At 68.3% G+C, this 56,262-nt stretch carries 52 protein-coding genes and 3 tRNA genes (2 of these 55 only partly in view); 31 read left to right on the top strand and 24 right to left on the bottom strand.

Annotated elements, in window-relative coordinates:
- On the top strand, positions 1–1,249 hold the 3' portion of the coding sequence (locus ACFXKA_RS18695) for a DUF4407 domain-containing protein (protein WP_379428192.1). It extends 602 nt beyond the left edge of the window; the window shows 1,249 of its 1,851 coding nt (coding positions 603–1,851); its start codon lies beyond the left edge, outside the window; its stop codon occupies positions 1,247–1,249.
- Between the two features lie 87 nt (positions 1,250–1,336).
- Here ACFXKA_RS18695 and ACFXKA_RS18700 read toward each other — a convergent pair whose 3' ends face one another.
- On the bottom strand, positions 1,337–2,905 hold the full coding sequence (locus tag ACFXKA_RS18700) for an MFS transporter (protein WP_379428193.1): 1,569 nt from the start codon (positions 2,903–2,905) through the stop codon (positions 1,337–1,339).
- Positions 2,906–2,983: 78 nt separating this feature from the next.
- Between ACFXKA_RS18700 and ACFXKA_RS18705 the strand changes: the two genes are divergently transcribed.
- From ACFXKA_RS18705 to ACFXKA_RS18725, 5 genes are all read left to right on the top strand, one after another.
- Entirely contained in the window at positions 2,984–3,556 is a 573-nt protein-coding gene (locus tag ACFXKA_RS18705) for a TetR/AcrR family transcriptional regulator (protein ID WP_354847442.1), read from the top strand.
- A gap of 75 nt (positions 3,557–3,631) precedes the next feature.
- Entirely contained in the window at positions 3,632–4,507 is an 876-nt protein-coding gene (locus ACFXKA_RS18710; RefSeq protein ID WP_379428194.1) for a hypothetical protein, read from the top strand.
- Complete coding sequence (locus ACFXKA_RS18715; RefSeq protein WP_379428195.1) at positions 4,504–5,589, top strand: DUF4129 domain-containing protein; 1,086 nt, start codon at positions 4,504–4,506, stop codon at positions 5,587–5,589. Before ACFXKA_RS18710 ends, ACFXKA_RS18715 begins: the two co-directional genes overlap by 4 nt.
- Complete coding sequence (locus ACFXKA_RS18720; RefSeq protein WP_379428196.1) at positions 5,586–6,584, top strand: AAA family ATPase; 999 nt, start codon at positions 5,586–5,588, stop codon at positions 6,582–6,584. Before ACFXKA_RS18715 ends, ACFXKA_RS18720 begins: the two co-directional genes overlap by 4 nt.
- A gap of 3 nt (positions 6,585–6,587) precedes the next feature.
- On the top strand, positions 6,588–7,883 hold the full coding sequence (locus tag ACFXKA_RS18725; RefSeq protein WP_379428197.1) for a DUF58 domain-containing protein: 1,296 nt from the start codon (positions 6,588–6,590) through the stop codon (positions 7,881–7,883).
- Here the strand turns inward: ACFXKA_RS18725 and ACFXKA_RS18730 are convergent.
- Positions 7,861–8,661, bottom strand: coding sequence for an RDD family protein (locus tag ACFXKA_RS18730; RefSeq protein ID WP_379428198.1), 801 nt, complete (start codon positions 8,659–8,661; stop codon positions 7,861–7,863). The genes ACFXKA_RS18725 and ACFXKA_RS18730 overlap by 23 nt on opposite strands.
- A 74-nt stretch (positions 8,662–8,735) precedes the next feature.
- On the opposite strand from ACFXKA_RS18730, the gene ACFXKA_RS18735 reads away from it, so the two are divergent.
- On the top strand, positions 8,736–9,788 hold the full coding sequence (locus ACFXKA_RS18735) for a stage II sporulation protein M (RefSeq protein WP_379428199.1): 1,053 nt from the start codon (positions 8,736–8,738) through the stop codon (positions 9,786–9,788).
- A gap of 821 nt (positions 9,789–10,609) precedes the next feature.
- Here the strand turns inward: ACFXKA_RS18735 and ACFXKA_RS18740 are convergent.
- A tRNA-Leu gene (locus tag ACFXKA_RS18740) sits at positions 10,610–10,695 on the bottom strand.
- A gap of 292 nt (positions 10,696–10,987) precedes the next feature.
- On the opposite strand from ACFXKA_RS18740, the gene ACFXKA_RS18745 reads away from it, so the two are divergent.
- From ACFXKA_RS18745 to pknB, 7 genes are all read left to right on the top strand, one after another.
- Entirely contained in the window at positions 10,988–12,397 is a 1,410-nt protein-coding gene (locus tag ACFXKA_RS18745) for a DUF3662 and FHA domain-containing protein (RefSeq protein WP_379428200.1), read from the top strand.
- Positions 12,398–12,605: 208 nt separating this feature from the next.
- Positions 12,606–13,073: an FHA domain-containing protein gene (locus ACFXKA_RS18750; protein ID WP_040862589.1), complete on the top strand. Its 468-nt coding sequence runs from the start codon at positions 12,606–12,608 to the stop codon at positions 13,071–13,073.
- A complete protein-coding gene (locus ACFXKA_RS18755; RefSeq protein ID WP_354847418.1) occupies positions 13,070–14,575 on the top strand; it encodes a PP2C family serine/threonine-protein phosphatase in 1,506 nt (501 codons plus the stop codon). Before ACFXKA_RS18750 ends, ACFXKA_RS18755 begins: the two co-directional genes overlap by 4 nt.
- Positions 14,575–16,041 (top strand): FtsW/RodA/SpoVE family cell cycle protein, encoded by a 1,467-nt coding sequence (locus ACFXKA_RS18760; RefSeq protein ID WP_354847415.1) that lies wholly within the window; start codon positions 14,575–14,577, stop codon positions 16,039–16,041. The genes ACFXKA_RS18755 and ACFXKA_RS18760 overlap by 1 nt, the downstream gene beginning before the upstream one ends.
- Positions 16,038–17,513 carry a penicillin-binding protein 2 gene (locus tag ACFXKA_RS18765; protein WP_354847412.1) on the top strand — a complete coding sequence of 492 codons (1,476 nt, stop codon included), beginning with the start codon at positions 16,038–16,040 and terminating at the stop codon, positions 17,511–17,513. Before ACFXKA_RS18760 ends, ACFXKA_RS18765 begins: the two co-directional genes overlap by 4 nt.
- 34 nt (positions 17,514–17,547) lie before the next feature.
- Positions 17,548–19,152 (top strand): protein kinase, encoded by a 1,605-nt coding sequence (locus tag ACFXKA_RS18770; protein WP_379428201.1) that lies wholly within the window; start codon positions 17,548–17,550, stop codon positions 19,150–19,152.
- Entirely contained in the window at positions 19,149–21,047 is a 1,899-nt protein-coding gene (gene pknB / locus ACFXKA_RS18775) for a Stk1 family PASTA domain-containing Ser/Thr kinase (RefSeq protein WP_354847406.1), read from the top strand. The genes ACFXKA_RS18770 and pknB overlap by 4 nt, the downstream gene beginning before the upstream one ends.
- 84 nt (positions 21,048–21,131) lie before the next feature.
- On the opposite strand, the gene ACFXKA_RS18780 is transcribed toward pknB, so the two are convergent.
- Genes ACFXKA_RS18780 through ACFXKA_RS18790 form a run of 3 tightly spaced genes read right to left on the bottom strand, consistent with a single transcriptional unit; the run spans position 21,132 to position 22,904 of the window.
- Positions 21,132–21,593, bottom strand: a complete 462-nt coding sequence (locus ACFXKA_RS18780) for a dCMP deaminase (protein ID WP_354847403.1) — start codon at positions 21,591–21,593, stop codon at positions 21,132–21,134.
- The gene (locus tag ACFXKA_RS18785; RefSeq protein ID WP_354847400.1) at positions 21,583–22,266 is read right to left on the bottom strand and encodes a dihydrofolate reductase family protein; all 684 of its coding nucleotides are present in this window, start codon (positions 22,264–22,266) and stop codon (positions 21,583–21,585) included. The genes ACFXKA_RS18780 and ACFXKA_RS18785 overlap by 11 nt, the downstream gene beginning before the upstream one ends.
- The gene (locus tag ACFXKA_RS18790) at positions 22,263–22,904 is read right to left on the bottom strand and encodes an aminodeoxychorismate/anthranilate synthase component II (RefSeq protein ID WP_379428202.1); all 642 of its coding nucleotides are present in this window, start codon (positions 22,902–22,904) and stop codon (positions 22,263–22,265) included. The genes ACFXKA_RS18785 and ACFXKA_RS18790 overlap by 4 nt, the downstream gene beginning before the upstream one ends.
- 149 nt (positions 22,905–23,053) lie before the next feature.
- Between ACFXKA_RS18790 and crgA the strand changes: the two genes are divergently transcribed.
- Both crgA and ACFXKA_RS18800 read left to right on the top strand, forming a co-directional pair.
- Entirely contained in the window at positions 23,054–23,320 is a 267-nt protein-coding gene (gene crgA, locus ACFXKA_RS18795) for a cell division protein CrgA (RefSeq protein ID WP_040862582.1), read from the top strand.
- A gap of 86 nt (positions 23,321–23,406) precedes the next feature.
- Positions 23,407–23,850 carry a PH domain-containing protein gene (locus ACFXKA_RS18800; RefSeq protein ID WP_379428203.1) on the top strand — a complete coding sequence of 148 codons (444 nt, stop codon included), beginning with the start codon at positions 23,407–23,409 and terminating at the stop codon, positions 23,848–23,850.
- Here ACFXKA_RS18800 and ACFXKA_RS18805 read toward each other — a convergent pair.
- Together ACFXKA_RS18805 and ACFXKA_RS18810 are read right to left on the bottom strand one after the other, a co-directional pair.
- Entirely contained in the window at positions 23,847–24,713 is an 867-nt protein-coding gene (locus ACFXKA_RS18805) for a rhomboid family intramembrane serine protease (protein WP_354847391.1), read from the bottom strand. The genes ACFXKA_RS18800 and ACFXKA_RS18805 overlap by 4 nt on opposite strands.
- Positions 24,714–24,749: 36 nt before the next feature.
- Positions 24,750–25,289 (bottom strand): peptidylprolyl isomerase, encoded by a 540-nt coding sequence (locus ACFXKA_RS18810; protein ID WP_364609714.1) that lies wholly within the window; start codon positions 25,287–25,289, stop codon positions 24,750–24,752.
- A gap of 133 nt (positions 25,290–25,422) precedes the next feature.
- On the opposite strand from ACFXKA_RS18810, the gene ACFXKA_RS18815 reads away from it, so the two are divergent.
- Genes ACFXKA_RS18815 through ACFXKA_RS18825 form a run of 3 tightly spaced genes read left to right on the top strand, consistent with a single transcriptional unit; the run spans position 25,423 to position 27,784 of the window.
- Complete coding sequence (locus tag ACFXKA_RS18815; protein WP_354847388.1) at positions 25,423–25,692, top strand: hypothetical protein; 270 nt, start codon at positions 25,423–25,425, stop codon at positions 25,690–25,692.
- Between the two features lie 15 nt (positions 25,693–25,707).
- The gene (gene glmS / locus ACFXKA_RS18820) at positions 25,708–27,546 is read left to right on the top strand and encodes a glutamine--fructose-6-phosphate transaminase (isomerizing) (RefSeq protein WP_379428204.1); all 1,839 of its coding nucleotides are present in this window, start codon (positions 25,708–25,710) and stop codon (positions 27,544–27,546) included.
- Positions 27,547–27,601: 55 nt separating this feature from the next.
- Positions 27,602–27,784, top strand: a complete 183-nt coding sequence (locus ACFXKA_RS18825; RefSeq protein WP_379428205.1) for a hypothetical protein — start codon at positions 27,602–27,604, stop codon at positions 27,782–27,784.
- A gap of 4 nt (positions 27,785–27,788) precedes the next feature.
- Here ACFXKA_RS18825 and ACFXKA_RS18830 read toward each other — a convergent pair whose 3' ends face one another.
- The 4 genes from ACFXKA_RS18830 to ACFXKA_RS18845 all read right to left on the bottom strand — a co-directional run bounded on the left by ACFXKA_RS18830 (position 27,789) and on the right by ACFXKA_RS18845 (position 31,497).
- Positions 27,789–28,631: an ABC transporter permease gene (locus ACFXKA_RS18830; protein WP_379428206.1), complete on the bottom strand. Its 843-nt coding sequence runs from the start codon at positions 28,629–28,631 to the stop codon at positions 27,789–27,791.
- Complete coding sequence (locus ACFXKA_RS18835; protein ID WP_354847379.1) at positions 28,628–29,623, bottom strand: ATP-binding cassette domain-containing protein; 996 nt, start codon at positions 29,621–29,623, stop codon at positions 28,628–28,630. The genes ACFXKA_RS18830 and ACFXKA_RS18835 overlap by 4 nt, the downstream gene beginning before the upstream one ends.
- Positions 29,624–30,061: 438 nt before the next feature.
- A complete protein-coding gene (locus ACFXKA_RS18840; protein ID WP_379428207.1) occupies positions 30,062–31,087 on the bottom strand; it encodes an adenylate/guanylate cyclase domain-containing protein in 1,026 nt (341 codons plus the stop codon).
- 302 nt (positions 31,088–31,389) lie between these two features.
- Positions 31,390–31,497, bottom strand: a complete 108-nt coding sequence (locus ACFXKA_RS18845) for a DLW-39 family protein (protein WP_354848972.1) — start codon at positions 31,495–31,497, stop codon at positions 31,390–31,392.
- Between the two features lie 60 nt (positions 31,498–31,557).
- Here ACFXKA_RS18845 and ACFXKA_RS18850 point away from each other — a divergent pair, with 60 nt between their 5' ends.
- From ACFXKA_RS18850 to ACFXKA_RS18860, 3 genes are all read left to right on the top strand, one after another.
- The gene (locus ACFXKA_RS18850; protein WP_379428208.1) at positions 31,558–32,148 is read left to right on the top strand and encodes a protoglobin domain-containing protein; all 591 of its coding nucleotides are present in this window, start codon (positions 31,558–31,560) and stop codon (positions 32,146–32,148) included.
- Positions 32,142–32,738: a MarR family winged helix-turn-helix transcriptional regulator gene (locus ACFXKA_RS18855; RefSeq protein ID WP_354848978.1), complete on the top strand. Its 597-nt coding sequence runs from the start codon at positions 32,142–32,144 to the stop codon at positions 32,736–32,738. Before ACFXKA_RS18850 ends, ACFXKA_RS18855 begins: the two co-directional genes overlap by 7 nt.
- A gap of 50 nt (positions 32,739–32,788) precedes the next feature.
- A tRNA-Ala gene (locus tag ACFXKA_RS18860) sits at positions 32,789–32,861 on the top strand.
- A 138-nt stretch (positions 32,862–32,999) separates the two neighbouring features.
- Here the strand turns inward: ACFXKA_RS18860 and ACFXKA_RS18865 are convergent.
- The 8 genes from ACFXKA_RS18865 to dnaA form a co-directional block, all read right to left on the bottom strand.
- Positions 33,000–33,073, bottom strand: a tRNA-Ile gene (locus ACFXKA_RS18865).
- A gap of 137 nt (positions 33,074–33,210) precedes the next feature.
- Positions 33,211–34,176 carry a DUF3566 domain-containing protein gene (locus tag ACFXKA_RS18870; protein ID WP_379428209.1) on the bottom strand — a complete coding sequence of 322 codons (966 nt, stop codon included), beginning with the start codon at positions 34,174–34,176 and terminating at the stop codon, positions 33,211–33,213.
- Positions 34,177–34,221: 45 nt separating this feature from the next.
- Complete coding sequence (gene gyrA / locus ACFXKA_RS18875; protein ID WP_354848984.1) at positions 34,222–36,735, bottom strand: DNA gyrase subunit A; 2,514 nt, start codon at positions 36,733–36,735, stop codon at positions 34,222–34,224.
- 78 nt (positions 36,736–36,813) lie between these two features.
- The gene (gene gyrB, locus ACFXKA_RS18880; protein WP_354848986.1) at positions 36,814–38,847 is read right to left on the bottom strand and encodes a DNA topoisomerase (ATP-hydrolyzing) subunit B; all 2,034 of its coding nucleotides are present in this window, start codon (positions 38,845–38,847) and stop codon (positions 36,814–36,816) included.
- A 423-nt stretch (positions 38,848–39,270) separates the two neighbouring features.
- Positions 39,271–39,879, bottom strand: a complete 609-nt coding sequence (locus tag ACFXKA_RS18885; protein ID WP_379428210.1) for a DUF721 family protein — start codon at positions 39,877–39,879, stop codon at positions 39,271–39,273.
- A gap of 112 nt (positions 39,880–39,991) precedes the next feature.
- Complete coding sequence (gene recF / locus ACFXKA_RS18890) at positions 39,992–41,176, bottom strand: DNA replication/repair protein RecF (RefSeq protein WP_379428211.1); 1,185 nt, start codon at positions 41,174–41,176, stop codon at positions 39,992–39,994.
- 162 nt (positions 41,177–41,338) lie between these two features.
- The gene (dnaN, locus tag ACFXKA_RS18895; RefSeq protein WP_354848996.1) at positions 41,339–42,508 is read right to left on the bottom strand and encodes a DNA polymerase III subunit beta; all 1,170 of its coding nucleotides are present in this window, start codon (positions 42,506–42,508) and stop codon (positions 41,339–41,341) included.
- Between the two features lie 802 nt (positions 42,509–43,310).
- On the bottom strand, positions 43,311–45,488 hold the full coding sequence (dnaA, locus tag ACFXKA_RS18900; RefSeq protein WP_379428212.1) for a chromosomal replication initiator protein DnaA: 2,178 nt from the start codon (positions 45,486–45,488) through the stop codon (positions 43,311–43,313).
- 322 nt (positions 45,489–45,810) lie between these two features.
- On the opposite strand from dnaA, the gene rpmH reads away from it, so the two are divergent.
- The 9 genes from rpmH to ACFXKA_RS18945 all read left to right on the top strand — a co-directional run bounded on the left by rpmH (position 45,811) and on the right by ACFXKA_RS18945 (position 52,552).
- Complete coding sequence (rpmH, locus tag ACFXKA_RS18905; RefSeq protein ID WP_033085250.1) at positions 45,811–45,954, top strand: 50S ribosomal protein L34; 144 nt, start codon at positions 45,811–45,813, stop codon at positions 45,952–45,954.
- 88 nt (positions 45,955–46,042) lie between these two features.
- Positions 46,043–46,414, top strand: a complete 372-nt coding sequence (rnpA, locus tag ACFXKA_RS18910) for a ribonuclease P protein component (RefSeq protein ID WP_354849003.1) — start codon at positions 46,043–46,045, stop codon at positions 46,412–46,414.
- Positions 46,411–46,731, top strand: a complete 321-nt coding sequence (yidD, locus tag ACFXKA_RS18915; protein WP_354849007.1) for a membrane protein insertion efficiency factor YidD — start codon at positions 46,411–46,413, stop codon at positions 46,729–46,731. Before rnpA ends, yidD begins: the two co-directional genes overlap by 4 nt.
- 4 nt (positions 46,732–46,735) lie before the next feature.
- A complete protein-coding gene (gene yidC / locus ACFXKA_RS18920) occupies positions 46,736–47,824 on the top strand; it encodes a membrane protein insertase YidC (protein ID WP_354849009.1) in 1,089 nt (362 codons plus the stop codon).
- Between the two features lie 30 nt (positions 47,825–47,854).
- Entirely contained in the window at positions 47,855–48,391 is a 537-nt protein-coding gene (locus ACFXKA_RS18925) for a protein jag (protein WP_354849012.1), read from the top strand.
- A 157-nt stretch (positions 48,392–48,548) separates the two neighbouring features.
- Positions 48,549–49,286, top strand: a complete 738-nt coding sequence (gene rsmG, locus ACFXKA_RS18930) for a 16S rRNA (guanine(527)-N(7))-methyltransferase RsmG (RefSeq protein WP_379428213.1) — start codon at positions 48,549–48,551, stop codon at positions 49,284–49,286.
- A 349-nt stretch (positions 49,287–49,635) separates the two neighbouring features.
- On the top strand, positions 49,636–50,604 hold the full coding sequence (locus tag ACFXKA_RS18935) for a ParA family protein (protein ID WP_379428214.1): 969 nt from the start codon (positions 49,636–49,638) through the stop codon (positions 50,602–50,604).
- A 51-nt stretch (positions 50,605–50,655) separates the two neighbouring features.
- Positions 50,656–51,672, top strand: a complete 1,017-nt coding sequence (locus ACFXKA_RS18940) for a ParB/RepB/Spo0J family partition protein (RefSeq protein WP_354849021.1) — start codon at positions 50,656–50,658, stop codon at positions 51,670–51,672.
- A 160-nt stretch (positions 51,673–51,832) separates the two neighbouring features.
- Positions 51,833–52,552 carry a GNAT family N-acetyltransferase gene (locus ACFXKA_RS18945; RefSeq protein ID WP_379428215.1) on the top strand — a complete coding sequence of 240 codons (720 nt, stop codon included), beginning with the start codon at positions 51,833–51,835 and terminating at the stop codon, positions 52,550–52,552.
- 94 nt (positions 52,553–52,646) lie between these two features.
- Here the strand turns inward: ACFXKA_RS18945 and ACFXKA_RS18950 are convergent, their stop codons facing one another.
- The 4 genes from ACFXKA_RS18950 to ACFXKA_RS18965 form a co-directional block, all read right to left on the bottom strand.
- The gene (locus ACFXKA_RS18950) at positions 52,647–53,843 is read right to left on the bottom strand and encodes an N-acetylmuramoyl-L-alanine amidase (protein WP_354849026.1); all 1,197 of its coding nucleotides are present in this window, start codon (positions 53,841–53,843) and stop codon (positions 52,647–52,649) included.
- A 144-nt stretch (positions 53,844–53,987) separates the two neighbouring features.
- A complete protein-coding gene (gene trxA, locus ACFXKA_RS18955; RefSeq protein ID WP_354849029.1) occupies positions 53,988–54,326 on the bottom strand; it encodes a thioredoxin in 339 nt (112 codons plus the stop codon).
- A 12-nt stretch (positions 54,327–54,338) separates the two neighbouring features.
- Complete coding sequence (trxB, locus tag ACFXKA_RS18960) at positions 54,339–55,322, bottom strand: thioredoxin-disulfide reductase (RefSeq protein WP_379428216.1); 984 nt, start codon at positions 55,320–55,322, stop codon at positions 54,339–54,341.
- A gap of 153 nt (positions 55,323–55,475) precedes the next feature.
- Positions 55,476–56,262 carry the 3' portion of a hypothetical protein gene (locus tag ACFXKA_RS18965; protein ID WP_379428217.1) on the bottom strand. 149 nt of this gene lie beyond the right edge of the window, so the window shows 787 of its 936 coding nt (coding positions 150–936); its start codon lies beyond the right edge, outside the window; the stop codon is at positions 55,476–55,478.

Here is a 56,262-nt window from a genome sequence, read left to right on the forward strand (position 1 = left end):
GCCCGGGCGCGGTCCCGAGGAGCGCACCGCCAACCAGATGCTCGACGACGCCCGCAACCAGCTCAGCGCCGCGCAGGGCAAGGTCGACGGGCTCGACGCCAAGGTCGCCGAGAAGGACAGGACCCTCGCGACGGCCCGCAAGGCCGCCTACACCGACGGCGACCGCGGGCTCGGGGCGCGCTGGGTGGCCATGAACGACTACACCACCGGACATTTCGGGCCGTTCGTGTTGCGGCTCGCCGTGTCCGTGCTCATGATCGTCCTGGCCCTGCTGCCGCTGCTGCTGAGGTGGTGGCGGGGTGAGACGGCGTTCGACCGCACCGTCGCGGTCCGTACCGCCACCGACCGCATCGACCAGGTCGCCGCCACCGCCATCGCCGTCAAACAGGCCGAGGTGCGCGTGGAGACCGAGAGCCTGCGCGCCGAACAACAACTCACCGCCGCGCGGCTGGCCGCACATGCCGACACCGCGATCGACCGGGAACGGCAGCGCACCCGCATCATCGCCGCCATCGGCAATTTCGAGATCGGCATCACCGAACCCGCCCAGCGCGCGATCGCCGAATTCGACAATGCCACCAGACATGAACTCCCCGCCGGCCCGGCCGGGGATCGAAAGGACAGCACCGTGTCCCAGGAGGGGATCGTGACACAGTCGCCGAACCTGCCCGCCCAGCTCACCTCCGGGGCCCTGGCCCCAGCACCGCAGGGTGGGGCACTCGTCCCCGCCGTGCCGGTCGAGCAGCCCGCGAACAAGGGCGGCGGGCTGGAACTTCCGATCATCGGGACGGTGCCGTTCACCGACACCGCCGCCCGCTGGATCCGTCCGCTGGTGCCGTCCTTCGTGGCCAATGCCATCGACACCGCCACCCACCCGCTGCGCACCGTGCGTCAGGCGTTCGAGGAGGCGGAGGAGATCACCTTCACGCTGCGCCGCACGCGCAAGGTGACGGTGGATTCGCAGGATTCGGCGCAGCAGCAGCACCAGCAGGCCTACGCCCAGCCGCAGTACGGCTACCTCCCGCAGGGCGCCCCGCAGCAGGTGCATGCCCAGCGGGTGGCCGCGAGCGTGGTGGATCAGCCCTACGCCCAGTACCCGTCCTACTCGGCCCTCCCCCAGGGGCAGGTGGTGGACCCCGGTTATCCCCTGCCCTCGGGTGCGCAGCACGATGCGCTGGCGGCACGCCGCAACCCCGAACTCGACTACCGCAGCCCGCGCGAACTGCCGCCGGGCAGGGGCCGGGAGTAGCCTTCCAAACCTGCTGTGGCCCGGAATGTTTCACGTTGAACACGGAAACATCCGGGCCACAGCCTTTTCGATGCCACAGCCTTTCGATCACGCCGCCGGCGACTTCCGCGTCGCCGATCGGTAGGCGACGACGGCGGTCAGGACCAGGATGGCCGCCGTGGAGGTGGCCGCCAGGTGGATGCCGCTGACGAAGGCGGAATGCGCCGAGTTCAGCAGTTCCCCGGCCGCGGGTTGTGGTAGGGCGCGGGCGGTTTCGATCGCGCCGCCCAGCGACTCGCGGGCCGCGTCCGCCTGGCCGGACGGGACGTGCGTCAGGTCCAGACCGTGGCGGAAGGCTGCCATGACGGCACTGCCCAGCACGGCGACGCCGAGGGCGATACCCATCTCCATGGCCGTCTCCGAGATGGCGGCGGCATTACCGGCGCGCGCCTCGGGCGCGGTGCTGACGATCATGTCGGCCGAGACCGTCAGGGCCACCCCCTCGCCCAGGCCGATCAGCAGGAAGCCGACGATGAACGGGGTCACCGAGCCCGAGGGATCGGTGGGCAGCAGCCAGTAGAGGCCCGCGCCGATCGCGACGGTCACCAGCGAGCCCGCGAGCACCGTCGCCGCATGCCAGTAGCGGACCAGCCAGGCCGCGGCCAGCGCACCCAGCATGGACCCGATGGTGCCCGGAATGAGCAGCAGACCGGCCGCCAGCGGCGACTTGCCGAGCACCAGCTGCAGGTACTGCGAGCCGAAGAACAGCACGCCGGCCAGCGCGAACACCGACAGCAGGTTGGTGAACACCGCGGCCCGGAAAGCCGGCAGCCGGAACAGGTCCAGGTCGATGAGCGGGGCGGACAGGCCGCGCTGCCGGCGCACGAACACCACACCCGCGACCACGCCGACGCCGGCGCTGATCAGCAGGTTCAGGCTCGGGCCGTGGGCCGCGAACTCCTTGACCGCGTACACGATCGGAATCAGGGCCAGCATGGACAGGCCGGCGCTGATCAGATCGAAGCGGCCGGGGTCGGGGTCGCGCGACTCCGGTACCAGGACCGGGGCCAGGACCAGCAGCAGCGCCATGACCGGCAGGTTCACCAGGAAGACCGAGCCCCACCAGAAGTGCTCGAGCATCCAGCCACCCAGCAGCGGGCCGAAGGCCGCGCCGGAGGCGGCCATGGCGCCCCAGACCGAGATGGCGAGGGTGCGCTGCCGGGCGTCGGCGAACATGGACCGGATCAGGCCCAGCGTGGCGGGCATCAGGGTCGCACCGGCGACACCCTGCAGAACGCGTGCGGCAATGAGCATCTCGGGGCTGACCGCCCAGGCCGCGACAGCCGAGGCCAGGGCGAAGCCGGCCGCGCCGATGAGCAGCAGGCGGCGACGGCCGATGCGGTCGCCGACGGTGCCCATGGTGACCAGCAGGCCCGCGAGCACGAACGAGTAGACGTCGATGATCCACAGCAGCTGCGGCGTGGTGGGCGCGAGGTGCGCGCTGATGGCCGGGACCGCCAGGTCGAGCACGGTGGCGTCGACGGAGATCAGCAGCAGCGCGAGCGCGAGAACGCCGAGCCCGGCCCAATCCCTGGGCCGGGCCTTCGGCGGCACGGCGGCGGGCTGCCGGTCGATGGTCACGGGTGTTCCGGAGCGTGCGGTCGCGTGGGTGCTCATGAGCTTTCTCTCTCGGTAGTGAACCGTCCAGACGGTACAGTAGCATCCTGAACCGTCCAGACGGTACAGTCAATTGTCGTGACCACACGCGATCCCGCCGGCACCCGCGACCGGATCCTCGACGCGCTCGAAACCCTGCTCCTCGACAAGGGCCTGTCCCAGGTGACCCTGGACAATGTGGCCGCCACCGCGGGCGTCTCCAAGGGCGGGCTGCTCTATCACTTCAAGAGCAAGGACGCACTGCTCGCCGGACTGCTCCGCCGCGTCACCGACCGGGCCGATCAGCAGGTGAGAGCCGCGGTGGCACAGGGGCGCTCGGTGGCCGAGTGGTATCTGCAGGCTCCGCATCCCGAGGACGACGCCGACGCCGTGGAGCTCGCCCTGTACCGATCGATGCTGGCCGCCATGCGGAGCGTCGACGCGCCGCAGGACGCCGCGCAGGCGGAGACCGACCGGGCCCTCACCGAGGTGATGGGGTCCTGGAAGACGGCCCTGGACAACGAGATCGAGGATCCGGTGCGGGCCGAGATCGTCCGCCTGGTCGGCGACGGCGTCTATCTGCGCGCCCTGCTGGGCCTGCCGCCGATCGAACCCGGGCTCTACCGCCGGGTCGTGGCCCGGCTACTGGAGACCGGCACACCCACCGCCTGACACCCGGGGTGCGAAGTTCGCCGCCCGGACGCGCATCGGGCGACCGAAGACGCTGGTCCGGATAGACTCGGCCGCGTGTTGCCGACCGCCGCCGACTCTGTCGGTTCGCCGACCGGCTCGGTGGGGGAACCGACTTCTACCGAACCGGTGGTTGTGCCGATTCGCCCGATGCAGTTCCGCGAACTGCTGGACCTCCCCTTCGCGCTGATCCAGGCGCGGATCAAGACCCTGGCGGGCCTGCTCGGCGTCGCCGTGCTGGTCGCCTCGGCGGTGGCTGTGGCGGGCACGGTGCTCGCGGCCGTCGCCAGCGGGAATTCCGACCGCGGCACCCTCTGGGGCGCGGTGCTGATCACCCTGCTGTGTGCCTGGTCGGTCCGCTTGTTCGTCCGCGGGGTGACCGTGCCGATCGGGTTGGCGGTCGTGTACCGCAGGCCGGCGACCTGGCGCGGGGCGCTGCGGCGGCTGGCCGCGGAAGCCGGTCCGCTGCTCGGCTATCAGGTGATGTACACGCTCATCGGTATCGGCGTGCTGGCGGTCGGCACTCCCCTGCTGTTCACCGTGCCGCCCGCGGTGATCTGGCTGGCCTGGCTGCGCGGGCGGCGATTCACGCTGGTGCCCACCATCTTCGATCAGTCGGCCACCTACGGCGTGGCGGCGCGACGCGCGAAACTGCTTGCGGGCGGGACGGAATGGCAGCTGGTCGGGCTGTGGCTGTACCTGCGCGGGCTGTTGCTCGTGCTGGTGGTGCCGCTGCTGGCGCTGCCGCAGTTCACCGCACAGTTCTCCGGCACCCGGCGCTGGACGGTGACGGTGCTGATCATCACCGCCGCCCTGCTCGTCGTGGCGGTGGCGGAGCTGGTCGAGTCCGCGACGCAGGTCGTCACCTATGTCGACCGGCGTTGCCGCCGCGAGGCCTGGGACATCCGGGTGCCCGGCGGGAGCGGCCGATGACCGGAACCGACCGGGCACCCGGGCCGGAGATCGCCGGTGCCGCGCCGAATCTCGCCGGCGCGGCACCGCCCGAGCCCGCCCTGGGTCCGGCCGCCGCGCACCTGGCCGCGGCCGAGGAGGCCGCCCGGCGCGGCGATTTCGGTGTCGCGCTGCGCGAGCGGTACCGCGCCGTCACCCGCGGGCTGGAGCAGCGCGGCATCCTCGACGAGGAGCGGGCGCGCACGGCACGGGAAACCGCGCGGGCCGCCACCGCGGCGGTCCCGGACGCGGGCGAACTGCCCTCGGCGGCACACAGTTTCGACGAGGTCGTCTACGGGGGCCGCTACGCCACCGAGGCGGAGTACCGGCAGCTGGAACAGGCCGACCGGTACTCGATCGCGCCGCCGCCCAAGACCGGCCCGGCCGAGATCACCGAGCGGCGACGGACCCGTAAGACCAAGGTCGCCAAGGAGAAGAAGGACCGCGGGCGCGCGGAACTGCCTCGGCTGCTGAAGGATTGGCGCTTCTGGGCCGCGGTCGTGGCCGTGCTGGCGGTCGTGGTGCTGGTGTACGTGCTCACCCATGCCGGGTCCGGGCCGTCGACCCCGCCGTCGCCACCGTCGAGTCCGCCGAGCCCGACGCCCAACCGGCCGGACGTGCCGCCGCCGAACTTCGGCGCGGGCAGCGACTCCATCTTCCAGCAGCTCCCGGGCTGGCTGGCTTTCGGCGGTCTGCAGTTCCTCATCGCCTGGGTCGCCGTGCTGTGGTGGCGCGGCCGCCGCCGCGGCGCCATCGTGCGCGAACCGCTGCCGGTGGAGGCCCCGGCCCACGAGCTGCTCGCCGGACAGGCCGGGCTGTACCGGAAATCCCGAGATCACGAGCACGTGGCCGCCAAACTGCGGGCGGCGTCGCTGCGCCGGCTGCGGCCCGCGCTCGGCGTCACCGCCGACGCCCCGGCGGAACTGGTGGTCGGGTCCATCACGGCCCGCACCGGCGCGGACCCGGCCGTCATCCGTGCCGCCCTGTACGACCCGGTCGCCGATCGGGTCGCACTGGAACTCGTGGCCGCACAACTCGAATGGATCGAAGCGGAGGTCTTGTGACCGAACTCTCCCAGGACGTCGTGGCCACCAACCACGCGCCCACCGCCCAGGACGCCCAGCAAGCGCTGCTGGCGCTGCGCGCCGAGATCGGCAAGGCGGTGGTCGGCAACGACCACGCCGTCATGTTCCTGGTGCTGGCGCTGCTGTGCCGCGGCCACGTACTGCTGGAAGGCGTTCCGGGCGTGGCCAAGACGCTGCTGGTGCGCGCCCTGGCCACGGCCCTGGATCTGGAGCACTCCCGCATCCAGTTCACCCCCGACCTGATGCCGGGCGATGTGACCGGATCGCAGATCTACGATCCGCACTCGGCCGAGTTCACCTTCCGCCGCGGCCCGGTGTTCACCAACCTGCTGCTGGCCGACGAGATCAACCGCACCCCGCCGAAGACGCAGTCGGCGCTGCTGGAATCCATGGAGGAGCGCCAGGTTTCGATGGACGGCGTGCCGCAGCCGCTGCCGGATCCGTTCGTGGTGGTCGCCACCCAGAACCCGATCGAGCAGGAGGGTACCTATCCGCTGCCGGAGGCGCAGCTGGACCGGTTCCTGTTCAAGGTGGACGTCCAATTGCCCGGCCGCGATGACGAATTCCGCATCCTGCAGCGGCACGCCGCGGGCTTCGACCCGCGCGATCTGAACGCCGCCGGGCTGCGCCCGGTGGCCGGCCCCGCGCACCTCGCGGCCGCCCGGGCCGCCGTCGCGCAGGTGGCCATCAGCCCCGAGGTGCTGGCGTACACCGTGGACCTGTGCCGGGCCACTCGCACCTCCCCGGCCGTGGCGCACGGCGCGTCCACCCGCGGCGCGACCGCGCTGATGGCGGCCGCGCGGGCCTTCGCCTGGCTGAACGGGCGCGCCTTTGTGACGCCCGACGATGTGAAAGCCGTTGCGACGACGGTGCTCCGGCACCGGCTGCACCTGCGGCCCGAGCACGAGGTGGAGGGCGTCACCGCCGAGGGCGTGCTGGCCTCGCTGCTGATGTCCGTCCCCGTCCCGGTGTAGGCCGTGGTCGTCACCGGCCGACTGGCCGCCGCGGCGGTGCTCGCGGCCCTGTTCGTCACGCTGGCGCTGCCCTCGTGGCTCGGTGTGCTGCTCGCCACCCTGGCGCTGGTCGCGCTGATCGCGGCCGACCTGCTGCTGCTGGGATCGCCGGGCGCGCTGGAGCTTTCGCGGGCCCCCGTCACGACGGTGCGCACCGGTCGCAGCATCGACGTGGAGCTGGCGGTGCTCAACGGCGGCGCCCGGCCGGTGCGCGGCACCCTGTGGGACGACTGGCCGCCCAGTGCGCACGCCCGCCATCGCACCCACGCCCTGAACCTGCCGCCCAACACCAGGATTCGGCTGCACACCGAGCTGACGCCGGACTATCACGGCGACCGGATGGCCGGCCCGGTGACGCTGCGTCTGCTGGGCCCGCTGGGCATGGCCGGCCGCCAGGTGCGGCGCGAGGTCCCGGCCCGGCTGCGCGCGCTGCCGCCGTTCCGCAGTGAGCGGCTGCTGGCCTCCAAGGTCCGGCAGCTGCAGCATCTGGAGGGCCGCAACACCACCACGATTCGCGGGCAGGGCACCGAATTCGATTCGTTCCGTGAGTATGTCGCGGGCGACGACGTGCGCACCATCGACTGGCGCGCCACCGCCCGCGCCCATGACGTGCTGGTGCGCACCTGGCGTCCGGAACGCAACCGGCATGTGGTCATGCTGCTGGACACCGGGCGGGTGAGCGCCGGCCGGGTCGGCGACGGCACCCGCCTGGACGCCACCATCGAGGCGGCCCTGCTGCTGGGCGGGCTGGCCGCCTCGGGCGGCGACTCGGTGGATCTGCTGGCCTACGACCGCCGGCTGCGCACCGAGGTGCGCGGCATCGGCGGAAAGCGCTTGCAGATCAAGCTGATGCACGCGCTCGCCGGGCTCGGGCCCGAACTGGTCGATACCGACTATCAGGGCGTGCTGCGCGCGACGCTGCAGCGCGCCCGCCGCCGCAGCCTGGTGGTGTGGTTCACCCATCTCGACGCCGCCACCGTGCAGGAGGGCCTGCTACCGGTGCTGCCGGTGCTGACCGAGCGGCATCGGGTGCTGGTGGTCACGGTGACCGATCCGGAGGTGGCTTCCGCCGCCACCCGCCGCTCCGGCCTGGACGACCTCTATGCCGCTGCCGCCGCCGAGAATGCCATCGCCGAGCAGGCGGTGGCCCGGGAGACGCTGCGCCGCATGGGCGTTCGTGTCATCGCCGATGCACCCGATCGGCTGCCGGAGGCGCTGGCCGACGAATACCTGGAACTCAAGCGGACCGGAGCGCTGTAACCGGCACGGCCGTCGGGTACTGCCGCACGAAGGGCGGCGGCGGAATGGCCCGCCGTTGCCGCTCGGCCAGCACCGCGCCCAGAATCTGCAGCGGCGGATAGCCGTTCGGCGGCGGCGTGCGCAGGCTCGTGCACACCGCGATGACCAGGGCGCGGCCCAACCGGTCCTGGACCTCCGGGGTCAGGGTGCGGAACCGCAGCAGGTACTGACGGGTCGACAGCGCCAATTCATCGGAGAGACCGGACAAATCGAGCTGCCGCGCCCAGCCCGCCAGCCAGGGCGGCGGCGCGGCCAGCGCGGCGAAGGGCAGCCGGCTGCGGTCGTGCACCACGACGGTGCCCGCCAGCACGTCCCCGACCCGCCGGGCCTGGGGTGAGCACAGCGACACCACGACGGCGATCAGCCCGGTTCCCATGATCCAGAAGTCGACGATCCCTGCCAGTCCGCGGGTGACCGCGTGCCGGAAGTCGATGGGCCCGCCGTCGGCGCGCACCACGCGCAGCCCGACCGCCATCTTCCCCACCGAGCGCCCGCGCGAAAACGTCTCGAACAGCACCGGATACCCGATCAGCGCGCTCACCATGGCCACCAGCACGGCGGCGTCGCGCCACGCGGAATCGGCGCCGATCCACAACAGCAGCGCCTCGAACAGCAGCGCCAGCACCGTTCCGATCACGGCCTGCAGCAGCAGGTCGAGCAGGAAGGCCGCGGCCCGCGTGGGGATCCGCGCGATCGGCAGCTCGACGGCCACGGCTTCGCCGGTGGTGAACAGTGCCATGAGGGTCGTCTTCCTCCGCCCCGTGGGATCGCGATGGATAGCATTCTGTCAGCGTCGGCGCAGGAGGGGTACTCATGGATCTGGACGCCTACACCTTTGTGCACAGGCCCTCCTGGGATCGGCTGGATCAACTGGCCTCCCGGAGCAGGCGGCTCACCGGCGCGGAGGCCGACGAGCTGGTGCGGCTGTATCGCCTGGCGTCGCAGCAGCTGGCCCGCCTGCAGACCCGCGAGGCGGATCCGGACCTCATTGCCGGGCTGTCGGCGGTGCTGACCCGGGCGCGGGGCCGGATACTGAGCGCCCGCTTCGACACGCCGCGGGAGATCGCCCACTTCTTCACGCACCGGTTCCCGGCCGCCGTGTACCGGGCTCGGCCCTGGTGGCTGTCGGTCGCGACGGTGTTCCTGCTCGGGTCGGCCGGGCTGGCCGCGTGGGTGGCCAGGTCGGAGGCCGCGCGCCGGCATCTCGGCCTGGACACGGATACAGATGCCTTGACGCGCCCCGGTGGCGAATTCGAGACGTACTACTACGAGCACTCGCACGACGCCTTCGCCGCCAAGGTGTGGACCAACAACGCGTGGGTGTCGGCCATGGCGCTCTTTCTCGGGGTGCTCATCCTGCCCTCTGTCTACCTGTTGTCCATGAACGCTGTGAACCTCGGCATCAGTGCCGGGCTGATGGCGGGGGCGGGGCGGCTGGGCCCGTTCTTCGGCTGGATCCTGCCGCACGGAATGCTGGAGCTCACAGCCATTTTCGTGGCCGGCGGGGCGGGTCTGCAGCTGGGCTGGACGCTGATCGATCCGGGCCGGGAGAGCCGCCCGCAGGCGCTGGCGCGGCAGGGCCGGGCGACCGCGGTGATCGCGCTCGGGCTGGTGGGCGTGCTGCTGGTGTCGGGCTTCCTCGAGGGCTTCGTCACACCCAGCGGACTGCCCACGGCGGCCCGGGTCGGCATCGGCGCTTTGGCCGAACTCGGTTTCCTGGCTTACGTATTCGGGCGTGGCCGCGGTGTGGTGCGGGAGCAGGAGCGCATGCGGTCGGAGCGGGCAGCGAGCGATCACCCGGAGCACATCACGGGCTATTCGATCGAGAAGGGTCCGGAACCGGTTACAGGAGTGGCGACTTCGTAGTCGCAGTACCGTTCGGATTGATTTCCACTGGCCGCAGCGAGTCCGGCTCAGCTGCGGCCAGCGTTGCCGACGACTCTACACAATCGTTATGGCTACGCAACCTCCGACTTGCCCACCGGACGTATAAGGCGACCAGGCGAAACACCCTTTCCCAGTAGGGAACCCGACAAGATCGCTAATTCCCGGCATACGCTTTGCGGGCGGTCTGCGGAGGTGTCCGAAACTATCCCAGCGGTCGCGTTTCGAGACCCCTTTCGAACCCTGGCGCGCCATGCCTTTCGCACCCCGTCGGTTGGTTTGCCAAAAACTCGCAAATTTTCCGCTCACCATCGGTTCAACCCGCGTTAAGCTGGCGTTTCGACCCAGCTCAGGCCGATTGCCCACCGATCGCCCAGGATCAAACAAACCTCAAGTTTGTTTCGAATGGCTTTCGCTAAATGATCATCAGGCATAACTGGACTGTAATCGGGCGCATACCCAAGTTGGCATCTTCTGGCAAACGATTTTCGCCCTCGCGAAGGCCCCGAAACGCCCGCTGGCAACGCCTCCGGCGGGTAACCCCGAACAGGGTGTGCGATCTTCGTCACATCCGTTGTGACCAGCGGCTTTTCGAGTCTCGCTGAGTGGAACCCACACCATGCGGATTCGCGCCGCGACCCCGCCCGCGCGAGCCGGCGCCGGGCGCCACGCTCATGCCGATCCGACATCACATTCCCGGCCCGGACACCGCACCCGGGCAGCAGTACGCCGAACCCGGACATAGAAGAACCCCGGACATGGAAGAAGGCCCCCGATCCGATTCGGATCGAGGGCCTTCCTCGTGGTGGGCGAGGGGGGACTTGAACCCCCACGTCCTTACGGACACTGGCACCTGAAGCCAGCGCGTCTGCCATTCCGCCACTCGCCCTGAGCGACGGGAAGAAACGTATCACGGGGTCTGCACCAAAACGAAATCGCCTGGTTATCGGGGGTGCGGAGGGGTGATCACGATCCACGTTCGACCCGGGAACCTCGGCTCGCCGCCAAGAGTTACAGGTGTGGACGATCGTGGATATCATGCAATCACCGTGTCCTTGCGGCGACACGCCATGTCCGCGTGTTGCTATTCAAGGACACATCGCGCACGTCACGGCCGATCGGACAGATGACACGACGCACGCTCCCGCACCGGAGCGGCAGGACCCGAGAAGGGAGGGGGCATGGGAATTGTTTCCCGATTCGAGCGCCGTCTCCAGGGGGCTGTCGGCGATGTCTTCGCCCGCGCCTTCGGCGGGAGCGTCGTGCCCCAGGAGGTCGAGGCCGCACTGCAGCGCGAGGCCGCCGACCACATCCAGGATCTCGGTGGTGGGCATCTGCTGGCTCCGAACAGCTATGCCATCACCGTCAACGAGTCGGATCTACGGCAGCTCGTCCAGGGCGAGGGACAGCCGGATCGCGATCTCGCCACGCAGGATTACGAGCTCACCAAGCGTGCTTTCGCCAAGCATCTACAGGACTACATCCGCGAGCAAGGGTGGCAGACCTACGGTGAAGTACACGTGGAGTTCGAGGCATCCCCTACGCTGCACACCGGACAGTTCAGGACACGCGGCCGGGTCGATCCGGACGCGGGTGGGCGGGCAGGCCCGTCACCGGGACCTGGACGCCCACAACGACCCAACCCGCAACCAGGAGCTGGCCCCATGACGCAGAACTCAGGCTACGACCCAAGCCGTGAGCCCGCGGAGTCCGATCCGCGGAACCGCGGGTACGCGCCCCCGCCTGCGGGCCGTCAAGGTCAGCAGGGTTACGGCGAATACGGCCGCGGTGGTCAGCAGGGCTATGAGCAGGGCGGCTACGGCCAGTCCGAGCAGGCCTACGGCGACTACCAGAACGGCTACGACTACAACCAGCAGCAGGGCGGCGGTTACGGCCAGCAGGGCGGCTACGCCGAGCAGGGCTACGGCCAGCAGCAGGGCTACGGCCAGTCCGAGCAGGCCTACGGCCAGCAGGGCTACGCCGACCAGGGCTACGGCCAGCAGCAGCACGGCTACGACCAGGCCTACAGCGAGCAGGGCGGCGGTTACGGCCAGCAGGGCGGCTATGCCGACCAGGGCTACGGCCAGCAGCCGGGCTACGGCCAGCAGGGCTACGACCAGGGCGGCTACGGTCAGCAGGGCTACGCCGACCAGGGGTACGGGCAGCAGCAGGGCTACGGCCAGCAGGGCTACGACCAGTACCAGGAGCAGGCCGGCTACGGTGACGAGCAGGGGTACGGCCAGCAGCCGGGCTACGGCCAGCAGCAGGCCGGCTACGGCGCGGCGCCGGCGCGTGGCGGCTCGGGTTACTCGGCCACGCTGCAGCTGGACGACGGCTCCGGCCGCACCTACCAGTTGCGCGAGGGCAGCAACATCATCGGCCGCGGGCAGGACGCGCACTTCCGGTTGCCGGATACGGGAGTTTCCCGGCGCCACATCGAGGTTCGCTGGGACGGCCAGACCGCGATGCTCTCGGACCTCGGTTCGACCAATGGCACGCTGGTCAACGGGTCTCCCGTCCAGGATTGGCAGCTCGCCGACGGGGATGTCATCCGCGCCGGACATTCCGAGATCCTGATCCGGATCGTCTGATCCCGTAAGCTCGCGGTGCAGGTCACGATATGGCGGGGAATTCCTCGGTCGTATCGTGATCGCAACCGGTCGACGGCCCTATGATGCTGCCAATGCTCGCGGCGGACTCTGGCCGCGCTGACCAGCAACACACCGGTTGGGGGTCACGGAGCCACACCTCCGTAACTGCCCCGTACTTACGACACGGTCGAACAGGAGGTGGAGCACCGTGCAGGGATTGATCCTGCAATTGACCCGTGCGGGGTTCCTGCTGTTGTTGTGGCTGTTCGTGTGGGCGGTGCTCCGGACCTTGCGCAGCGATATCTACGCGGCTTCCGGCCTCCGGGTCGCGCCTCGGGCCGCAGGCGGTTCCGCGGTGCTCCCATCATTTCGCCGGGGCCAGAAGGGCGCCAAATATCTCGTGGTGACTCAGGGTTCTCTCGCCGGCACCCGCATCTCGCTCGGCACTCAGCCGGTGCTGATCGGGCGGGCCGACGACTCCACACTGGTTCTCACCGACGACTACGCCTCCACCCGCCACGCGCGACTGTCTCCGCGCGGTGAGGACTGGTACGTCGAGGATCTCGGTTCCACCAACGGGACCTACCTCGACCGGTCGAAGGTCACCACTCCGGTCCGAGTTCCACTCGGCACCCCTGTCCGTGTCGGCAAGACAGTGATCGAGCTGCGATCGTGACACTTGTTCTCCGCTACGCAGCGCGCAGCGACCGTGGTCTCGTCAGAGCCAACAACGAGGATTCCGTCTACGCAGGTGCGCGACTGCTCGCGCTGGCGGACGGCATGGGCGGCCACGCCGCCGGTGAGGTCGCCTCGCAGCTGATGATCGCCGCCCTGGCGCATCTGGACGACGACGAGCCCGGCGACGATCTGCTCGGCAAGCTGAATCGTGCTGTGCACGAGGGCAATGCGGCCATCGCCGACCAGGTCGAGGAGGAGCCGGAACTCGACGGCATGGGCACCACGCTCACCGCCATCCTGTTCGCCGGGCGCAAACTCGGCCTCGCCCACATCGGCGACTCCCGCGCCTACATGCTCAGGGGCGGTGAGCTGGCCCAGATCACCCGCGACGACACCTTCGTGCAGTCGCTGGTGGACGAGGGACGGATCACCCCGGAGCAGGCCCACACTCATCCCCAGCGCTCACTGATCATGCGGGCGCTCACCGGCAACGAGATCGACCCCACCCTGGTGGTGCGGGAGGCGCGCGCCGGGGACCGCTATCTGCTCTGCTCGGACGGCCTCTCGGACGTGGTGAGCGACGAGACCATCGCCAACACGCTGCGCGAGGGCACCACCGACGAGTCGGCGGACCGGCTCATCGAATTGGCGTTGCGCAGTGGCGGTCCCGACAACGTGACCGTGGTGGTCGCCGACGTCATCGACCTGGACTACGGCCAGAGCCACCCGATCGTGGCGGGCGCGGCCTCCGGCGAGGACGAGGACACTCCCCCGCCGAACACCGCCGCCGGCCGCGCCGCCGCCATGCGCCCACCGCGCGCCACGCCGCGCCGCGCGGTGCCGCAGCCCGAACCCGAACCACCCAAGAAGAGCCACAAGCTGCGCTGGCTGGCGCTGTCGCTGGCCCTGCTGGTGGCGGTGGGCGCGGGACTCACCGTGGGCTACAACATGATTCGCAGCAACTACTACGTCGGCGTGGACGGCGAGAAGGTGGTCGTGCTGCGCGGCCTGCCCGGTTCGGTGCTGGGCTACTCGATCCGCGATGTCGACCAGGTCGGCTGCGTCACGCGCGGCGGCGAATTGACGCTCACCGCGCCCGGCGACAAGTTTCCCTCCGGCTGTGCCCAGCTGACCCGCAACGATCTCCGCCCCAGCGGCCGCGATTCGGTCGACAAGGGCCTGCCGCCCGGTTCCCGCGACGACGCCGTCAAGCAGATCCGGAACCTGGTGCAGGGCGAACTGCTGCCCCCGTGCGAGAAGCAGCAGCAGGCGCCGGTCACTCCGTCGACCACGCCGGTTCCGCCGCCCGCCGACCCCAACCAGCCGGGCACACCCGTCACCACCACCCCGGCCGCTCCGGCGCCCGGCAACCTCACCGGCGGTGAGCGCACCGGCGAGAACCACCCGCTGGAACCCCGCAAGACCGACCAGCCGACCACTCCTGTCACCACCACCACGGCACCGCAGACTCCGGGGCAGAACTGCAGGACGGCGGACTGATGTCCGCACCGGCACCGCCGTCCACTGGGGCTTTTCCCAGTCCACCGGGCGGATTCGCTCCTGCGCCGCCGCCCGCCACCCGGCGCAATGTCGAGCTGCTGCTCCTGGGGCTGGCGGCCGTCATCACGACGGTGTCGCTGGTGCTGGTGGAGGCCAGTCAGGAGCAGGCGATCACCTGGGAGATCGCCAAACTCGGTGCCGCGTACATGGCACTGTTCGGCGTCGCGCATCTGGCGGTGCGGCGGTTCGCGGCCTTCGCGGATCCGGTCCTACTACCGATCGTGGCCCTGCTGAACGGGTTGGGCCTGGTGGTGATCCACCGCATCGACCTGGCGCAGGCACAGGACGCCGCATTCGCCTCCCTGCCCATCCCCTCCCCCGACGCCAACCAGCAGGTGCTGTGGACGGGGCTGGGGATGGTGGTTTTCACGGGGTTGTTGATCGCGCTGCGTGACTACCGCAGCCTGGCCCGCTACGCCTACACCCTCGGCCTGATCGGGGTCATCGCCCTCGCCCTGCCCGCGGTGCTGCCGGACCGGTACTCGCAGGTGAACGGTGCGAAGATCTGGATTCGCCTGCCGGGCTTCAGTGTTCAGCCCGGTGAGTTCGCCAAGATCGCCCTCATCGTGTTCTTCGCCGGTGTGCTGGTGTCCAAGCGTGACCTGTTCACCGGCGCGGGCAAGCACGTGTTCGGCATGGAGCTGCCGCGCATGCGCGACATGGGCCCGATCCTGCTGGTCTGGGTGCTGTCGGTGGGTGTGCTGGTGGTGGAGAAGGATCTGGGCACCTCGCTGCTCATCTTCGCCACCGTGCTGACCATGCTCTACATCGCGACCGAGCGGGTGGGCTGGGTGGCGGTCGGGCTGGTGCTGCTCACCATCGGGGTCGTGTTCGCCTACTTCGCCTTCGGGCATGTGCGGGTGCGGTTCTCGACCTGGCTGCATCCCTTCGCCGACTACTCCAATACCGGCTACCAGATCTCGCAGTCGCTGTTCGGCCTGGCCACCGGCGGACTGGCCGGGACCGGGCTGGGCAGCGGGCGGCCCTCGCAGGTGCCGTTCGCCAAGACCGACTTCATCATCTCCGCCATCGGCGAGGAGCTCGGCCTGATCGGGCTGACCGCCATCCTGATGCTGTTCTGTGTGTTCACCGTTCGCGGGATCCGCACCGCGCTGGCCATTCGCGACAGCTTCGGCAAGCTGCTGGCCGCGGGCCTGTCCTTCACGATCGCCATCCAGGTGTTCGTGGTGGTCGGCGGGGTCACCAAGCTGATTCCGCTGACCGGCCTCACCACGCCGTACATGTCCTACGGCGGTTCGTCCCTGCTGGCCAACTATGTGCTGCTGGGCCTGCTGATCAAGGTGTCCGATGCCGCCCGCCGGCCGGCCCCCGCCCGGAAGCGGGCGGAGCCGATCGCGGACGCGTCGACTCAACTGTTGCGCAAGGTCGAGGGGGGTGGCGCGTGAACACGCCTCTGCGCCGGGTGGCGCTGGCGGTCATGGTGATGATCGTCGCGCTGCTCGCCAATGCGACCTATGTGCAGGTGTTCAAGGCCGACAGCCTGCGCAACGATCCGCGCAATGTGCGAGTCCTGCTGGACGAGTACGCGCGTCAGCGCGGCCAGATCTCCGCGGCGGGCACGGTGCTGGCCTCGTCGGTCGCCACCGACGACCGCTACAAGTACCTGCGCACCTACCCGACCGATCCGCTGGCCTACGCGCCCGCCACCGGCTACTACTCGATGCAGTACGGCAGCAACCAACTCGAGCACGCCGAGGACTCGGTGCTCAACGGCTCCGACAACAGCCTGTTCGGGCGCCGGCTCATCGACATGATCTCCGGCCGGGATCCGCGCGGCGGCAATGTGGTGACCACGCTCAACCCGGTCATGCAGAAGGTCGCCTACGACCAGCTCACCGCCAAGAACCTGACCGGTTCGGTGGTGGCCGTCGAGCCCAGCACCGGCCGCATCCTGACCATGGTCTCCACGCCGTCCTACGACCCGAACCTGCTGGCCGGGCACGACGGCGCCGCCACCCAGAAGACCTGGGAGCAGCTGCAGCAGGATCCGCGCCAGCCGATGCTGAATCGCGCTGTCTCGCAGACCTATCCGCCGGGCTCCACCTTCAAGGTGATCGTGACCGCGGCCGCGCTGTCCAACGGCATCGCCAAGCCCGAGGATCAGTTCACCGCGGCGCCGCGGATCACGCTGCCCGACACCACCACCACGCTGGAGAACTACAACGGCAGCCACTGCGGTCCCGGCGACGCCCAAACCGCTTCTCTCACCGACGCTTTCAAGTACTCCTGTAACACCGCCTTCGCCGAGCTCGGTATGAAGGTCGGAGCCGCGAAACTCAAGGACGAGGCCAGCGCGTTCGGAATCGGAACCCAGCACCCCAATATTCCGATCCCCTGGGCGGACAGCACGGTCGGAACGATTCCCGACAATGCGGCCATGGCCCAGTCCAGCATCGGCCAGCGCGACGTCGCGCTCACCCCGCTGGACAATGCGGTCATCGCGGCCACCATCGCCAATGGCGGCGTGCGGATGAAGCCGTATCTGGTGGACCAGCTGCAGGCGCCCGATCTGAGCACGCTGGAGACCACCAAGCCGACCTCGGTGGGCCAGGCGGTGACACCGCAGGTGGCCACCCAGATCACCAATCTGATGCTGGAGTCGGAGAAGAACACGCAGGGAGGGACGCAGCCGCGCTCGTATCAGATCGCGTCGAAGACCGGCACGGCCGAGCATGGCAACGATCCGCGCAACACGCCGCCGCACGCCTGGTACATCGCCTTCGCGCCGGCGCAGAACCCGAAGATCGCGATCGCGGTGATCGTCGAGAACGGCGGCGACCGGGCGCTGGCGGCCACCGGCGGCTCCGTGGCCGCCCCGATCGCGCGAGCGGTGCTGGATGCCGGACTGGGGGGCTGAACGACATGAAAGTGCAAGGTAGACAGGGTCACGAATGCTGAACAACGGTGCGATGATCGCGGACCGGTACCGGCTGCAGCGGCTGATCGCGACCGGCGGCATGGGTCAGGTCTGGGAAGCGCTGGATACCCGGCTGGACCGCCGGGTCGCCGTGAAGGTACTCAAGGCGGAGTTCTCCGCCGATCCGACCTTCCGGCAGCGCTTCCGTACCGAGGCGCGGACCACCGCGCAGCTGAATCACCCGGGCATCGCGAGCATCTACGACTACGGCGAGACGCAGGACGGATCGGGCGGTGAGATCGCCTACCTGGTCATGGAGTACGTGCAGGGTGAACCGCTCAACGCGGTGCTGTCGCGGTTGAACCGGCTCTCGGTGGCGCAGGGCCTGGACATGCTCGAGCAGACCGGGCGCGCGCTGCAGGTCGCGCACCTGGCGGGCGTGGTGCACCGGGATGTGAAGCCGGGCAATATCCTCGTGACCCCGACCGGTCAGGTGAAGATCACCGACTTCGGCATCGCCAAGGCGGTGGACGCCTCCCCGGTCACCAAGACCGGCATGGTGATGGGCACCGCCCAGTACATCGCGCCGGAGCAGGCCACCGGCGAGGACGCCACCGCCGCCTCCGACGTGTACTCCCTGGGCGTGGTCGGTTACGAGGCGCTCTCGGGCGCCCGGCCGTTCACCGGCGACGGCGCGCTGACCGTGGCCATGAAGCATGTGCGGGAGGCCCCGCCGCCGCTGCCCGCCGATCTGCCGCCGAATGTGCGGGAGCTCATCGAGATCACCATGGCCAAGGATCCGGGCCAGCGCTACACCAATGGCGGCGAGTTCGCCGACGCGGTGGCCGCGGTGCGCTCGGGTCGCCGGCCCACGCCGCCCGGCGGCATACCTGCCGTGCCGCCGATGACCGGCGCCACCCGGGTGCTGCCGCCCGGACCGACCATGATCATTCCGGGCGCCCGGGCCGACCAGGCCACCACCCGGTACGCGCCGCCGCCGCAGCCCATGCGCGGCATCGCCGAGCCGCCCGCCTCCGCGACCACCGTGATGCCCGGACCGCGCACCCCGGCGGGCCCGATGACCTTCACCGGCGCCGAAGACCCCGCAACCGGGCGATTCACCGCCGGCCAGAAGGCCATCGCCGGGCTCGGCGTGGGCGCGCTCATTCTGGGCGCGGCCGCCGCCATCGTGCTGATGAGCAGCTCCTCGCACGACTCCACGCCGCCCGCCCGCACCAGCGCGGTGGTGGCACCCCCGGTGATCACGCCGACCACCACCACGCCACCGCCGACCACGACCACCCGGGAACGGCCGGTGCCGCCGCCCGCGGTGACCACCTACGAGCCGCCGCCGACCACCACACCCGAGCCGACGACCACGCCACCGCCCACCACGACCGCGCCGCCGACCACCACGGTGCCGAAGACCACCACCTCGGCACGGCCGACCACCACCGGCCGCTGGCCCTGGCCGAACAACGACATACCATCATTGCCAGCGAATCCGGGCGGAGTGAGTCCCGGCGGCGGGAATCCCGGCGGGGTGACTCCCGGCGCAGTAAGTCCCGGCAGTAACCGCGGTCCTGTCTACGAGTCCGACCCCTATTCATCCACAGTCCCGCAGCAAGGATTGCCATGACGACCCCGAAGAACCTCTCCTCCCGCTACGAGCTGGGCGAGATCATCGGGTTCGGTGGCATGTCCGAGGTCCACAAGGCCCGGGATCTGCGGCTGGGCCGGGATGTGGCCATCAAGGTGCTGCGCGCCGACCTCGCTCGCGACCCCACGTTCTACCTGCGCTTCAAGCGGGAGGCGCAGAACGCGGCGGCGCTCAACCATCCGGCCATCGTGGCGGTGTACGACACCGGCGAGGCCGAGGTGGACGGTGGCCCGCTGCCCTACATCGTCATGGAGTACGTCGACGGCGACACGCTGCGCGACCTGGTGCGCGGCAAGGGCCCGCTGCCGCCCCGGCGCGCCATGGAGGTCATCGCGGATGTGTGTGCGGCGCTGGACTTCTCGCACCGCAACGGCATCGTGCACCGGGACATGAAGCCCGCCAACATCATGATCAACCGCGCCGGCGCGGTGAAGGTGATGGACTTCGGCATCGCCCGGGCCCTCGCCGACAGCTCCAACCCCATGACCCAGACGGCTGCCGTCATCGGCACCGCCCAGTACCTCTCGCCCGAGCAGGCCCGCGGCGAACAGGTGGACGCCCGCTCGGACGTGTACTCGGTGGGCTGTGTGCTCTACGAGATCCTCACCGGCGAACCGCCTTTCACCGGCGACTCGCCGGTCGCGGTGGCCTACCAGCACGTCCGGGAGGATCCGCGGCTGCCGTCGCAGGTGCATCCGGGCGTGCCGCGCGAACTCGACTCGGTCGTGCTCAAGGCCATGAGCAAGAACCCGGCCAACCGGTACCAGACCGCCGCCGAGATGCGCGCCGACCTGATCCGGGTGCTGGGCGGGCAGAAACCCACCGCGCCCATGGTGATGACCGACGAGGACCGCAGCTTCGACGACGAACTGCCGCCGCCGCGCAGCTACCGCACCGTCGAACGCCGCGACGACACCACCGAGCAGGAGATCGTCGAGGCGAGCCCGCGCCGGCGCACGGCGCTGATCGCGGTGCTCGCGGTGGCGGCGATCGCCGCGGTCGGCGGTCTGCTGTGGATGCTGATCGGACCCGGCTCGCATCCGGACCAGGTCGCGGTGCCGGATGTGGCCAATCAGAACTACCAACTGGCGCAACGGGATCTGGAGCGAGCCGGTTTCACGGTCGCCATCCAGCAGAAGAACGATCCCAAGGTGGCACAGGGCAATGTGATCGCCACCCAGCCGCTGGGAGGTTCGCGGGTCGACAAGGGCAGCACCGTCACCCTGCAGGTGTCGGCCGGCCCGCAGCAGGTGCCGGTGCCGAAACTGGCCGGGCTCACCCAGCAGCAGGCCGAACAGCAGCTGAATTCCCAGGGGCTGCGGCTGAATCCGGATGTGAAGCGGGAAGCGTCCAGCACCGAGGACAAGGACAAGATCGTCGGGCAGACCCCCGACGCGGGGCAGAAGATCGATTCCGACGGGCAGGTCACCATCACGCTGGGCTCCGGCCCGGACAAGGTGCGGGTGCCCGACGTGGTCGGCCAGTCCATCGACGTCGCGCAGTCGACGCTGTCGGACACCGCCGGTTTCAAGGTGACCGTGCAGGAGGTGCCGAACAACCAGCCCAAGGGCACGGTGATCGCCACCAATCCGCCCGCGGGCACCCAGGCCGACAAGGGTTCCAGCATCACCGTGCAGGTCTCCAGCGGCGACCAGCTGACCATGCCCGACCTGCGTGGCATGACCCCGGCCCAGGCCGTGGACATGCTGCGGCAGAAGGGCTGGAACGGGCAGGTCAGCCAGAACAACATGAGCACCCTGAACGCGGGTGAGGTGGGGCGCATCCTGGCCCAGCAGCCGACCGCGGGCTCGCCGCTGGGCAAGAGCCAGACGGTGACCATCACGACCGGCGTGCTCTCGCTCGGCCCGCCGTGATGCCGATTCCACTGTGAGAAAAGGGGGTTCGCGGACTGTCCGCGAGCCCCCTGTGTTTCATGTGAAACCTTCGGCGCGCGAAACCTACAGTCGCAGATGACGGTTCATCGACATGGCCTCTTCGGCCAGATCCGGCAGCTCGATCACCTCGACGCCGTGCTCGCGCAGCTTCTCCACCCCGACGCAGTGGTCCACGAAGGTGCCGGGCTCCCGCCAGGCGATGACCACGCGCCGGATGCCGGCCCGGAGAATGCGGTCCGTGCAGGGCAGCCGATCCTGGCTCGCCCGCTGCGAGCACGGTTCCAGCGTGCTGTACAGCGTGGACGACGGCAGCCGCGGATCGTCCGGCTCCAGCTTGTTCAGCGCCGACTCCTCGGCGTGCACCTTGTCGTCGGTCTCCCGCGACCAGCCGTGCGCGATCTCCACCCCGTCCACACCCACGATCACCGCGCCCACCGCGAAGGCGGTGTCGCTGTGCGGGCACAACCGCGCCAGGCCGATGGCGTGCCGCATCCACCCGCGATCCAGCCGTGCCTCATCCGACATCGGAATCCTCCTTCGGCAGATAGCGCAGCAGCGCGATATCGCCGATCCGGCCCACATCGGCCAGCTGCATGCGGTGATTGGGGCCGCCCGGGAAGGCGGCGGGCCCGAGAAAGCGCGGGGCGGCCGGATCCCCGACCACGACCGGCGCCACGGCCATCCAGATCTCGTCGGCCAGACCGGCGGACAGGAAGCCGGTGTGAATGGCACCGCCGCCCTCGACCATGAGCCGCTCCAGGCCGCGTTTGCCCAGGTCATCGAGCAGGGCATCGAATTCGATCAACGCGCCGAGGGAGACGACCTCGGCCAGCCCGGCCAAACGGTCACCGATGCGGGTGGCGCCGGAATCGGTGGTGTAGACCAGTCTTTCGCCGCCGCAGTGCCAGAACCGCAGTTCCGGGTCGAGATCGCCACCGGCGGTGACGATCACGCGTACCGGATACTCCGGCTTGCCCGCGGCGACCCGATGCAGGCGCCGATCCGCACTGTTGACCAGCAGCCGGGGATTGTCGCGCCGCAGGGTTTCCGCGCCGATCAGGATGGCGTCCGAGTCCGCGCGCAGCGCGTCCACCCGATCGAAATCGGCCGCATTGGACAGCAGCAGCCGGTCGGGGCCGGTGTCGTCGATATAGCCGTCGATGCTGACGGCCACCGACAGCATGACGTGCGGCCTCATGACGCGAGTGCCGCGACCTCCGCCTCCAGGGTCTGCACCAGTCCCTCCGCCGGCCGCTCGCCGCACACGCCCAGCCAGTTGGCGAGCATGCGGTGCCCGCCCTGGGTGAGCACGGATTCGGGATGGAACTGCACACCGTGGATGGGCAGATCGCGATGCCGCAGAGCCATGACGATGCCGGATTCGGTGCGGCCCAGCACCTCCAGCTCCGGCGGCATGGTCTCCTCGAGGACGGTCAGCGAGTGGTAGCGGGTGGCGATGAACGGATCCGGCAGACCGGCCAGCACGCCCGCGCCGATGTGGAAGACCTCGCTGGTCTTGCCGTGCAACAGTTCGGGGGCACGGGTCACGGTGGCGCCGAACGCTTCTCCGATGGCCTGATGACCCAGGCAGACGCCGAGCAGCGGAGTGGCGTGCCGGGCGGCGGCGTGCACCAGGTCGATGCTGGCGCCGGCGCGATCGGGGGTGCCGGGCCCGGGGCTGATCAGCACCCCGTCGTAGTCCTGCACAACCTTGTCCACATCCGCGAGCCGATCATCGTCGTTGCGCCAGACCTCGGCATCCACACCCAGCTGTCCGAGATACTGAACCAGGTTGAACACGAAGCTGTCGTAGTTGTCGACGACCAGTACACGCATGATTCGAGAGTAGTGGGCGCGGTGCGCGCCGTCGCACGCAATACCGCCGAACCGTGTCGCCACAATCGACCGCGCACTCCCCAACGACACTTTCCACAGGGTTGCCGGGATAATGTCTATGCAGACAGAACGCCGAATACGAGGACGTCATGCCTAAGTCAAAGGTCCGGAAGAAGACCGACTACACGATCAACCCGGCCAGCCGCACGCCCGTACGCGTGAAATCGGCAGGTCCGTCGCCGGTCTGGTATGTCGCCATCATGCTGGGCTTCATGCTGGCCGGGCTGGCCTGGCTGCTCGTCTACTACCTGGCGAACGAGCACATCGGCTGGATGAGCGACCTGGGCGCGTGGAACTTCCTGATCGGGTTCGGCCTGATGGTCGTCGGCCTGATCATGACCATGCGCTGGCGCTGAGTCCAGCACATGTGTGGCTTACACCATTGTTATTCATACACACCTGTGGATGAGCCTGTGGACAACTCGAGGAGGGAGTGGGGACAGTGACAGCCCCCGATCCCTCCTCCCATCTCGCCTGGTCCACACCCCCGGCCGCGCTCGCGGCCTGCGGCGTCGGCGGCATCGCGCTGGTCGTGGCCGCCTTCGTGACGAACGATGCGCCCGGCCGCCTGCTCATCGGAGCGGCCGCGGTGGGACTGCTCTTCCTCACCGGCATGGGGTTGCGGCAGCGGCCGCGCCTGGCGATCGAGCCCGGTGACCCTGTGCATATCGTGGTGCGCGGCCTGACCGGGCAGCAGCGCTACACGCCCCAGCAGATCCTGCGCGTCCGCGTGGTGTACTACCGGCGACTCGGCCGGCGGATGCCCATGCTCGAGATGGATGTGGATCACCACGGCGAGGAGAAGCTGCTGATCCTGGGCCGCTGGGATCTGGGCGCGCACCCCGAGGACGTCCTCGAGGTGCTGCGTACTCACCTGGCGCGCTAGAGGCTCGGCGCGGCCAGCACCGTCGCGAGTACCGCGAGCAGAGACACCACCGCCACCGCCGCCCAGCCGATGTTCAGTGCCGTGCGGGTCTCCCGAATCCCCAGCCAGCGCGGCACGTAGAGGATGCCGGTGGTGGCGACCGTGCCCGCCAGCAGTCCGCCCAGGTGCGCCCAGATCGAGATGCCGGGCACCGAGAAGGTGATGATCAGGTTGATCGCCAGCAGCACCGCGATCTGGGTGAGGTTCTGCCGGGTGCGCAGCATGATCACGGCGACCGCGCCGAAGATGCCGAAGATCGCGCCCGACGCGCCCGCCGAGGCGGTGAGCGGATCCGACAGCGCGGTCACCGCCGCCGAACCGCCGAGCAGCGAGGCCAGGTAGACGGCCACGAATCGCCCACGGCCCAGCGCCACTTCGCAGTACGGGCCGAGCACGTAGAGCGCGAACATATTGGCCAGCAGGTGAATCGGCCCGTAGTGCAGGAAGCCCGAACCCAGCACCCGAGCCCAGCCGCCGTCGCCGACGAAAGCGGGCACCAGCACCCAGTCGTAGAACAACCGCGACCGCTGGTTGTCCATCAGGCTGTGTGCCTGCAGCGCGGTGACCGCGTAGACGACCACATTGATCGCGATCAGCGAGTAGGTGACGTACGGGTTGGGTATCCGCGACACCGCGGTCCCGGCGGCGTTGCGGACCGGCCGGACGTCGTTGCGGCCCTGCTGGACACACTCCACGCAGTGCTGTCCGACCGCGGCCGGGGTGAGGCATTCGGGACAGGCCGAGCGGCCGCACCGGGTGCAGGCCAGACCGGTGGGCCGGTCGGGGTGGCGGTAGCAGGTCGGCGCGGGCGGCTGGGGTTGCATGTGAATTCTCTTCGGCTCTGGCCTGGTTCGGCCGTGTCAGGAGATGGTGATGCTGTTGATCACGACGTCGCCGTCCCTGGGACGGTCGTCGTCATCGGTCGGCAGGCCGGCGATGGCGTCGACCACCTTGCGGGATTCGGGGTCGAGGACCTCACCGAAGATGGTGTGCTTGCGGTTCAGACCCGGCTGCGGGCCCAGGGTGATGAAGAACTGGGAGCCGTTGGTGCCCGGCCCGGCATTGGCCATGGCCAGCAGATAGCCGCGGGTGAAGCGCAGTTCCGGGTGGAATTCGTCCTTGAACTCGTAGCCGGGACCCCCGCGGCCGGTGCCGGTGGGGTCGCCGCCCTGAATCACGAATCCGTCGATCACGCGGTGGAAGATGGCGCCGTCGTAGAACGGTCCGGAGTCGGTGCCGGAGGCGTTCTTCGTGGTGTACCGCGCGGAACCGTCGGCCAGGCCGAGGAAGTTGCGGACCGTGGCGGGGGCGTGGTTACCGAAGAGCGAGATCTTGATGTCACCGTGGCTGGTGTGCAGCGTCGCCACGGCGGTCTGATTCGGTGAGGTCACGCCCGCCAGCCTAGGCGCAGGCCCGGAACCCGTTCCGAATCGGCACACTGTGCACTCGGAAAATGACCTAGTCATGTGATTCCCTGCCCGAATCCGGGCACAAAAGTGGCGGAAAGGGCCGCGGCATGGCAAGTTCTGTCGGGTGAATGACGGGGTTCCGGTCGATCTGGTGCGCCATGTAGCGGCCTCCACCGGCCTGCCGCCCGCCGTCGCGGCCCGCGTGGTCGCCGACGTCGTCGGATACTTCGACGAGACCGCCGAGCAGTTCGTGCGCCGCAGACATGCCGAACTGCAGGGTCGTCAGGTCCGCAATGCCGAGATCTGGCAGCGCCTGGCGGCGGAGCTCGCGCAGCGCCCGGTGGCCGCCCCCGACTTCACCGAACGACAACTGCGTCGCATCGTCTACGGGTGAGGAGTCCGTCGCGCAATGTGTGGAATCGTCGGTTACATCGGGCACCGTGAGGCCGTCCCGGTCCTGCTGGAGGGCCTGCACCGGCTCGAGTACCGGGGCTACGACTCCGCGGGACTGGCCGTGCCGCACCGCGGCCGGCTGCGGGTCACCAAGACCCAGGGCCGGGTCCAGGACCTGCGTGACCGGGCCGACGCCGAGGGCGCCCGGCTGCGCGGCAATGTGGGCATCGCGCACACCCGCTGGGCCACCCACGGCGAGCCCTCCGACGCGAACGCGCACCCGCACACCGACGGCTCCGGCCGGATCGCGATCGTGCACAACGGCATTGTGGAGAACGCCGAGGAACTGCGCGCCGCGCTGACCGCCGACGGGGTGGAGTTCGTCTCCGACACCGATACCGAGGCCATCGCGCACCTGGTGGCCGCCGCCCTGGACGGGGCCGAAACGCTCGAGGATGCGGTCCGCACCGCGCTGCACCGGGTCGAGGGCACCTACGGCCTGCTGGTGCTCGACGCCCGCCGACCCGACGAGCTGGTGGTGGCCCGCAACGGCTCCCCCATCGTGCTCGGCGTCGGCGACGGCGAGATGTTCGTGGCCTCCGATGTGGCCGCGCTGGTGCACCACACGCAGCGCGTGGTGTTCCTCGACGACGGCGAGCTGGCCACCGTGCGCGCGGGCGAATTCCGCACCAGCACACTCGGTCTCGAGGCGCGCCGCACCGACAAGATCCCCACCACCATCGACATGGCGGCCGAGGACTACGCGCTGGGCGGGTACCCGGACTTCATGCGCAAGGAAATGGCCGAACAGCCCGACGCGGTGCGCCGGGCGCTCCGCGGCCGTCTGGACGAACGATTCGCCACGGCCCACCTGGGTGGCCTCAATATGGACGCGCGCGAGCTGCGCGGCATCAGCAAGGTGGTGTTCCTGGGCTGCGGCTCGGCCTACTACGCCGGCCAGCTGGGCGCGCAGCTGGTCGAGGAGCTGGCCCGGATTCCGGCCACCGCCGAGCCCGCCTCGGAGTTCCGCTACCGCAATCCGGTGGTGGACCCGGACGCCCTGTACGTGGCCATCAGCCAGTCCGGCGAGACCCTGGATACCCTTGCGGCCGTTCAGGAATTGCAGCGCAAGGGCGGCCGGGTGATCGGCGCGGTGAACGTGGTGGGCAGCGCCATCGCCCGGGAGTGCGGTGCGGGCGTGTTCCTGCACGCGGGCCCGGAGGTGTCGGTGGCCTCCACCAAGGCGCTCACCAATATGACGGTGTCGTTCGCCATGCTGGCGCTGCTGCTGGGCCGGGTGCGGGATCTGTCCGCGGCCGGCGGTGAGCGCATCGTCAGCGGACTGCGCGCGCTGCCCGACGCGATCGACGCGGTGCTGGCCGCCGACGAGGAGATCGCCGATGTCGCGTCCCGATTCGCCAAGGCGCGCAGCATGTTCTTCATCGGCCGGGTACGCGCCTGGCCGGTGGCGCGCGAGGGCGCGCAGAAGCTCAAGGAGATCTCCTACATTCACGCCGAGGCGTACCAGGGCTCCGAGCTCAAGCACGGCCCGCTGGCGCTGATCGATCCGGAGATGCCGAGCATCGTGCTGGTCCCCGGCGACGAGCTGCTGGCCAAGAACATCACCACCATCGAGCAGATCAAGGCGCGCGGCGGGCCGGTCATCGCGGTTACCAATACCGATCTGCCGGATGGCCTGGCTGACGCGGTGATCCGGGTCCCGGCGGTGTGCCCGGAGCTGGACGCGATCATCCTGACCATCCCGCTGCAGCTGCTGGCCTATCACACGGCCATGGCGCTGGGCCGGGACGTGGACAAGCCTCGCAATCTGGCCAAGAGCGTTACCGTCGAGTAACCGCGTTCGCTCCCCCGTTCGTGCACGAATTCCATTGCTGTGCCAGCATGGTCGGATGGAGCTGGGGAGCGTTCGTAACAAGGTCATTGTGGCCGCCCTCGTCGCGATTGCGGGCGGCGTCATCGCGTTCTTCGTGAGCAAGCGCCCGCAGCCGCAGGCGCCGGCCGCGGAGCCGCCGCGCCTGGGCTACTCGCGCAACGGCTCGGCGCCGACTCCGGACCTGACCCCGACCCGCTGACAGGTCAGCGGCTCACCGACCGTTTGTACTGATTCAGCGCCAGCGGCACGAAGATCGCGAGAATCACCACGACCCACATCAGGGTGGTCGCGACGGGGTGCCGCATGGGCCAGACATCCGCGCTCAGCCCCATCGGGCTGGTGTTGCCGAACAGGTCGCGGGTCGCCTGGGTCACCGCCGACACCGGATTCCACTCCGCCACCACACGAAGCACCGTGGGCAGGTTGGCGGTGGGCACGAAGGTGTTGGCGATGAAGGTGAGCGGGAAGATCACCATGAAGTTGGCATTGTTGTACACCTCCGGCGCCCGCACGATCAGGCCGATAGTGGCCAGGATCCACGACATCGCGTAGGCGAACAGCAGCAGCAGGACATACGCGAGCACGGCGTCGACGAGCGAGCCGCGGATCCGCCATCCCACCACCAGGCCGGTCAGCGACATGACGATCAGGCTGAGCACATTCATCACCATGTCCGCCACGGTGCGGCCGATCAGCACCGCGGACGGCGCCATGGGCAGCGAGCGGAAGCGGTCGATGATGCCCTTCTGCATATCCTCGGCCAGGCTCAGACCTGTATAGGTGGCCCCGAACACCACGGTCTGGGCGAAGATGCCGGCGATGAGGAATTCCCGGTAGGACGTGCCCTGCACGGTAATCGCCGAGCCGAAGATGTAGGCGAACAACAGCACGAACATGATCGGCGCCAAGGTCGAGAAGACCAGCACGTCCGGCACGCGCCGGATCTTGATGACATTGCGCTTGGTGATGGTCAGGCTGTCGCTGACGACCATGGCGAATCGCTGTGCGAGCGAGGGCTTCTCGGCGACGGCGAGGATGGCGCTCATCGGGCACCACCCCCCAGGTTCTCGTCGGCGGAACGATTTCCGTTGACCAGCTCCTCGGCCTCGTGCCCGGTCAGCGACAGGAACACGTCATCGAGCGAGGGTCGGCGCAGACCCACATCATGAATGCGCACTTCATGTTTCGTGAGTTGCCCGATGGCGTCCACCAGCGCCTGCGAGCCGTCCTCGACCGGCACGATGATGCGTCGCAGGCCGGGTTCGAGGCGAATCTCCCCGTGCGCCAAGCCTTCCAGCGCCTGCTGTGCGATGGCCAGATTGTCGGCGTGGTCGACGACGAGCTCGATGCGGTCGCCGCCCACCATGGCCTTGAGTTCGTCGGAGGTGCCCTTGGCGATGACCCGGCCGTGGTCGATGACGGCGATGGAATCGGCCAGCCGATCGGCCTCCTCCAGGTGCTGGGTGGTCAGCAGCAACGTGGTGCCGCCCGCCACCAGCTCCTCGATGACATCCCAGAGATCCAGGCGCGCACGGGGATCCAGCCCCGTGGTGGGTTCGTCCAGGAACAGCACCGGCGGATTCGCCACCAGCGCGCCGGCCAGGTCGAGCCGGCGCCGCATGCCGCCGGAGTAGCCCTTCACCGGCCGGTCGGCCGCGTCGGCGAGCCGGAAGCGGTCCAGCAGCTCGCGGGCGCGCTCCTTACTGCGCTGCACGCCCATGTGGTACAGCCGCCCGACCATCTCCAGATTCTCGAAGCCGGTGAGGTATTCGTCGACGGCCGCGTACTGCCCGGAGGTGCCGATACGGGAGCGCAGCAGCTGCGGATCCTTCAGCACGTCCACCCCGGCGACGGTGGCCTGGCCCGCGTCCGGGATCAGCAGGGTGGTGAGCACGCGCACGGTGGTGGTCTTGCCAGCGCCGTTGGGACCGAGCAAGGCGGTCACGGTGCCTTCGGGAACGGACAGGTCCAGGCCGTCGAGGGCGACCAGATGGCCGTACCTCTTGACCAGACCCTCGGCGACTATCGCGTCGGGCATGATTCTCCTGGTGTCTCGTGGTGGGACTGCCGCAACGACTCTCAACTGCCATTACACCAAAGAGGCCGCATCCCGTTGGGGGTCCGGCGGTGCTCGGGGTTGCCGGTACGGGATGCGACCGATTCGATGATCCGCCGACACACCGGCCACGATCGCGAGTAGTGCACTACTCGAATCGATTTCGGCGAAGGGCGCAATTCGGTCACGCCGTCATGGTCTCACCCGGGTACGACACTTTTTCCGCGAAAAAAACTTCGAACGCGGGCCCCCGATAGCCACACAATCCGAATTCGTCGCGTAGGATCGTTCCCGTCGGCCCCTCCCCCCCGGGCCGACCTTACGCGGGCCTCGGCTAACTCCCCCCCTTCGCCGAGGCCCGCCCCCATTCCCGCAGTCGGTTCGCCCGGCGGCGGAATCACCGCCCGGCAGCGGAACCGCTCAGACCAACGGCCGAATCTCATTGCGGCGCAGCACATGCCCGTACAACCGGTTGATGCCCTTCACCCGCACCGTGGCCAGATGCCGCAGCATGAATTCCGGGTCGGTCTCGATCGCCGCCGCCGCGCCGTCGTCGACCAGCACCGTGCCCGGCCGGGCCACACCGGTGAGCCGGGCGGCGGTATTCACCACGGAGCCGTAGAGGTCGCCGAAGCGTTGCAGGACCTCGCCGTAGGCCAGCCCCACCCGCAGTTCCTGGGTGACGCCGTGCGAGGCGATGGCGGCCTCCTGCACGGCCAGCGCGATGCGCGCGCCCTGGGCGGCGGTGTTCGCCGCGAACATGACTTCGTCACCGACGTTCTTGATCACCCAGCCGCCATTGGCCACGATCGCATTGCTGGTGGCCGTCTCGAAGGCCTCCAGCAGCGCCGACAGCTCATCGGCCTCCAGGTGACGGGTCAGGCGGGTGTAACCGACCATGTCGGCGAATCCGACGGCGAGTTCGCGCAGCGTGTCCCCGGCCACCGCTCCCCCGTCCAGCGACCGCGCCAGCGCGGCGTCCAGGTGCCGGCGGAAGGCATAGCGCTGCAATGTCTCGAACTCGGTGACCACCTCGTCGGTGGCGATGCGCGCGGCCTCCGTCGGATCGATGTCCGGCCGCTCGCGGGTGATGGTGGCGAGGCGATCCAGGATCTCCTCGGTCACCAGATCGACCTGCCACTCGGCCAGCCGGGCCATGGACCGGCCCAGCGTGCGCGCCGCGGTGGTCTGCCGGTGCACGTCCGCGGAGGCCAGCACGTGCAGTTTGGCGAAGGTCCGGGCGGCCTCGACATCGGAGTCGCCGTACTCCACGGCCTCGTCGTCCGGGTCGGCCGGGAATCCGAGCGCCACCCACAGCCGCCGGGTGACGCTGTTGGGCAGCCCGGTCAGGTCCGACACCTGGTGCCGGTTGTACTTGCGCGGCCCGCTGAGCAGATAGGGCTCCACCACGGACTGCACCAGTTCGGACATCTCAGTGGGCGCCATACTTCGACCTTACGGCGTGAATCGAGCGGAAAACCCCGGCTTGTTTCGTGTCACAGCCCCGAACTTCCCGGGCGGTTTCACCGCCCCGCCACCGCGTGAAACCGCGGCTGCTCGGACCGAACGGCGCGCGCGGGACCACCCCTGTGTGGATCCTGTCCGACGGTGACCGGCATGCGATACGCGGGCAGCCCCCGCCAGATCACCTGCGCGGGTGTGTCTTTCGGTGGCCGACGTGGCGAAGCAGCTAAGGGTGTGCCGATTTCGTCATCAGGTTGACGAAATCGGCACACCGTCAGCGGTTTTCAGCGGGTGGTGACCTCGTGCCAGAGGTCGGCGTCATTGCGCTGACGCAGCTTGCTGATTCCGAAGACAACGGCGGCGATCACAACGAGGGTGAGGACGAATTTCATGTCTCCCACCCTACGTGGCGGAGTCTTGACGAACAAACATAGGACTCCTATGGTTTCGGCATGACGATCCCAGCCCCCGCCGGATACACCTACGACAGCCCGAATCTCACGTCCTCCCCGATCTCGCCGGACGAGCTCGCCGAACTCCAGCGGTCGCTGCTGTGGAGCGGCGAGGACGCCGCGGCCCTGCGGCGGGCCGGGGAGATCCTGGTGCCGCAGACCGATCGAATCCTCGACGTCTGGTACGGATTCGTCGGCGCGAACAGCCATCTGGTCGCCGCCTTCGCCGGCGCCGACGGGCAGCCCGATCCGGCGTACCTGGCGGCCGTGCGGGCCCGGTTCGGGCAGTGGATCGCCGATGTGTGCACCCGCGAGTACGACGCGAACTGGCTGGCCTACCAGGAGGAGATCGCGCGCCGCCACCACACCTCCGGCAAGAACCGCACCGATGGGGTGGACTCGCCCGCCACCCACATCCCCCTGCGGCATCTGCTCGCGCTCATCGTGCCGATCACCGTGACGGTCCGCGACTTCCTGGGCGCGACCGGCGCACCCGCCGCCGAGGTCGATGTCATGTATCACGCCTGGTTCAAGGCGATCACCCTGTCGGCGGTGCTTTGGGCCAGGCCGTACAGTCCTGACCTGTGGTGAATGCGGGAGACGACAACGAGGTCGCGGACAAGGTGGTCGCGGCATTGGACCGGATCGCCCGCGGCGTCCGCACCCACCGTCAGGCCATCGCCTCCCGCACCGGTCTGACGCCCCTGCAACTCGAACTACTGCGCACCCTCGCCGACGGCCCGCCGCCGGAACCCCTCACCGGGCTGCTGGCCGCCGAACTCGGGGTCAGCCAGCCCACGGTGTCGGATTCGCTGCTGGCGCTGGAACGCAAGGGTCACGTGGCCCGGCAGCCCGCCCCGGGCGACCGCCGGCGCAGCGCCATCGTCCTCACCCCCGACGGCGCCGAACTGGCCGCCGAGATCCGCGCCGCGGACGACGTGTTGCGCGCCTGCGTCGCGGATCTGCCCGGCGCACAACAGGATCAGACCCTGCGCACCCTGCTCGACCTGATCGCCGGGCTGCTCCGGGCCGGGGTGGTGCAGGTGGCCCGCACCTGCACCACCTGCCGCTTCTACCGCCCGGGCGAGGGGGGTACGCCCCGCTGCGACCTGCTCCAGCAGCCGCTCCCCCCAGGCGACCTCCGCGTCAACTGCCCCGAGCACCAACCGGCAGGCGACTGAGCACGGGGTTTGACCTGGGCCAACCCCGACATGTACCTTCGTGCAGGTCTGGGGCCTTAGCTCAATTGGCAGAGCACTGCCTTTGCAAGGCAGGGGTTAGGGGTTCGATTCCCCTAGGCTCCACGAACGAAAGCCGCAGGTTGCCTCGCAACCTGCGGCTTTTTCGTATTCCGTGCGCGTCGTATCTTGATGCCGCAGTGGCCGAATCGTGAAATGAAAAAAGCCTCCCGGTATTCCGGAAGGCGTTTTCGATCTTTTGAGTGGGCCTAGGAGGACTTGAACCTCCGACCTCTTCGTTATCAGCGAAGCGCTCTAACCGCCTGAGCTATAGGCCCTCAATGGGTGTTCGAAGTGTGTGACTCGAACGAGGCAGAAGATTACCGTACCGGAGCGCCGATAACCAAAACGGCCGGTCAGCGCCCTGCACGGGGCAGGACGGACCGGCCGTAGCGGCGGATCGAAACAGCGGTTTCTAGTCGGGATCGGCCAGGGTGACCTGGATGCCGCCGACCAGATCGGTGCACTGGTTGTAGACGAAGACGCCGACCGTGGACAGCGCCGTCAGCAGCACCACATTGATGAGACCGATCACACCGGCGTAGCCGAAGACCGTGCCCGCGTCGATGAGCGCCGAGGAGCTGTCCGAACTGGAGTCGGTGAAAGTGGAGACGGTGGAGTTCAGGCGCTCCCAGACGCCCATGCCCTCGAGCACCAGGTACAGCAGGCCGACGGCCAGCATCCACACGAAGAACATCGCCACGCTGATCACCAGCGAGACCTTCAGCGTGGACCACGGGTCGATGTGGCGCAGCTGCACGGTGGCGCGCAGCGGCTCACCGGTGGCCGCGGCCTGCGCCACCGCCGCGGGGGCGGACGGCGAGACCGGACCGGCCGGCGCGATCGGCTCCGGCGGCGGCAGCGGGTGCCGCAGCTCGGACAGATCCGGCAGATCCTTGACCAGTTCCGGGCGGGCGATGCTGCGGGTCGGTCCGTCGATGCCGACGGACTTCACCATGGCCGCCTCCTTGCGCGCCGCCTTGGCCGCCAGGTCGGCGGTGGTGCGGGCATTGGAGACGCCGGCATTGAGGCCGCCGCCCTGCAGACCGCCGCCCTTGAGGCTGGCGGTGCTGCCCGGTGTCGGGGCCTGGCCCGGGCGGTACAGGTTGGACTGCGGCTCCCGCTGCGGCAGCTGCGACCAGCCTTCCTGGAAGGGCGAACCGCCCTGGGTGTCCGCGGCCTCCGGTGCCGCAGCATCTGCCGAATTGTTACCTTCCGGCCCGAAATCGCCGGACTGGTCCGACAATTCGGGTGATTGCGGCGCACCGCCGTCGTTCCCGCCGGTCCGCGGAATAGGCCGCGGCGGAATCGGGGACGGGGCGATTCTCTCGGTCACGCCATTGGCATGACCGCGCTGGTCATTCGGCTGATTCGTGGTCAATGGTGAATCCTTCGATCCGTTTGTGCCGCCGCTGCTGTGGTGAAACTACTGCTTCGCCGAACCGCTGGTGTCATCTTCGGCAACCTGGTCGGGCTCATCCGCGTTCCGGGCGATCGCGAGCAAAATATCGCCCTCGCCCAGGTTCATCAACCGCACGCCCTTGGTTTGGCGACCGGCCTTGCGAACCTGGTTCGCCGCGGTGCGAATGACACCGCCACCGGAGGTGATCGCATACAACTCATCGTCATCATTGACGATGAGCGCACCGACCAGATTGCCACGCTTCGCGTCGTACTGGATCGTCAGCACACCCTTGCCGCCGCGACCCTGCGCCGTGTACTCGTCGATGGCCGTGCGCTTGGAGTACCCACCCGCCGTCGCGACCAGCAGATAGATGCCCTCCGCGTCGCGAACGACGTTGAGCGACAACAGTTCATCGTCGGCATTGAAGCGCATGCCCTGCACGCCGGAGGTGGCCCGGCCCATCGGGCGCAGCACCTCGTCATTGGCATTGAAGCGGATGGACTGGCCGTGCGCCGACACCAGCAGCAGATCGTCGTCCGCCGAACACAGTGCCGCACCGACCAATTCGTCCTCATCGCGCAGATTCACCGCCACGATGCCGCCGGTCCGGTTGGAATCGAAGTCGGTCAGCTTGGACTTCTTGACCAGACCCTTGCGGGTGGCCAGCACCAGATAGGGCGCGTCCTCGTAGGACTTGAGCTGAATGACCTGGGCGATCTTCTCGTCCGGCTGGAAGGCGAGCAGGTTCGCCACGTGCTGGCCGCGCGCGGTGCGGTTGGCCTCGGGCAGCTCGTACGCCTTGGCCCGGTACACCCGGCCCTTGTTGGTGAAGAACAACAGCCAGTCGTGGGTGGAGGTGACGAAGAAGTGCTTGACGATGTCGTCCTGCTTGAGACCCGCGCCCTGCACGCCCTTGCCGCCGCGCTTCTGCGAACGGTAGAGGTCGGTCTTGGTGCGCTTGGCGTAGCCGGTCTCGGTGATCGTCACGACCACGTCCTCGCGGGCGATCAGATCCTCGTCCTGCACATCGCCGTCGGCCGCGATGATCTTGGTGCGGCGGTCGTCGCCGTACTTGTCGACGATCTCGGCCAATTCGTCACGGACGATGGCGCGCTGGCGCTCCGGCTTGGCCAGGATGTCGTTGAGGTCCGCGATCTCGGCCTCGATCTTGGCCAACTCGTCGAGGATCTTCTGACGCTCCAGGGCCGACAGGCGGCGCAGCTGCATGTCGAGGATGGCCGTCGCCTGGATCTCGTCGATCTCCAGCAACTGCATCAGGCCGGTGCGCGCGGTCTCGGTGTCGGCCGAGCGGCGGATCAACGCGATCACGGCGTCCAGCTGGTCGAGCGCCTTCACCAGACCGCGCAGGATGTGAGCCCGCTCCTCCGCCTTGCGCAGCAGGTAGCGGGTGCGCCGGATGATGACTTCCAACTGGTGATTCACATACAGCCGGATCATCTGATCCAGGCGCAGCGTGCGCGGCACCTTGTCGACGATCGAGAGCATGTTGCAGCCGAAGGAGGTCTGCAGCTGGGTGTGCTTGTAAAGGTTGTTCAGCACCACCTTGGCGATGGCGTCGCGCTTCACCGTGATGACGATGCGCAGACCGACACGGTCGGACGACTCGTCGTGGATGTCGGAGACACCCGCGATCTTGCCGTCCTTCACCTGCTCGGCGATGGCGTTGATGAAGTTGTCGGTATTGACCTGGTACGGCAGCTCGGTGATGACGATCGTGGTGCGACCCCGGTTGTCCTCCTCGATCTCCACCACACCGCGCATGCGGACCGAACCGCGCCCGGTGGTGTAGGCGTCGATGATGCCCTGGGTGCCCACGATCAGGCCGGCGGTCGGGAAGTCGGGGCCCTTCACGCGCTCGATGCACGCCGCGAGGGTGGCCTCCTCGTCGGCGTCGTGGTTGTCCAGCGCCCAGTAGATGGCCTCGGCCAGCTCGTTCAGGTTGTGCGGCGGGATGTTCGTCGCCATGCCGACGGCGATGCCGTTGGAGCCGTTCATGAGCAGGGCGGGCACCCGGCTCGGCAGAACGGTCGGCTCCTGCGTCTTACCGTCGTAGTTGGGGATGAAATCGACCGTCTCGTGGTCGATTTCGCGCAGCATCTCCATGGCCAGCGGCGTCAGGCGGCACTCCGTGTAACGCATGGCGGCCGCGCCGTCGTTGCCGCGGGAACCGAAGTTGCCCTGGCCGTCGACCAGCGGGTAGCGCAGCGCCCACGGCTGCGCCATGCGCACCAGGGTATCGTAGATCGCGGTGTCACCATGCGGGTGGTAGTTACCCATGGTGTCGGCGACCGGGCGCGCGGACTTCACGTAGCCGCGGTCGGGCCGATACCCGTTGTCGTACATCGCGTACAGGATCCGGCGGTGCACCGGCTTCAGGCCGTCGCGCACCTCCGGCAGCGCGCGGCCCACGATCACGCTCATGGCGTAGTCGATGTAGGAGTTCTGCATCTCCTGCTGGATGTCGACCGGCTCGATGCGGTCGCCACCCGAGGGCGGAAGCGAAGTCTCAGTCATGAATCAGGTCTCCGTCAGAAGTAGGGGTGGTCCTCGCGGCGCGCACGCGGAGGCCGAAAAGGCCTCCGCTGTCGCGAATTACACGTCGAGGAACCGGACGTCCTTGGCGTTCCGAGTGATGAAGCTGCGGCGAGCCTCCACGTCCTCACCCATGAGGATCGAGAACAGCTCATCGGCCGCGGCCGCGTCATCGAGCGTGACCAGACGCAGAACGCGCACGGTCGGATCCATGGTGGTCTCCCACAGCTCCTTCGGGTTCATCTCACCGAGACCCTTGTAGCGCTGGATACCGTCGTCCTTGTTGATCTTCTTACCGGCCGCCAGCCCGCGCTCCAGCAGACCGTCGCGCTCCTTGTCCGAGTACGCGAACTCCGGCTCGGACCGCTGCCACTTCAGTTTGTACAGCGGCGGCATCGCCAGATACACGTGACCGTGCTCGACCAGCGGGCGCATGAAGCGGAACAGCAGGGTCAGCAGCAGCGTCGAGATGTGCTGGCCGTCGACGTCGGCGTCGGCCATCAGCACGATCTTGTGATAGCGCAGCTTGGCGATGTCGAACTCGTCGTGGATGCCGGTGCCGAACGCCGTGATGATCGACTGCACCTCGGTGTTCTTCAGCACGCGGTCGATGCGCGCCTTCTCCACATTGATGATCTTGCCGCGCAGCGGCAGGATCGCCTGGTACATCGAATCACGGCCGGACTTGGCCGAACCACCGGCCGAGTCACCCTCCACGATGTAGATCTCGGACTTGCTCGGATCCTTCGAGCGGCAGTCGGCCAGCTTGCCCGGCAGACCGCCGATATCGGTGGCCGACTTGCGGCGCACCAGCTCACGCGCCTTACGGGCCGCGACCCGCGCCTGCGCCGACGAAACCGCCTTCTGCACAATCGTCTTCGCATCGGCGGGGTTCGCCTCGAACCAGTGCGAGATGTGCTCGTTGCAGGTGCGCTGGACGAAGGACTTCACCTCGGTATTGCCGAGCTTGGTCTTGGTCTGGCCCTCGAACTGCGGGTCGGCGATCTTCACGCTCACGATGGCGGCGAGACCCTCACGGATGTCGTCACCGGTGAGGTTGCCTTCCTTCTCCTTGAGGAGCTTCTTGTCCTTCGCGTACTTGTTCACCACCGTGGTGAGCGCCGCGCGGAAGCCCTCCTCGTGGGTGCCGCCCTCATGGGTGTTGATGGTGTTGGCGAAGGTGTGGACGGACTCGGAGTAGCCCGAGTTCCACTGCATCGCCACCTCGACCTCGTGGCCGGTGCCCTTGCCGGTGAAGCCGACGATCGAGTTGTGGATCGGCGTCTTGGTCCGGTTGATGTGGCGGACGTAGTCCTCGAGACCGCCCGGGTAGTGATAGGTGCGGGTCTTCGTCTTCGGCTCGGCGGCGGGCGCGTTCTCGTCGAGATGCTTGGGCGCCTCGGCGGTTTCGCTCACCACCTCGTCGGTGATGTCGCCCTCGTGGATCCGCTGATCGGTCAGCGTGATGGTGAGGCCCTTGTTCAGGAACGCCATCTCCTGCAGGCGGCGGGCGACCGTCTCGAAGCTGAAGGTGGTGGTCTCGAAGATGTCCGGGTCCGGGAAGAACCGGATGGTGGTGCCGGTCTTCTTGGTCGACTCGCCTTGGATCAGCTTGCCGGGCTTGGCGTCCTTGTACTCCTGGGTCCAGTGGTACCCGCCGTAGTTCACCTCGGCCTCGAGGCGGGTGGACAGCGCGTTCACCACGGAGATGCCGACACCGTGCAGACCACCCGACACCGCATAGGACTCGCCGTCGAACTTGCCGCCGGCGTGCAGCTGGGTCATGACCACCTCGATGGTCGGCACACCCTGCGCATGCATATCGGTGGGGATACCACGACCGTCGTCGACGACCTCGACACCGCCGTCGGCCAGCAGGGTGACGTCGACACGCGTGGCATACCCGGCCATCGCCTCATCGACCGAGTTGTCGACGACCTCCCAGATCAGATGGTGCAGGCCGCGCTCACCGGTGGAGCCGATGTACATGCCGGGGCGCTTGCGAACCGCCTCCAGCCCCTCGAGCACCGTGATCGACGTCGCGCTGTACGACTGATTGCCCTGCTTGGTCGAGCCTTCTGCGTTGGAGTCCATGGCAGCCACTGGTGGGTAGCTCTCCTTACTTGCTGATCCTCCCGGCACAGTGCATGGCACGCGTGGAACCCTCAGACGCTGTCTGCTCGAGTACCCAGACGCTGTCTGCTCGAGAATTACGGGGGCTCACGCGCGGGCGCTGCGGAACGCGCCGGGAGGTATCGCCGCTAGTTACTCCCCCATCCTACTGGTACGACCGACAGAGAACCCACCTATGACACCCCTGAGTGGGCCGTAGGGTCATGAAATCGACCAGCGACATGACCCGTTATGGGTGCGGGGGGTTCCGGAAGCCTCAGCGGGCGATGTGAGCGCGGGCCCGGAGCGGTTTGCGCGAGGGTTCTCCGTGATCTCCGGACGCCGCGCGTGACGATCTCTTCTCGTTCCACGTGAAACAAACGCCGCGGAGCGGGAATTCGCGGCCTACCCGTAGGTGTCGCGCGGGCCCCGGCCCTTGATGTGCCGCTCGCCCTTGCGCCAACTCGGTGCGGTCGGGCCATTGATTCGGAGCTGTTTGACGACGCCGTTGCCGACCGCGGCCGCGATCTTGGCGAGGATCTGGGATTGGAACATGCGCAACTGGGTCGCCCAGGCCGTGGACTCGGCCTGAATGCTCAGCACGCCGTTCTCCAGCGAGATGGGCTGGGCGTGGGACGCGATGTCCTCACCCACCACGCTGGCCCAGCGGCCGAAAACCGTGCCCTCGGCGACCTTGGCCGACCAGCCGCGGCCCTTGGCCAGCTGCATGGCCAGCGCGGAGAGGGTCTGCGGATCGCGCTCGTCCGGATGCGCACCCGACCAGCCGCTGCGTCGCCGCAGGGCACGGACGCCGCCCTTGCGCGGCGAGGCTCGGCCCTGACCCACCGACTTACCGGCCGCGCGCGCCGCCGCGCGTGCTTCTTCGAGGGCGCGCCGAGCCAGGTCGACGCCGCGCAACTCCGGTTCCGGGCCGGTCCCGTCGCTGGATTGGCGCGGGGCAACGGGATTCGCCTCGGGCGGGGTGTGGTCGTTGCCTTCGGTCGGCCCGGCCATCCACAACTCCTTCCACACCTGGGAATCCCGATGATCATCGGCGGTTCGTCACGTGATTCTGCCGTATCGCACCGACGGACTCACCGGCACGACGCACGATTCCGCCACAAGGTCACATGGACGCCGACTCGGCTATCCGGGACGCCCGGTGATCGGCCTCGCCCGTGGTCTCCACCCGCACCGGCGCGGCATCCAGCTCCCGCGGCACGTCCTCGGGCACCGCGGCGGTGATCAGCACCTGCTCGGCGCCGGCGGCGACCGCGGCCAGGGCGGTGCGGCGCCGGCGATCCAGTTCGGCGAACACGTCGTCGAGGATCAGCACCGGATCGGTTCCGGCGGAACGCAGCAGCTGGAAGGCCCCGAGCCGCAATGCCAGGGCGAAGGACCAGGACTCACCGTGACTCGCGAAGCCCTTCGCGGGCGCGGAACCCAGCATCAGATCCAGATCGTCACGGTGCGGGCCGGCCAGGCACACCCCGCGCTCCAGCTCCTTGGGACGTGCCGCGGCCAGCTCCCGCAGCAGGATCGCCTCCAGCGTCTCCTCGTCCTCGGCCTGTGGCGCACGCGCGGGATCCAGGAATTCCGGCGGCAGGCTCGCGCTGCGGTAACCGATTGCGGCGGGCCGGGATTCGGGCGCGATATCTGAATAAGCCTGTGCAAGATGTGGATAAAGGTCGTGTACCAGGCGCAGCCGCTGCGCCAGCAGCACCGCCCCGTGCGCCGCCAGATGGCCGTCCCACACATCGAGGGTGCTCATCTCCGCGCCACGCGCACCCGAACGGGCATTGCGCCCAGCCGTTTTCAACAGCGCCGACCGCTGCCGCAGCACCTTGTCGTAATCCGCGCGCACCCCGGCCAGCCGCGGCAGTCGCGAGGTGGCCAGTTCGTCCAGGAAGCGCCGCCGCTCCCCCGGATCACCGCGCACCAGCGACAGATCCTCCGGCGCGAACAGCACGGTCTGCAGAATCCCCAGGATCTCCCGCGGCCGCCGTACCGGTGAGCGATTGATCTGGGCGCGATTGGCCGTGCCCTGATTCAGCTCGATATCCACCCGCAGCTCGCGGCCGGTATTGACCACCGTCGCACCGATCCGGGCCTTCTGCGCGCCGATCCGGATGAGCGGAGCGTCGGCCGCCACCCGGTGTGAGCCGAGTGTGGACAGATAGCCGATGGCCTCGATCAGGTTGGTCTTGCCGTTCCCATTGGCGCCCAGGAAAACCGTTCCACCGGGCGAAAGTTCGAGTTCGGCGGCCTCCCAGGACCGGAAATCGCGCAGTGACAGCGCACGCACGTGCATCCGGCTAGTCCACCATGCCCGCGATCGGGTTGGGTACCGGCCCCGGATGGGGATACTCGAACGCGCGCGGCGAATCCGCCACGCGCGCCGAGTTTTTCACAGGTTTGTCAACACTGTGCACAGGTACGTCGTCCGCGCCGGGTCGATGGGTTGCCGAACGGCTCAGCCCGGCAACCGCACCGGCATCAGCAGGTAGATGTAGTTGCCGCTGAGGGCCGAGAACGCGCCCGACTCCAGCTGGGCGGGCTCCTCCTCCGGCGCCGGCAGGAACACGGCCGGGCGGCTGGGAGTGGTGAAACCGAAGGTCACCCGGTCCGAATGCGCGGCGGAGAGGCCGTCGAGCAGGTAGCCGGGATTGAAGGCGATGGTCAGCGGCTCACCGCGGAACTCGGCCTCCAGCCACTCCTCGGCGCGGCCGGCGTCGTCGCCACCGGCGGAGAGCAGCAGGCCCTCCTCGGAGAACTCCAGCCGCACCTGGGCGCCGCGCTCGGCCACCAGGGCCACACGCTTGATGGCCTCGGTCAGCGCGTTCACGGCGAGGGTGGCGATGGAGGTGTGTTCCTTGGGGAGCAACTGGCGGAACTTGGGGAATTCCGCGTCGAGCAGACGCGTGGTGGTGCGGCGGCCGCCGTTCACGATGCCCAGCAGGCCGTCGGTGCCGGTACCGAACGCCAGCTGCACCGGCTGATCGGACGCACCGAGGGTCTTCGCGGACTCGGACAGGGTGCGCGCCGGGACCAGCACCGCGGTCTCCACATCGGCTCGGCCCGGCTGCCATTCCAGCTCGCGGACGGCGAGACGGAAGCGGTCGGTCGCGGCCAGGACCACCTTGGGGCCCTCGATCTCGACGCGGATACCGGTGAGCATGGGGAGGGTGTCGTCACGGCCGGCGGCCACGGCCACCTGGGAGACCGCCTCGGAGAACAGGTCCACGGCGAGCTCACCGGTCTGCGGCGGCAGCTCGGGAAGCTGGGGATAGTCCTCGACCGGCATGGTCGGCAGGGAGAACTTGGCGCTGCCACAGGCGATCAGCACGCGGGTGCCGTCCACCGACACGTCCACCGGCTTGTTGGAGAGTGCCTTGGTGATATCGGCCAGCAGGCGGCCCGACACCAGCACCTGACCCGGACCGGCGACCTCCGCGGCCACCCGCATCTGCGCGGAGACCTCGTAATCGAAACCGGAGACCGTCAGGCCGTCCTCGTCAGCCACGAGAAGCACGCCACCGAGCACAGGCACCGGAGGCCGCGACGGCAGGCTGCGGGCCACCCAGGCTACGGATTCGGCGAAGTCCTCGCGGGCGACCCGAAACTTCATGCTTGCAAGCTCCATCGCCCGGTCTGTCCTCTCCACTGTCGGTCGTTCGGATCTTCGGATCAGTAATCGGCAGTCTCGCACACGGGGCCGACACCAAACCGTACCTGCGCGAGACCGACGTGCCTACGCCGACCCTCCGGCTCGCCACCGGAACTCTGGTGGGCTCTCACGGGCGTTGCCCCTGAACCGCTTCGGCACCGATCCCTTGCCCGTCCTTCTCCTTGCTGCCCGATCGGGTGGGGAGGGGCTGCCCATCGAACCGTGTTCTCCCAACCCGAGATTCCACACACCCTGTTTTAGAAGAACCTTTTCTAGAAGAAGAACTGAAGTAGTAGTAGGTCCTGTTAGTTCTGTGGACTTCGGCCATTCACCCAGGTCGGAGCGTCCGGCGGCGTGTGGATGTCGTCGGGGTGGCTCGAGGATGAACAACGCGTGGCTGTGGAGTTGACCTGCTACTCCACATCTCTCCTCGAGCCATCCTCGAGTTGGTCCCACGTTTCGGGCCATGCTGCGCACATCTGAGCGAAACCGGGGACAACTCGAGGATTCCTCGAGGACCTGACATGGACTCCTCGAGGAATCCACAAGCCGCTGAGCGCATCCGGGCAGGTCAGCCCTCGAGGATGAATCCGCCTGTGGGAACTGTGCACGAAAAGTTGTGCACCCCTGTGCATGACGCCTTGGGGGCAACCCGGTGGACAACAGTGGGATTCCTCGAGGAGTCCACACACTTTCCTCGAGGACTCCTCGAGGAATCCACAACCCCGGAAAACAAAGAACCCCACGTCAGACGACGTGGGGTCCTGTGGACTGTGGATCAGCGCGAACGCTGTTTGATTCGGGCTGTGAGTTCTTGAACCTGGTCGTACACACGCCGCCGCTCGGTCATCTCCTTGCGTACCTTCTTCTCCGCGTACATGACCGTGGTGTGGTCGCGGCCGAAGGCCTGGCCGATCTTGGGCAGGGACAGATCGGTGAGCTCACGGCACAGATACATGGCGATCTGCCGGGCCTGCGCCAGCGGCCGCGCCTTGCCGGGACCGGTCAGCTCCTCCAGCGTGGTGTTGAAGTACTCCGCGGTCACGGCCATGATCGTGGCCGCCGTGATCTCCAGCGTCGCGGTGTCGGGCATCAGATCCCGCAGCACCACCTCGGCCAGCGACAGATCCAGCGGCTGCCCGTTCAGCGACGCGAACGCGGTGACGCGGATCAGCGCGCCCTCCAGCTCGCGAATATTGCGCTCCACCCGGCTGGCGATCAGTTCGAGCACATCGTGCGGCACGTCCAGGCGGTCCATGCGGGCCTTCTTGCGCAGGATCGCGATCCGGGTCTCGAGCTCCGGCGGCTGCACATCGGTGATGAGCCCCCACTCGAACCGGGTGCGCAGCCGCTCCTCCAGCGTCGCCAGCTGCTTGGGCGGTCGGTCGGAGGACACCACGATCTGCTTGTTGGCGTTGTGCAGCGTGTTGAAGGTGTGGAAGAACTCCTCCTGGATACCTTCCTTGCCCTCGATGAACTGGATGTCGTCGACCAGCAGGATGTCGGTCTCCCGGTAGCGGCGCTTGAACGCCACCTTCCGGTCGTCACGCAGCGAGTTGATGAAGTCGTTGGTGAATTCCTCGGTGGACACGTACTTCACCCGCATGCCCGGGAACAGCCGCTGGGCGTAGTGGCCGGCCGCGTGCAACAGGTGCGTCTTGCCCAAACCCGAAGCGCCCCAGACGAACAGCGGATTGTAGGCGCGCGCCGGCGCCTCCGCGATGGCCACCGCCGCGGCATGCGCGAAGCGGTTCGAGGCGCCGATGACGAAGGTGTCGAAGGTGTACTTCGCGTTCAGGCTGGCCGAGGACGGCGCGGGCGCGGGCTCGCGTTCGGGCGTCCGGTTGAAATAGGTCGGCCACGAATTGCGGACATTGACCACCGGCTCGTCGTCGTGCGCCTCGTCCACCGGCCGGCGCGCGGCCGGTTCCTCCGAATAACGCGGCGCGGGTTCGTCCGAATAACGCTGGGGCGCGGGCTCGTCCGAGTACCGCTGCGGGGCGGGTTCATCGGCATAGCGCTGCGGTTCGTCGGAATACCGCTGCGTGGCGGTACGGACGGGTTCGTCCTCGGGATCCGGCGAGAACAGCGACTCCTGCCCGGGCGGCATCGGCGCGCTGCGATGGCTGTCGCGGCGCCGGGGCGGCGCGGGCGGCTCCCCGACCGGCATCGGACGGTCCGGCGCCGGCATCGGCAACTCTTCGGCCATCGGCGGCTGCCCGAATTCCACAGGTGGATAAGCATCGCGCTCGTCATACTCGGCCGGGTAGTCCTGGGGAGGGAGGTAGCGCGGCGCCGCGTACTCCTGCGGACTCGGATACATGGGCTGTGGCCGCTCGCCCAGCGGCGGCTCGGCCGGATACGCGGGCGGCGCGGGTTCGGGTTCGCGCGGGCGCTCGGGCCGGGAGGTCATGCGCGCGTGCCGCGGGGCATTCCCCGAGCGACCGGCGGGCGGATGCTGTTGCGCGCGAATACGCACGCCCAGGCCCTCGACCTGGAGACCGCGACGGGCCAGGGATCGCAGAATGAGCTCCCGCAGGTCCCGCTCGACCGTCACCTGCGCCATCGTGCCCGGCACCGAGAGCAGGGCGAAGCCCTGCGCGAAGGTGATCGGTTCGATAGTGTTGAGCCACGCCTTGTGGGCCTTGCTGACCGGCTGGATCTCCCCGTCCGCGGAACCACTCGCCAACTCGGCGATCACCTCGGGCCAGACAGCCGTCAGCACATTCTGCTCGTCGTCCACGAACGTAGTCCTCCCCGGATGTAGGTCGATAGGAGCAGACGGTCTGCGCTGCTCGGCTCCCCCAGTCACCGGGCGTCGGCGAGTCACCGTCGGCCCTACGAATATGCCACTCCAGGGGTCTTTCCACACAATTATCCACAGATGTGGACAACCTGGGGATACACGCGACCGCGTGTCTGATTCCTCGAATCCGGCGCGTACCTGCGGGTTCACAGCAATCAGCTGGCAAAGTCAACCGCAGTCGCAGCGAAGGACTGGAAAGGACCGTACACGATGCCCGCGCCGCGACACGAACCCGCAGCAAACGCCACGCGGAACGATCGATCCAGTGCGGAAATCGGGCCTCTACCCCCGAGTTTGACCCTCGTCCAGGGGGTAAGTACCCTTCTACAGTCACCCTGTGGTGCGGTGGCGGCTGTCTGCTGCCCGTGCCGACAAGGGTATTGCGCCGAGAGACCCAGGTCCCTCGAGAGCACTGTTTCACCGACAAGCTTCGGGCGTCACCGGATGCCCACCACCTAGAGGAGTGTTGACCGTGGCCAAGGGCAAGCGGACGTTCCAGCCGAACAACCGTCGTCGGGCGCGCGTCCACGGCTTCCGTCTTCGGATGCGGACCCGTGCGGGTCGTGCCATCGTCTCGGCGCGCCGTGGCAAAGGCCGCGCCAAGCTCACGGCCTGATTCGGTAACCCCCGGATGCGGCGTCGTATGTACGACTCGCCGTCCGGTCTCCGGTCCCCCATCCGCCCGCACTCCGCTGGATGCTCAGGTGCTGCCTGAGCCCTACCGGCTGCACCGGCGCATCGACTTTTCCCGGACGGTGCGCCAGGGCCGGCGGATCGGGAGACGGGACCTCGTTGTGCACGTACTGCTACACGATGATCAGTCGAGCGGATCGACCCCGGCCATCCGGGTGGGCGGTCCGCGTTTCGGCTTGATCGTCAGCAAGGCGGTGGGTCCGGCGGTGGTACGCCACCGGGTGGCCCGCCGCCTGCGTCATATCTGCGCAAGCTTGACGGCCGAATTGCCCGGCGGCGCAGACATCGTCATTCGCGCCCTGCCGGGTGCGGCCGGCGCGCCCTCCGACGAACTGCTGCGTCAATTGCACAGCGGTTTGCGCAAGCTCGGCGCTCTGTCATGAACGCCCTGCGCGCCGCTGCCCGGATACCGGCCAAAGCTCTGATATTCCTCATCGAGCTGTATCGGACCTATATCTCCCCCACCCGCATGCCGGTGTGCCGATTCACTCCCTCGTGCAGTGAGTACGCGGTGACGGCGCTGCGCACCCGAGGACTGTTCGTCGGGCTCGGACTGACGGCCGTCCGATTGGCGAAATGTGCGCCCTGGCACCCTGGTGGGTGGGACCCCGTACCGGAGCGCAAGCACCGGCACGCGGCATCAGCTTACGAAGGATCATCGCCCGCGGTGACCGGCGATACGAACGACGGGAGTGCATAGCGCCGTGCTCGACTTCATTTATTACCCGGTGTCGGCCATTCTGTGGTTCTGGCACCAGGCATTCGGGTATGTGCTGGGCAAGAACAGCGGATTCGCCTGGGCACTGGCCGTGGTGTTCCTGGTGTTCACGTTGCGGCTCGTGCTCTACAAGCCGTTCGTGAAGCAGGTGCGCACCACCCGGCAGATGCAGGAGTTGCAGCCCCAGATCAAGGAGCTGCAGAAGAAATACAAGAACGACCGTCAGGAGATGACGGTCCAGATGCAGAAGCTGCAGAAGGAGCACGGCTTCAACCCGCTCATGGGCTGTCTGCCGGTGCTGCTGCAGGTTCCGGTGTTCCTGGGTCTGTTCCACGTGCTGCGGTCGTTCAACCGCACCGGCCACGGGATCGGGCAGCTGGGCATGACGCCCTACGACAATGCCCACACTCCGAACTACATCTTCTCCGCCGCCGACGTTCAGTCCTTCCTGTCCGCCCGGCTCTTCGGCGCTCCCCTCTCGGCCTACATCACCGAGCCCGCCACCGTGCTGCAGTCCTTCGCCGACTACGGCGGCGTGCCGACCAAGCTGTCCATCGCGCTGGTCTCGATTCCGCTCATGGTGATCGCCGGTGTCGCGACCCACATGAACGCCCGCGCCTCGGTGGCCCGGCAGTCCGCGGAGGCCGCGGCCAACCCGCAGGCCGCCATGATGAACAAGATGGCGCTGTACGTCTTCCCGCTCGGTGTGCTCGTGGGTGGTCCGTTCCTCCCCGTCGCCATCCTGATCTACTGGGTCTCCAACAACATCTGGACCTACGGGCAGCAGCACCTCGTCTTCGGCCGCATCGAGAAGGAAGAAGAAGAGAAGAAGCAGGCGGCCCTGGAGCGTCGCGCGCAGAACGCCCCGAAGCCGGGCGCCAAGCCGGTCGACGTCCGCAAGAAGCAGGCGGCCGCCAAGGTCGAGGACGCCCCCGCCGATGCCGTCGAGGGTGGCGTCTCCGATGCGCCGCAGGCGTCGCAGAATGGTGCCAAGCCCGCGCCCGGCGCCCGGCCGAGCACCGGCAAGAAGCGCTCCGGTAATCGTGGCCGCGCCAACCAGAAGCGGCGTCGCTGAGACTTACAACTCCAGATGAAGGAAACAACCATGACTGTTGAAACCGACGGAGGGGAACCCACTGTGACGGCAGCGACTGCGGCACCGGACGCCGCGACCGACGCCGAGGAAGCGCTCATCGAAGAGGGCGAGATCGCCGGCGATTACCTCGAGCAGCTGCTGGATGTGCTCGACTTCGACGGCGATATCGACCTCGATGTCGAGGGGGACCGCGCTGTCGTGAGCATCGACGGCGGCAAGGATCTGGCGAAGCTGGTCGGTCGCCGGGGTGAGGTGCTGGACGCGCTCCAGGAGCTGACCCGGCTGGCCGTGCAGCAGGCGACCGGCGTGCGCAGCCGGCTCATGCTGGATGTCGCGGGCTGGCGCGCCAATCGTCGTTCGGAGCTGAGCGCGCTCGGCACCGAGGCGGCCAAGCGCGTGCTGGAAACCGGTGAGCGTGAAGCCCTCGCTCCCATGACCCCGTTCGAGCGCAAGATCGTCCACGACGCCGTGGCCGCCCTCGACGGTGTGGTGAGCGAGAGCGAAGGCGTGGAGCCGAACCGTCGCGTGGTGGTACTCCCCGCCTGACACGCGGACACGTACGGCAGGGCCCCCGGGTTGCAGAGACCCGGGGGCCCTACGCTTATCTGAAGTCGTCCCCCGTCGCAATTCGCCACCGTGCGAGGGGGTTCGGGGGCACGATCCTCGACAGTCCCCCATGGGTTGGGCAAGTTCGTTCGGAAGGATGTTTCACGTGGAACCTGACACCGAGATGACCGCTCCGGGTCCGGTCGATCCTCCGGCCGCGGCCGCGGTCGTTTTCGGCGATCGGCTCGACAAGGCCCGGCTCTACTACACCGCCCTCGCCACCGCGGGCGTGGAGCGCGGACTGATCGGCCCGCGTGAGGTTCCCCGGCTGTGGGATCGCCACATTCTCAACTGTGCGGTCATCGGTGACCTGATCCCCCACGGCGTCCGCGTGGTCGACATCGGCAGCGGGGCGGGCCTGCCTGGCATCCCGCTCGCCATTGCCCGCCCCGATCTCCGAATCACCTTGGTGGAGCCGCTGCTTCGCCGGACCGTCTTCCTGGCCGAGTTCGTGGCCGAGGCCGGACTCGACAATGTCCTCATTGTGCGCGGCCGGGCCGAGCAGGCCGGTGTGAAGAAGGAGGCGGGCGGCGCGGACATTGTCACCTCCCGTGCGGTCGCTCCCCTGGCGAAGCTGGCGGGGTGGTCCATGCCGCTGGTCCACGAACACGGACGGATGCTGGCGCTCAAGGGAATCAGCGCCGCCGAGGAACTCGCGCGCGATCGCGACGACCTGACCAAGGCGGGTGCGGGGCACGCCGAGGTTCTGGAATGCGGTGTGGGAGTGCTCGAGACGCCGACCTATGTCATCAGCGCTGAACGGTTGGCGCGCGCCGAGCGCCGCGCGGAGCGCAAGGGCGGGGGTCGTGGGACCGGTCGCCCGAAGCGTCACTGACGAAGCTGGGGCAACTCCGGGGTCGCGATGTTTCATGTGAAACATGAAGCCGGTTGCGATCTTTGAGTGGTTTCGCGGGTGAGTTTCCCGACTCGAGGCGTGTCGCGGTGCGAAGCTGTCCGTTCAACTTCCGTATTGTGTCCTCTACTGGCAAGCTAATGAACGTCGAGCGTGAACGACTTCCAGCCGATTCGAGCCAGCCCTCGGTGACAACGCAGCGTCGCGGCCGTTGCTGCCGGGTGCGCGAAATTCTGCTCGGCCATGTGTCTTTGAGTTCTTCGGGTTAGGAGCCTGTATGTCCAACGGTCCGGCGAATGTTTCACGGGAAACAACGTCCCGGGTTCCCGGCATGCTCGATAGCGGTCCCTTCGATACCGACGAGTTCAGCCGTACCCCGTTCGGGAACATCTCCGCTGACACCCCGATTGCCGCCGAGGCGCAACGCGCGAGTCAGGTGCTGTCGGGGACCAATGCCCAGATACCGCGTCCCCGGGAACAGCGCATCATCACCATCGCCAATCAGAAGGGCGGCGTGGGCAAGACCACGACGGCCGTGAATCTGGCTGCCGCGCTCGCCATTCAGGGCATGCGGGTGCTCGTCATCGACCTCGACCCGCAGGGCAATGCCAGCACCGCCCTCGGCATCGAGCACCACTCGGGCATCCCCTCCAGCTACGAACTTCTCATCGGCGAGTGCTCGGTCAGCGACGCCATCCAGCAGAGCCCGCACAATGAACGGCTGCTGTGCATTCCGGCCACCATCGACCTGGCCGGCGCGGAGATCGAACTCGTCTCCATGGTCGCCCGTGAGGGCCGGCTCAAGGCCGCCATCCAGGAGGCCAACCTCGCGGGGTACGACATCGACTACGTCATGATCGACTGCCCGCCGTCGCTGGGTCTGCTCACCGTCAATGCGATGGTCGCCGCCAAGGAGGTGCTGATCCCCATCCAGTGCGAGTACTACGCACTCGAGGGCGTGGGTCAGTTGCTCCGCAATATCGGTCTGGTGCAGGCACATCTGAATCCCGGATTGCACGTCTCCACCGTCGTTCTCACCATGTACGACGGCCGCACCAAGCTCGCCGATCAGGTGGCCGAGGAGGTGCGCTCGCACTTCGGCGACGCGGTGCTGCGCGCGGTCATCCCGCGCAGCGTGAAGGTGTCGGAGGCTCCCGGCTACGGCATGACCGTCCTCGATTACGATCCGGGCTCGCGGGGTGCGATGAGCTACCTCGATGCCGGACGTGAGATCGCGTCGCGTAACTCGGCGCGCCAGACTGCGCCGGCGTCCGTTTCGGACGCACAATCCGGTGTGTAGGTGAATCTCGGTGGCGGTGAACGGTGAACAACGGAAGGGGTCGGTAGGCCGATGAGTCAGGCGAAGAAGGGTGGACTGGGGCGCGGCCTCGCGGCACTGATCCCGACCGGCCCGGCGACCACGCCCGGCGGGCTCGGCAGTGCCGCCGCCAATGTTGTCATCGGCCTGGATCCGGTTGGTCCGCAGCCGGCGTCGGCGTACCTGCATCGGGTTCCCGATCCGGTCGAGTCGGTCGTCGACGGCACGGACGCGGGTGCGGTCTACCGGGAGATCCCGCCGGAGCAGATCGAGCCGAACCCCAAGCAGCCGCGCACCGTCTTCGAAGAAGAGGCGCTCGCCGAACTGGTGCACTCCATCAAGGAATTCGGTCTGATGCAGCCCATCGTGGTGCGTCAGGTCGAGTCCGCACCGGTCCCCCGCTATCAGCTCATCATGGGCGAGCGGCGATGGCGGGCCAGCCAGGAGGCGGGCCTGCCCGCCATCCCGGCCATCGTGCGTGAGACCGCGGACGACTCCATGCTGCGAGACGCGTTGCTGGAGAACATCCATCGGGTGCAGCTGAACCCACTCGAAGAGGCGGCCGCCTATCAGCAGCTGCTGGAGGAGTTCGGCGTCACCCACGAGGAACTGGCCTCGCGCATCGGCCGTTCGCGTCCGGTCGTCACCAATATGATTCGCCTGCTGAAGCTTCCGATTCCGGTGCAGCGCCGGGTGGCGGCCGGCGTGCTGTCGGCCGGGCATGCCCGTGCGGTGCTGGCCCTGGAGGCGGGGGCCGACGCGCAGGAGGCCCTGGCCGCGCGAATCGTGGCAGAGGGCATGTCGGTCCGGGCGACCGAGGAAGCCGTCACCCTGGCGAACCGGAATCCGGATGCGGTCGCTCCCCCGGCGCCCAAACGCAAGCCGATTCAGATGCCGGGTCTGCAGGACGTGGCGGAGCGGTTGTCGGAGTCCTTCGACACCCGCGTGACGGTCAGTCTGGGCAAGCGCAAGGGCAAGATCACGGTCGAGTTCGGATCCATCGATGATCTCGAGCGAATTGTCAGTCTCATGGAGCAGTCGAAGCCCTAGAGTGGGTCCACCCCGAGGGTCACAGTGGAAACGTCACTGTGACGTTCGGGTTCATGGCCCTGGAGAGGCGTAAAGCGTTGATCGCTTATTCTTTTTGGCGAGCACTGTGTGATGCGGCGTGAGTGTGGATGAATCAGACAGCTGGAGGCTGAGCAGAGCGGTGTCGACCAGCGTGACCGCACTTACCCTCGGCGGACTCGACAAACTTCCGGTACATGCGCGGCGGTGCGTGTTCTGGGAGATCGATCCGGCGGTGGCGGCGGATTCCCATAGCTTCAGCGACCCGACCTTCGAGAAGGAGGCCTGGCTCTCCACTGTCATGTTGCAGTGGGGGTCGTGCGGACAGGTCGCCGTGGTGGATGACCGGTCGGCGGGCTGCGCGCTCTATGCGCCGCCCAGCGCGGTGCCGCGTGCCGGCCTCTTCCCCACCTCCCCGGTGAGCCCGGATGCGGTGCTGCTGACCACGCTGAGCGCCGAAATGCCCTACCGCGACACCGACATAGCCCTGCAGCTGATTCAGGCCGTGGTGAGCGATCTGGTGCGCCGCGGCGTGCGGGCCATCGAGGCGTTCGGTATTCGCAAGGATCCGCCGACGACCGCGATGCCGGCCATCGGTTCCATGACCCTGCGCGAGCGGATCGGCACGCCGCGCCGCTTCCCCCCGCCTGCCCCGTCCGGGTGTTCGCCGGAGCAATGCATGATCGAGGCCGACTTCCTGGAGGACGTCGGTTTCAAGGTGGTCGCCTCGCATCATCGATTCCCGCGGCTGCGTCTGGAATTGGATCACGAGCACCTGTGGAAGGAAGACGTCGAGCGGGCGCTCGATCAGCTCCTCGCAGCGGCCGCGCTGACCATGCCCACCCGCATCGCGACGCGGTAGACGGCCGGGGTTCCCACTCCTCCAACACCGAGTCGATTCAAAGCAAAACCCCTCCAGCCCGAATGGGTTGGAGGGGTTTGTTTCATGTGAAACATCAGGGCCGGTCTGCGGCCGCCAGTTCCTCGGCGAGCAGTTCGGCGAATGTGTATGTCCCCGTGGGCTGGTCGTCCTGGCCCAGCAGGTACAGCCGCTTCACGGAGATCAGGATGGCCTCGGCGATCACATCGCGCATGCGCGGGTTGGTCAGCACCGCGGAGTCGTAATCACTGGTCAGGTAGCCGATGTCGACCTGGACGGTCGGCATCTTGGTGAGCCGCAGCAGATCCCAGGTGCGGGCGTGGGTCCGGCAGTCCTGCAATGAGGTTCGTGCCACGATCTCGCGCTGGATGAACCCGGCCAGCACCTGTCCGATCATGGACGTGGAACCGTGCGAGTTGCCGAAGTGGAAGCTGGCTACGCCGCTGGCGGCACCGCTGTCATTGCTGGCGCAGCGCAGCGAGATCATCAGGTCGGCGTCGAAGGTATTGGAGGTCTCGGCCCGCTCGGCGTCGGAGGGGTTGGCGCCCCACGGCCGGGACAGGAAGGTCTCCATACCGGTTGCGGCCATGCGTCCTTCGAGCCGGCTGGCCAGATCCCAGAGGATCTCCGATTCGTAGACGTCACCGAATTCGGTCGGCACCGGGCAGCCCTTGTCGGGTCCGCCCAGACCCGGATCGATGACGATGCGCTTACCGGTGAGCTGCGGCCCGGCCCGGTGCACCACCTCTTCCTCGGCGATGCGGTGCGGGTTGCCGCCGGTGACGCGGGCGCCCAGCAGATCCAGCGAGCGCAGAGTGTCGGGACCGCAGATGCCGTCCGAGGACAGCCCGATCTCGCGCTGGAACGAGGTGAGCGCGTCGTGGGTGTGCGGGCCGAAGTAGCCGTCCACCCGGTGCACGTAGAAGCCCAGATCCTGCAGTCGCCGCTGCAGGGTGGCGACATCGTCGCCGTACAGCGGTGCGGACAGCTGGTAGATGAGGGTCCGCGCGCCGAGGCGGTAGGACGCCTCTTTCAGCGCGCGGTAGGTCGCCGGACCGACCACGCCGTCGACCAGGAGTCCGCGGTGCTGCTGGAAGGCACGCACCGCGGAGTCCAGATCATGGTCGAAGGTCGCGTCGGCGTCCTTCCAGTACTCCCCGATCGGACCCGAGGGGTCGCTGTTGGGGCGGGAATGCAGGAACCCGAGGCTTGCCAGGGTGCTCCGAACCTCTGCTACGGCTGGTCCTGTATCGCCGTGACGAAGTCGGTGCATGCGTGAGAGCCCTTTCCTTCCGCCAACCCGGGTACCCATTCATGCGGCGGTTCACACCTACGCACGACCGGAGCGTCGAACGATTGTTTCAGACCCGGACCGAATTTCGGCAACTGTCGAGTGCAGGCATCCTACGGCGAGTCGTTAAAGAACTTCTTCCAGTTCGCGCAAGAGGGCGGCTTTGCCCTTCGCACCGACGATCCGCTTGGTTTCCTTGCCCCCTTGGAACAGGACCATAGTAGGCAACGACATGATGCCGTAGTGGGCCGCGGTCTCAGGATTGTTGTCGGCGTCCACCTTGGCGATGGTGATCTTGTCCGTGTTGGCGGCGGCGATCTCATCCAGCACCGGTGCGACCATCTTGCACGGGCCGCACCAGGCGGCCCAGAAGTCGACGAGAACGGGCTTCTCGCTGAGCAACACCTCGTCGGCGAACGTGGCGTCGGTCACCGTCTTGGTGGCACCGGTCTTGGCGTCGGACATGCCTAGCTCCTTTTAGTTGTTCACTTCCACCGGCTGGCCGGCGTGATCGAGGGTGTTGGTGGTGATGTCACCCTGCTCGGCGAGCCAGCGCTCGGCATCGATGGCCGCGCGGCAGCCGGTACCGGCGGCGGTGATGGCCTGCCGGTAGGTGTGGTCGACCAGGTCGCCGGCGGCGAAGACGCCCGGCAGCGAGGTGTGGGTGCTCTGGCCCTGGACCAGCACGTAGCCCTCGTCGTCCAGATCGACCTGGCCGCGCACCAGTTCGCTGCGCGGGTCGTGGCCGATGGCGACGAACAGGCCGGTGGCGGCCAGCTCGGAGGTCTCGCCGGTGCGGGTGTCGCGCAGGGTCAGGCTGGTGACCGCGGTATCCCCGTGCACCGCAACGACTTCCGAGTTCAGGACGAAGCGGATCTTGTCGTTGTTCTTGGCCCGCTCCAGCATGATGCGGGAGGCGCGGAACTCCTCGCGGCGGTGGATGATGGTCACCGAGCTGGCGAACTTGGTGAGGAAGGTCGCCTCCTCCATGGCCGAGTCGCCGCCGCCGACCACCACGATGTCCTGGCCCTTGAAGAAGAAGCCGTCACAGGTGGCGCAGGCGCTGACGCCGCGGCCGAGCAGCTCCTGCTCGCCCGGGACGTTCAGGTAGCGGGCCGCGGAGCCCATGGCGAGAATCACAGCGTAGGCCTCGTGGACCTCGCCGCCGACGGTCACCTTCTTGATGGGACCGGTCAGGTCGAGGGCGTCGACGTCCTCGGTGCGGATGTCGGTGCCGAAGCGCTTGGCCTGCTCCCGCATCTCCTCCATGAGGTCGGGGCCCATGATGCCCTCGCGGAAGCCGGGGAAGTTCTCGACCTCGGTGGTGGTCATGAGCGCGCCGCCGAACTGGGTGCCCTCGAAGAGCAGCGGTTCCAGTTCCGCCCGGGCGGCGTACACCGCGGCGGTGTAGCCGGCCGGACCGGAACCGACGATGATCAGGTCGCGAACAGGCGTGCTCAAGGTGGCCCTCCGAAGCTGTTGTGCAGAATCTCGATCGCTCGAGCGTGAGCGTGTCGGTCAACAACAGCCTAAACGCTGTTGTTCCCGTGCCTCTTTGCCCTCCGCTTCGCTCCGGGCCGCGAATTACAGGCCGATCTCCAAGATCGTTGGGCGCTAGCCGATGTCGGCGCGTCCGAGCACCTGCGGATTGCCTGGGCCGCAGGCTGTTCCGAGGACGGCCGCGGTGATCTGCGGGGGCTTGGGGCCGGCCAGCAGCACCAGTACCCCGGGTGTGCCGGAGAACACGACGCTGCGGGAGCCGAGCACCTGGCGGTCCAGCCCGGCCGCCCGCAGGCACGCGGCGAGCGCGTTGCCGGCCGCCAGCGGGCCGGTGATGTCGTGGCGGCCCATGGCGGTGAGGACGGCCGTCGGCGCCAGACCCGGGTCCAGGGTGGCGTCGGCGGCCGGTTGGGCGGCCGGGGTCACGGTGCGGGTGCTGACGGCGTCCACGGCCACCACGGCGCCCGCGACCACCGCCGCGGCGGCCGCGGCGACGGTGAGCCAGCGCAGGCGGCGGGAGGGGGTCTCGAACGGGACGGGCTCGCCGGGATCCGTGTCGTCCTCGAACGCGGCCGGGGGTTCGGGGTCCTCGAACTCACGGGGATCGAGCCGGCCGGTATCGAAGACGGAGCCGTCGAGCACCGGCATGGGGGCGGTGGAGGGCGGGGCCGGATGGGTGGAGCGGGTGACAGGTGGCGGCGCGGCGGGCAGCCGGGTCACGGTGGCAGGCCGGTCGGCGGTGGCCGGGCCGGCGGCCGGGTCCTCGTCGCCGGTGGCGAGGTCTTCGATCATGCGTTCCAGACGGGCGGCCACCTCGGCGGGCATGGGGTGGGCGATGTGTTCGTCGCGGCCGAGGTCGTGCAGGCGATCGTCGACGCGGTCGAGTGAGTGCAGATAGCGC

It is taken from the genome of Nocardia sp. NPDC059228 (assembly GCF_042754245.1).
GTDB lineage: Bacteria > Actinomycetota > Actinomycetes > Mycobacteriales > Mycobacteriaceae > Nocardia.

What these genes read in the sequence shown, in the direction of transcription:
- ACFXKA_RS18835 (WP_354847379.1), bottom strand. Translation starts at nt 29,623, where the DNA reads ATGCCCGACGCGATAGTCGCCGAGGGTCTGGTCAAGAGGTACGGCCAT.
- ACFXKA_RS18850 (WP_379428208.1), top strand. Translation starts at nt 31,558, where the DNA reads ATGACGATCCCAGCCCCCGCCGGATACACCTACGACAGCCCGAATCTC.
- ACFXKA_RS18730 (WP_379428198.1), bottom strand. Translation starts at nt 8,661, where the DNA reads ATGGCACTGTTCACCACCGGCGAAGCCGTGGCCGTCGAGCTGCCGATC.
- rsmG (WP_379428213.1), top strand. Translation starts at nt 48,549, where the DNA reads ATGTTTCACGTGGAACCTGACACCGAGATGACCGCTCCGGGTCCGGTC.
- ACFXKA_RS18735 (WP_379428199.1), top strand. Translation starts at nt 8,736, where the DNA reads ATGGATCTGGACGCCTACACCTTTGTGCACAGGCCCTCCTGGGATCGG.
- ACFXKA_RS18925 (WP_354849012.1), top strand. Translation starts at nt 47,855, where the DNA reads ATGACTGTTGAAACCGACGGAGGGGAACCCACTGTGACGGCAGCGACT.
- ACFXKA_RS18885 (WP_379428210.1), bottom strand. Translation starts at nt 39,879, where the DNA reads ATGGCCGGGCCGACCGAAGGCAACGACCACACCCCGCCCGAGGCGAAT.
- ACFXKA_RS18700 (WP_379428193.1), bottom strand. Translation starts at nt 2,905, where the DNA reads ATGAGCACCCACGCGACCGCACGCTCCGGAACACCCGTGACCATCGAC.
- ACFXKA_RS18770 (WP_379428201.1), top strand. Translation starts at nt 17,548, where the DNA reads ATGCTGAACAACGGTGCGATGATCGCGGACCGGTACCGGCTGCAGCGG.
- gyrA (WP_354848984.1), bottom strand. Translation starts at nt 36,735, where the DNA reads ATGACTGAGACTTCGCTTCCGCCCTCGGGTGGCGACCGCATCGAGCCG.
- yidD (WP_354849007.1), top strand. Translation starts at nt 46,411, where the DNA reads ATGAACGCCCTGCGCGCCGCTGCCCGGATACCGGCCAAAGCTCTGATA.
- ACFXKA_RS18745 (WP_379428200.1), top strand. Translation starts at nt 10,988, where the DNA reads ATGGGAATTGTTTCCCGATTCGAGCGCCGTCTCCAGGGGGCTGTCGGC.
- glmS (WP_379428204.1), top strand. Translation starts at nt 25,708, where the DNA reads ATGTGTGGAATCGTCGGTTACATCGGGCACCGTGAGGCCGTCCCGGTC.
- ACFXKA_RS18830 (WP_379428206.1), bottom strand. Translation starts at nt 28,631, where the DNA reads ATGAGCGCCATCCTCGCCGTCGCCGAGAAGCCCTCGCTCGCACAGCGA.
- recF (WP_379428211.1), bottom strand. Translation starts at nt 41,176, where the DNA reads ATGCACGTGCGTGCGCTGTCACTGCGCGATTTCCGGTCCTGGGAGGCC.
- trxA (WP_354849029.1), bottom strand. Translation starts at nt 54,326, where the DNA reads ATGTCCGACGCCAAGACCGGTGCCACCAAGACGGTGACCGACGCCACG.
- ACFXKA_RS18840 (WP_379428207.1), bottom strand. Translation starts at nt 31,087, where the DNA reads ATGGCGCCCACTGAGATGTCCGAACTGGTGCAGTCCGTGGTGGAGCCC.
- crgA (WP_040862582.1), top strand. Translation starts at nt 23,054, where the DNA reads ATGCCTAAGTCAAAGGTCCGGAAGAAGACCGACTACACGATCAACCCG.
- gyrB (WP_354848986.1), bottom strand. Translation starts at nt 38,847, where the DNA reads ATGGACTCCAACGCAGAAGGCTCGACCAAGCAGGGCAATCAGTCGTAC.
- ACFXKA_RS18935 (WP_379428214.1), top strand. Translation starts at nt 49,636, where the DNA reads ATGCTCGATAGCGGTCCCTTCGATACCGACGAGTTCAGCCGTACCCCG.
- ACFXKA_RS18785 (WP_354847400.1), bottom strand. Translation starts at nt 22,266, where the DNA reads ATGAGGCCGCACGTCATGCTGTCGGTGGCCGTCAGCATCGACGGCTAT.
- ACFXKA_RS18845 (WP_354848972.1), bottom strand. Translation starts at nt 31,497, where the DNA reads ATGAAATTCGTCCTCACCCTCGTTGTGATCGCCGCCGTTGTCTTCGGA.
- ACFXKA_RS18780 (WP_354847403.1), bottom strand. Translation starts at nt 21,593, where the DNA reads ATGTCGGATGAGGCACGGCTGGATCGCGGGTGGATGCGGCACGCCATC.
- ACFXKA_RS18950 (WP_354849026.1), bottom strand. Translation starts at nt 53,843, where the DNA reads ATGCACCGACTTCGTCACGGCGATACAGGACCAGCCGTAGCAGAGGTT.
- dnaN (WP_354848996.1), bottom strand. Translation starts at nt 42,508, where the DNA reads ATGGAGCTTGCAAGCATGAAGTTTCGGGTCGCCCGCGAGGACTTCGCC.
- pknB (WP_354847406.1), top strand. Translation starts at nt 19,149, where the DNA reads ATGACGACCCCGAAGAACCTCTCCTCCCGCTACGAGCTGGGCGAGATC.
- ACFXKA_RS18760 (WP_354847415.1), top strand. Translation starts at nt 14,575, where the DNA reads ATGTCCGCACCGGCACCGCCGTCCACTGGGGCTTTTCCCAGTCCACCG.
- ACFXKA_RS18940 (WP_354849021.1), top strand. Translation starts at nt 50,656, where the DNA reads ATGAGTCAGGCGAAGAAGGGTGGACTGGGGCGCGGCCTCGCGGCACTG.
- ACFXKA_RS18715 (WP_379428195.1), top strand. Translation starts at nt 4,504, where the DNA reads ATGACCGGAACCGACCGGGCACCCGGGCCGGAGATCGCCGGTGCCGCG.
- ACFXKA_RS18790 (WP_379428202.1), bottom strand. Translation starts at nt 22,904, where the DNA reads ATGCGTGTACTGGTCGTCGACAACTACGACAGCTTCGTGTTCAACCTG.
- ACFXKA_RS18825 (WP_379428205.1), top strand. Translation starts at nt 27,602, where the DNA reads ATGGAGCTGGGGAGCGTTCGTAACAAGGTCATTGTGGCCGCCCTCGTC.
- ACFXKA_RS18805 (WP_354847391.1), bottom strand. Translation starts at nt 24,713, where the DNA reads ATGCAACCCCAGCCGCCCGCGCCGACCTGCTACCGCCACCCCGACCGG.